57 protein-coding genes (2 of these 57 only partly in view) are annotated in these 54,950 nt (G+C 63.8%); 15 read left to right on the forward strand and 42 right to left on the reverse strand.

Annotation, left to right across the window (positions count from 1 at the left end):
- The 3 genes from IHE39_RS18870 to grpE form a co-directional block, all read right to left on the reverse strand.
- On the reverse strand, positions 1 to 1,014 hold the 5' portion of the coding sequence (locus IHE39_RS18870; RefSeq protein ID WP_210327624.1) for an NAD(P)/FAD-dependent oxidoreductase. It extends 330 nt beyond the left edge of the window; the window shows 1,014 of its 1,344 coding nt (coding positions 1-1,014); the start codon lies at positions 1,012 to 1,014; the stop codon falls past the left edge of the window.
- A 66-nt stretch (positions 1,015 to 1,080) separates the two neighbouring features.
- Positions 1,081 to 1,713 (reverse strand): trimeric intracellular cation channel family protein, encoded by a 633-nt coding sequence (locus IHE39_RS18875; protein WP_184769930.1) that lies wholly within the window; start codon positions 1,711 to 1,713, stop codon positions 1,081 to 1,083.
- Positions 1,714 to 1,830: 117 nt separating this feature from the next.
- Complete coding sequence (gene grpE, locus IHE39_RS18880) at positions 1,831 to 2,463, reverse strand: nucleotide exchange factor GrpE (RefSeq protein ID WP_192567570.1); 633 nt, start codon at positions 2,461 to 2,463, stop codon at positions 1,831 to 1,833.
- 223 nt (positions 2,464 to 2,686) lie between these two features.
- On the opposite strand from grpE, the gene IHE39_RS18885 reads away from it, so the two are divergent.
- Positions 2,687 to 2,917 (forward strand): hypothetical protein, encoded by a 231-nt coding sequence (locus tag IHE39_RS18885; RefSeq protein ID WP_246470874.1) that lies wholly within the window; start codon positions 2,687 to 2,689, stop codon positions 2,915 to 2,917.
- A 37-nt stretch (positions 2,918 to 2,954) separates the two neighbouring features.
- Here IHE39_RS18885 and IHE39_RS18890 read toward each other — a convergent pair whose 3' ends face one another.
- The 5 genes from IHE39_RS18890 to cysG are packed head-to-tail and all read right to left on the reverse strand — an operon-like array spanning position 2,955 to position 7,684.
- Positions 2,955 to 3,494 carry a DUF934 domain-containing protein gene (locus tag IHE39_RS18890; protein WP_192567571.1) on the reverse strand — a complete coding sequence of 180 codons (540 nt, stop codon included), beginning with the start codon at positions 3,492 to 3,494 and terminating at the stop codon, positions 2,955 to 2,957.
- A 12-nt stretch (positions 3,495 to 3,506) separates the two neighbouring features.
- Positions 3,507 to 4,265, reverse strand: a complete 759-nt coding sequence (locus tag IHE39_RS18895; RefSeq protein ID WP_192567572.1) for a phosphoadenylyl-sulfate reductase — start codon at positions 4,263 to 4,265, stop codon at positions 3,507 to 3,509.
- Positions 4,240 to 5,910 carry a nitrite/sulfite reductase gene (locus IHE39_RS18900; RefSeq protein WP_192567573.1) on the reverse strand — a complete coding sequence of 557 codons (1,671 nt, stop codon included), beginning with the start codon at positions 5,908 to 5,910 and terminating at the stop codon, positions 4,240 to 4,242. The genes IHE39_RS18895 and IHE39_RS18900 overlap by 26 nt, the downstream gene beginning before the upstream one ends.
- A gap of 20 nt (positions 5,911 to 5,930) precedes the next feature.
- Positions 5,931 to 6,236 (reverse strand): DUF2849 domain-containing protein, encoded by a 306-nt coding sequence (locus IHE39_RS18905; RefSeq protein ID WP_192567574.1) that lies wholly within the window; start codon positions 6,234 to 6,236, stop codon positions 5,931 to 5,933.
- Complete coding sequence (gene cysG, locus IHE39_RS18910) at positions 6,233 to 7,684, reverse strand: siroheme synthase CysG (protein WP_192567575.1); 1,452 nt, start codon at positions 7,682 to 7,684, stop codon at positions 6,233 to 6,235. The genes IHE39_RS18905 and cysG overlap by 4 nt, the downstream gene beginning before the upstream one ends.
- A 419-nt stretch (positions 7,685 to 8,103) precedes the next feature.
- Between cysG and IHE39_RS18915 the strand changes: the two genes are divergently transcribed.
- Together IHE39_RS18915 and IHE39_RS18920 are read left to right on the forward strand one after the other, a co-directional pair.
- Positions 8,104 to 8,553, forward strand: a complete 450-nt coding sequence (locus IHE39_RS18915; protein ID WP_184769923.1) for a baeRF12 domain-containing protein — start codon at positions 8,104 to 8,106, stop codon at positions 8,551 to 8,553.
- 194 nt (positions 8,554 to 8,747) lie between these two features.
- Positions 8,748 to 10,559, forward strand: coding sequence for a cation:proton antiporter domain-containing protein (locus IHE39_RS18920; RefSeq protein WP_192567576.1), 1,812 nt, complete (start codon positions 8,748 to 8,750; stop codon positions 10,557 to 10,559).
- A gap of 91 nt (positions 10,560 to 10,650) precedes the next feature.
- On the opposite strand, the gene IHE39_RS18925 is transcribed toward IHE39_RS18920, so the two are convergent.
- The 14 genes from IHE39_RS18925 to gstA all read right to left on the reverse strand — a co-directional run bounded on the left by IHE39_RS18925 (position 10,651) and on the right by gstA (position 21,263).
- Positions 10,651 to 11,505 (reverse strand): hypothetical protein, encoded by an 855-nt coding sequence (locus tag IHE39_RS18925; RefSeq protein WP_192567577.1) that lies wholly within the window; start codon positions 11,503 to 11,505, stop codon positions 10,651 to 10,653.
- A 227-nt stretch (positions 11,506 to 11,732) separates the two neighbouring features.
- Positions 11,733 to 12,542, reverse strand: a complete 810-nt coding sequence (locus tag IHE39_RS18930) for a DUF2865 domain-containing protein (RefSeq protein ID WP_192567578.1) — start codon at positions 12,540 to 12,542, stop codon at positions 11,733 to 11,735.
- Between the two features lie 196 nt (positions 12,543 to 12,738).
- Entirely contained in the window at positions 12,739 to 13,080 is a 342-nt protein-coding gene (locus IHE39_RS18935) for a DUF6616 family protein (RefSeq protein ID WP_192567579.1), read from the reverse strand.
- An 89-nt stretch (positions 13,081 to 13,169) separates the two neighbouring features.
- Positions 13,170 to 13,673 (reverse strand): MarR family winged helix-turn-helix transcriptional regulator, encoded by a 504-nt coding sequence (locus IHE39_RS18940; protein ID WP_192567580.1) that lies wholly within the window; start codon positions 13,671 to 13,673, stop codon positions 13,170 to 13,172.
- A 75-nt stretch (positions 13,674 to 13,748) separates the two neighbouring features.
- A complete protein-coding gene (locus IHE39_RS18945) occupies positions 13,749 to 15,965 on the reverse strand; it encodes a transglycosylase domain-containing protein (RefSeq protein ID WP_192567581.1) in 2,217 nt (738 codons plus the stop codon).
- 190 nt (positions 15,966 to 16,155) lie between these two features.
- Positions 16,156 to 16,389 (reverse strand): hypothetical protein, encoded by a 234-nt coding sequence (locus IHE39_RS18950; protein ID WP_184769916.1) that lies wholly within the window; start codon positions 16,387 to 16,389, stop codon positions 16,156 to 16,158.
- A gap of 122 nt (positions 16,390 to 16,511) precedes the next feature.
- A complete protein-coding gene (locus IHE39_RS18955; protein ID WP_184769915.1) occupies positions 16,512 to 16,712 on the reverse strand; it encodes a hypothetical protein in 201 nt (66 codons plus the stop codon).
- Positions 16,713 to 16,747: 35 nt separating this feature from the next.
- Entirely contained in the window at positions 16,748 to 16,996 is a 249-nt protein-coding gene (locus tag IHE39_RS18960; RefSeq protein ID WP_184769914.1) for a hypothetical protein, read from the reverse strand.
- 73 nt (positions 16,997 to 17,069) lie between these two features.
- Positions 17,070 to 17,369 carry a hypothetical protein gene (locus tag IHE39_RS18965; protein ID WP_184769913.1) on the reverse strand — a complete coding sequence of 100 codons (300 nt, stop codon included), beginning with the start codon at positions 17,367 to 17,369 and terminating at the stop codon, positions 17,070 to 17,072.
- A 236-nt stretch (positions 17,370 to 17,605) separates the two neighbouring features.
- On the reverse strand, positions 17,606 to 18,223 hold the full coding sequence (locus tag IHE39_RS18970; RefSeq protein ID WP_192567582.1) for a ribonuclease D: 618 nt from the start codon (positions 18,221 to 18,223) through the stop codon (positions 17,606 to 17,608).
- 76 nt (positions 18,224 to 18,299) lie between these two features.
- Positions 18,300 to 19,688, reverse strand: a complete 1,389-nt coding sequence (locus IHE39_RS18975) for a M20/M25/M40 family metallo-hydrolase (RefSeq protein WP_192567583.1) — start codon at positions 19,686 to 19,688, stop codon at positions 18,300 to 18,302.
- 301 nt (positions 19,689 to 19,989) lie between these two features.
- Complete coding sequence (locus IHE39_RS18980; protein WP_192567584.1) at positions 19,990 to 20,241, reverse strand: tautomerase family protein; 252 nt, start codon at positions 20,239 to 20,241, stop codon at positions 19,990 to 19,992.
- Between the two features lie 24 nt (positions 20,242 to 20,265).
- Entirely contained in the window at positions 20,266 to 20,661 is a 396-nt protein-coding gene (locus IHE39_RS18985) for a nuclear transport factor 2 family protein (protein ID WP_192567585.1), read from the reverse strand.
- Entirely contained in the window at positions 20,658 to 21,263 is a 606-nt protein-coding gene (gene gstA, locus IHE39_RS18990; protein WP_192567586.1) for a glutathione transferase GstA, read from the reverse strand. The genes IHE39_RS18985 and gstA overlap by 4 nt, the downstream gene beginning before the upstream one ends.
- Before the next feature lie 225 nt (positions 21,264 to 21,488).
- On the opposite strand from gstA, the gene IHE39_RS18995 reads away from it, so the two are divergent.
- The 5 genes from IHE39_RS18995 (at position 21,489) to IHE39_RS19010 (ending at position 26,268) form a co-directional block, all read left to right on the forward strand.
- Positions 21,489 to 21,809 carry a winged helix-turn-helix transcriptional regulator gene (locus IHE39_RS18995; protein ID WP_246485565.1) on the forward strand — a complete coding sequence of 107 codons (321 nt, stop codon included), beginning with the start codon at positions 21,489 to 21,491 and terminating at the stop codon, positions 21,807 to 21,809.
- Between the two features lie 120 nt (positions 21,810 to 21,929).
- Positions 21,930 to 22,406: a GNAT family N-acetyltransferase gene (locus tag IHE39_RS19000; protein ID WP_192567588.1), complete on the forward strand. Its 477-nt coding sequence runs from the start codon at positions 21,930 to 21,932 to the stop codon at positions 22,404 to 22,406.
- A 256-nt stretch (positions 22,407 to 22,662) separates the two neighbouring features.
- A complete protein-coding gene (gene polA / locus IHE39_RS19005; RefSeq protein WP_192567589.1) occupies positions 22,663 to 25,638 on the forward strand; it encodes a DNA polymerase I in 2,976 nt (991 codons plus the stop codon).
- Positions 25,639 to 25,651: 13 nt separating this feature from the next.
- Positions 25,652 to 25,849 carry a hypothetical protein gene (locus IHE39_RS31105; RefSeq protein ID WP_343070108.1) on the forward strand — a complete coding sequence of 66 codons (198 nt, stop codon included), beginning with the start codon at positions 25,652 to 25,654 and terminating at the stop codon, positions 25,847 to 25,849.
- Positions 25,783 to 26,268 (forward strand): LysE family translocator, encoded by a 486-nt coding sequence (locus IHE39_RS19010; RefSeq protein ID WP_343070109.1) that lies wholly within the window; start codon positions 25,783 to 25,785, stop codon positions 26,266 to 26,268. The genes IHE39_RS31105 and IHE39_RS19010 overlap by 67 nt, the downstream gene beginning before the upstream one ends.
- Positions 26,269 to 26,271: 3 nt before the next feature.
- On the opposite strand, the gene IHE39_RS19015 is transcribed toward IHE39_RS19010, so the two are convergent.
- The 8 genes from IHE39_RS19015 to IHE39_RS19050 form a co-directional block, all read right to left on the reverse strand.
- Positions 26,272 to 26,685, reverse strand: a complete 414-nt coding sequence (locus IHE39_RS19015) for a Fur family transcriptional regulator (protein WP_184769903.1) — start codon at positions 26,683 to 26,685, stop codon at positions 26,272 to 26,274.
- A gap of 168 nt (positions 26,686 to 26,853) precedes the next feature.
- Positions 26,854 to 27,906 (reverse strand): L-glyceraldehyde 3-phosphate reductase, encoded by a 1,053-nt coding sequence (gene mgrA / locus IHE39_RS19020; RefSeq protein WP_192567590.1) that lies wholly within the window; start codon positions 27,904 to 27,906, stop codon positions 26,854 to 26,856.
- 58 nt (positions 27,907 to 27,964) lie between these two features.
- Positions 27,965 to 29,107, reverse strand: coding sequence for a Gfo/Idh/MocA family protein (locus tag IHE39_RS19025; protein ID WP_192567591.1), 1,143 nt, complete (start codon positions 29,105 to 29,107; stop codon positions 27,965 to 27,967).
- Between the two features lie 12 nt (positions 29,108 to 29,119).
- The gene (locus IHE39_RS19030; RefSeq protein ID WP_192567592.1) at positions 29,120 to 29,866 is read right to left on the reverse strand and encodes a sugar phosphate isomerase/epimerase family protein; all 747 of its coding nucleotides are present in this window, start codon (positions 29,864 to 29,866) and stop codon (positions 29,120 to 29,122) included.
- Between the two features lie 24 nt (positions 29,867 to 29,890).
- On the reverse strand, positions 29,891 to 30,973 hold the full coding sequence (locus IHE39_RS19035; protein WP_184769899.1) for an ABC transporter ATP-binding protein: 1,083 nt from the start codon (positions 30,971 to 30,973) through the stop codon (positions 29,891 to 29,893).
- Between the two features lie 4 nt (positions 30,974 to 30,977).
- Positions 30,978 to 31,898 (reverse strand): carbohydrate ABC transporter permease, encoded by a 921-nt coding sequence (locus tag IHE39_RS19040; RefSeq protein ID WP_246485574.1) that lies wholly within the window; start codon positions 31,896 to 31,898, stop codon positions 30,978 to 30,980.
- 25 nt (positions 31,899 to 31,923) lie between these two features.
- Positions 31,924 to 32,826, reverse strand: a complete 903-nt coding sequence (locus tag IHE39_RS19045) for a carbohydrate ABC transporter permease (protein ID WP_184769898.1) — start codon at positions 32,824 to 32,826, stop codon at positions 31,924 to 31,926.
- Between the two features lie 126 nt (positions 32,827 to 32,952).
- Positions 32,953 to 34,191: an ABC transporter substrate-binding protein gene (locus IHE39_RS19050; protein WP_192567594.1), complete on the reverse strand. Its 1,239-nt coding sequence runs from the start codon at positions 34,189 to 34,191 to the stop codon at positions 32,953 to 32,955.
- 363 nt (positions 34,192 to 34,554) lie between these two features.
- On the opposite strand from IHE39_RS19050, the gene IHE39_RS19055 reads away from it, so the two are divergent.
- Positions 34,555 to 35,610 carry a LacI family transcriptional regulator gene (locus IHE39_RS19055; RefSeq protein ID WP_184769896.1) on the forward strand — a complete coding sequence of 352 codons (1,056 nt, stop codon included), beginning with the start codon at positions 34,555 to 34,557 and terminating at the stop codon, positions 35,608 to 35,610.
- On the opposite strand, the gene gnd is transcribed toward IHE39_RS19055, so the two are convergent.
- Together gnd and IHE39_RS19065 are read right to left on the reverse strand one after the other, a co-directional pair.
- On the reverse strand, positions 35,607 to 37,025 hold the full coding sequence (gene gnd, locus IHE39_RS19060; RefSeq protein WP_192567595.1) for an NADP-dependent phosphogluconate dehydrogenase: 1,419 nt from the start codon (positions 37,023 to 37,025) through the stop codon (positions 35,607 to 35,609). The genes IHE39_RS19055 and gnd overlap by 4 nt on opposite strands.
- 135 nt (positions 37,026 to 37,160) lie before the next feature.
- On the reverse strand, positions 37,161 to 37,601 hold the full coding sequence (locus IHE39_RS19065) for a Fur family transcriptional regulator (RefSeq protein ID WP_184769894.1): 441 nt from the start codon (positions 37,599 to 37,601) through the stop codon (positions 37,161 to 37,163).
- 185 nt (positions 37,602 to 37,786) lie between these two features.
- Here IHE39_RS19065 and IHE39_RS19070 point away from each other — a divergent pair, with 185 nt between their 5' ends.
- From IHE39_RS19070 to IHE39_RS19090, 5 genes are all read left to right on the forward strand, one after another.
- Positions 37,787 to 38,554 carry a glycosyltransferase family 25 protein gene (locus IHE39_RS19070; protein WP_184769893.1) on the forward strand — a complete coding sequence of 256 codons (768 nt, stop codon included), beginning with the start codon at positions 37,787 to 37,789 and terminating at the stop codon, positions 38,552 to 38,554.
- A gap of 279 nt (positions 38,555 to 38,833) precedes the next feature.
- Positions 38,834 to 39,694: a metal ABC transporter substrate-binding protein gene (locus tag IHE39_RS19075; protein ID WP_281399389.1), complete on the forward strand. Its 861-nt coding sequence runs from the start codon at positions 38,834 to 38,836 to the stop codon at positions 39,692 to 39,694.
- Positions 39,691 to 40,605: a manganese/iron ABC transporter ATP-binding protein gene (locus tag IHE39_RS19080; RefSeq protein WP_192567597.1), complete on the forward strand. Its 915-nt coding sequence runs from the start codon at positions 39,691 to 39,693 to the stop codon at positions 40,603 to 40,605. Before IHE39_RS19075 ends, IHE39_RS19080 begins: the two co-directional genes overlap by 4 nt.
- Positions 40,602 to 41,462 (forward strand): metal ABC transporter permease, encoded by an 861-nt coding sequence (locus IHE39_RS19085; protein WP_184769890.1) that lies wholly within the window; start codon positions 40,602 to 40,604, stop codon positions 41,460 to 41,462. Before IHE39_RS19080 ends, IHE39_RS19085 begins: the two co-directional genes overlap by 4 nt.
- 49 nt (positions 41,463 to 41,511) lie before the next feature.
- Complete coding sequence (locus tag IHE39_RS19090) at positions 41,512 to 42,357, forward strand: metal ABC transporter permease (RefSeq protein WP_192567598.1); 846 nt, start codon at positions 41,512 to 41,514, stop codon at positions 42,355 to 42,357.
- A 164-nt stretch (positions 42,358 to 42,521) separates the two neighbouring features.
- On the opposite strand, the gene IHE39_RS19095 is transcribed toward IHE39_RS19090, so the two are convergent.
- From IHE39_RS19095 to IHE39_RS19115, 5 genes are all read right to left on the reverse strand, one after another.
- Complete coding sequence (locus tag IHE39_RS19095; RefSeq protein WP_192567599.1) at positions 42,522 to 43,634, reverse strand: ABC transporter ATP-binding protein; 1,113 nt, start codon at positions 43,632 to 43,634, stop codon at positions 42,522 to 42,524.
- 31 nt (positions 43,635 to 43,665) lie between these two features.
- Entirely contained in the window at positions 43,666 to 45,330 is a 1,665-nt protein-coding gene (bglA, locus tag IHE39_RS19100) for a beta-galactosidase BglA (protein ID WP_184769887.1), read from the reverse strand.
- 4 nt (positions 45,331 to 45,334) lie between these two features.
- The gene (locus IHE39_RS19105; protein WP_192567600.1) at positions 45,335 to 46,489 is read right to left on the reverse strand and encodes a carbohydrate ABC transporter permease; all 1,155 of its coding nucleotides are present in this window, start codon (positions 46,487 to 46,489) and stop codon (positions 45,335 to 45,337) included.
- Positions 46,490 to 46,492: 3 nt separating this feature from the next.
- Positions 46,493 to 47,509: a carbohydrate ABC transporter permease gene (locus IHE39_RS19110; RefSeq protein ID WP_184769885.1), complete on the reverse strand. Its 1,017-nt coding sequence runs from the start codon at positions 47,507 to 47,509 to the stop codon at positions 46,493 to 46,495.
- 199 nt (positions 47,510 to 47,708) lie between these two features.
- Positions 47,709 to 49,064 carry an ABC transporter substrate-binding protein gene (locus tag IHE39_RS19115; RefSeq protein WP_184769884.1) on the reverse strand — a complete coding sequence of 452 codons (1,356 nt, stop codon included), beginning with the start codon at positions 49,062 to 49,064 and terminating at the stop codon, positions 47,709 to 47,711.
- Between the two features lie 355 nt (positions 49,065 to 49,419).
- On the opposite strand from IHE39_RS19115, the gene IHE39_RS19120 reads away from it, so the two are divergent.
- A complete protein-coding gene (locus IHE39_RS19120; protein WP_184769883.1) occupies positions 49,420 to 50,439 on the forward strand; it encodes a substrate-binding domain-containing protein in 1,020 nt (339 codons plus the stop codon).
- 12 nt (positions 50,440 to 50,451) lie between these two features.
- Here IHE39_RS19120 and IHE39_RS19125 read toward each other — a convergent pair whose 3' ends face one another.
- The 5 genes from IHE39_RS19125 to IHE39_RS19145 all read right to left on the reverse strand — a co-directional run.
- Positions 50,452 to 51,093, reverse strand: a complete 642-nt coding sequence (locus IHE39_RS19125; protein ID WP_184769882.1) for a GntR family transcriptional regulator — start codon at positions 51,091 to 51,093, stop codon at positions 50,452 to 50,454.
- Positions 51,094 to 51,186: 93 nt separating this feature from the next.
- The gene (locus IHE39_RS19130; RefSeq protein WP_192567601.1) at positions 51,187 to 52,737 is read right to left on the reverse strand and encodes a carboxylesterase/lipase family protein; all 1,551 of its coding nucleotides are present in this window, start codon (positions 52,735 to 52,737) and stop codon (positions 51,187 to 51,189) included.
- 40 nt (positions 52,738 to 52,777) lie between these two features.
- Entirely contained in the window at positions 52,778 to 53,791 is a 1,014-nt protein-coding gene (locus tag IHE39_RS19135; protein WP_192567602.1) for a 2Fe-2S iron-sulfur cluster-binding protein, read from the reverse strand.
- 41 nt (positions 53,792 to 53,832) lie between these two features.
- Positions 53,833 to 54,312, reverse strand: a complete 480-nt coding sequence (locus tag IHE39_RS19140; protein ID WP_192567603.1) for a heme-binding protein — start codon at positions 54,310 to 54,312, stop codon at positions 53,833 to 53,835.
- Positions 54,313 to 54,399: 87 nt separating this feature from the next.
- On the reverse strand, positions 54,400 to 54,950 hold the 3' portion of the coding sequence (locus IHE39_RS19145) for an iron-containing redox enzyme family protein (protein WP_184769878.1). It continues 178 nt past the right edge of the window; only the last 551 of its 729 coding nucleotides appear in the window; the start codon falls outside the window, past its right edge; it ends in the stop codon at positions 54,400 to 54,402.

Genomic DNA, 54,950 nt, shown 5'->3' on the forward strand with positions numbered 1-54,950 from the left:
CGGCGCGGCATCGCCGCGCAGCCGCGCCTTGATGGTGGCGGCGACGTGCTGGCCTTGCTGCTTGGCGGCGGGCGCGATGCCGGGCGCGGGTTTTCCGTTCGGGTCGTTCACCGTCACGGTGTCGCCGATGGCGAACATCTCAGCATGACCTGGAACCGTCAGGTCAGGCATGACCTGGAGACGTCCTGCCCTGTCCGCCGGGGCGCCGAGCCACTCGGCGGCGGGCGATGCGCGCACGCCGGCGGCCCAGATGATCGTCTTCGTCGCCAGCCTGATATCGCCATAAGTGACGCTGTCGGCGTTGCAGTCGGAGACGGCGCGACCGAGCTCGACTTCGATGCCAAGCTTGCGCAGCGAGCGCAGGGCATATTCGGAGAGGTCATCGGGGAACCCGCCAAGCACACGCGGTCCGGCTTCGATCAGCACCACCCGCGCTCTGCCCGTGTCGATGTTGCGGAAATCGCGCCGCAGCGTGTCCCGCGCCAGTTCGGCGATCGTTCCGGCCAGTTCCACCCCGGTGGGACCGGCGCCGACGATGACGAAGGTCAGCAGCGCCGCCTGCTTTTCCGAGTCGGTCTCCCGCTCGGCACATTCGAAAGCCACCAGGATGCGCCGCCGGATCGTTGTCGCATCTTCGAGAGTCTTCAGGCCGAGCGCATAGCCTTCCCACTCGTCGTGGCCGAAATAGGCGTGCCGCGCGCCGGTCGCCAGCACCAGGCTGTCATAAGGCACGGTCGCGCCGCCTTCGAGAAGGACCTGGCGCTGCTCGGCATCGACGCCGGTGACGTTGGCCAGGATGGTCGTCACCTCCGGCCTGTTCCAGACAAGCGAGCGGATCGGCCAGGCGATCTCGGAGGTGGCCAGCGAGGCCGTCGCGACCTGGTAGAGCAGCGGCTGGAACAGGTGATGGTTGCGCCGGTCGATGAAGGTGATGCTGACCGCAGCACCTGCCAGCCCCTTGACGACTTCCAGCCCGCCGAAGCCGGCGCCTACGACCACAACGCGATGCTGCATCGATTCCACCCTCTGCTTCGGCGCATAGTAGAACCAGCTTCGCGGACAGGTATAGAGCCTGACATCTCAGGGAATATCTTCGGGGCGGCGGCCGGGACGGCTGCGATAGGCAGGAAAAGTCCAGCCAAACTTCAGCGCGCCGCCACGCACCATGAAGGCCGCGACGAAGGCGACGACGGTCGACACCTCCGGCGGCAGTTCGGCGATGTCGGCGAGCGTGTAGATGCCCGCCCCGACCATGGCGGCGGAGACATAGATTTCAGGCTTGAGCAGGACCGAGGGCTCGCCGGCGAGAAGATCGCGCAGGATGCCACCGAAGGTCGCCGTCAAAAGCCCCATGACGATGGCGACCGTCGGCGAGCCGGTCGCGGCCAGTCCCTTGGCGGCACCAATGGCTGCATAGGCCGACATGCCGAGCGCATCGAGCCAGAGCAACAGCTTGTAGCGGGATTCAACCAGGTGGGCGGTGAGGAAGACGAGCACCGCAACCGCGGCACAGACCAGCACATAGGCCGGATTGATCACCCAGAACACCGGCAGGCCAAGGATGACGTCGCGAACGGTGCCACCGCCGATGCCGGTAAAGCTCGCCAGGAACAAAAATCCGATGACGTCGAGTTGCTTGCGCGAAGCGGCAAGCGCGCCGGTGGCGGCAAACACCGCAACCCCGGCATAGTCGAGATAGAGCAGTGGGTTCATGGGAGCGAATAGGGAATAGTGAGTAGCGAATAGGAGAAAAACAAAGCAGCCCCCCGGTTTGGGGGCCACTTTACTGATCAAATCCCTGTTCGCTAATCCCTATTCGCTATTCGCTTCTCAGGCGTCTTTTTCGGCCTGCTCGTTGACCGGGCCGGGCTCGGCCGGCGCCTCGGAGACATGCTTGGGGCCGCCCTTGGCGATGCCGACCATGGCCGGGCGCAGCACGCGGTCGCCGATGGTGTAGCCGGACTGGGCAACATGCACGATGGTGTTGGCGGCGACGTCGGGGTTGGGCACTTCAAACATCGCCTGGTGGAAGTTCGGATCGAACTTCTCGCCGAGCGGATCGAGCTTGCGCACACCGTGACGCTCGAGCGCCGACAGCATCGAACGCTCGGTCACTTCGACGCCCTCGATCAGGCTGGCGAGGCCAGCATCGCCGGCTGCCTTGGCCTCGTCGGAGACCGCCTCGATCGCCCGACGCAGATTGTCCGAGACCGAAAGCATGTCGCGGGCGAAATTGGCCACCGAATAGGCACGGGCATCCTGCACGTCGCGCGCGGTGCGGCGACGCAGGTTCTCCATCTCGGCTGCGGCGCGCAGGGCGCGGTCCTTCAGATCTTCGTTTTCCTTCAACAGCCGCACGAGGGCTTCGTAGTCGCCTTCGATGCTGCCTTCGATCTTTTCGGCCTGGGCCTCGGCAGCCGCCGCTTCGTCGGGCGTGCGTTCGTCTTTTGCCTGGTCGCTCATCGCCAATTCCCGTTGTTTGGACACGTTCTAAGTTGCGCCCGATATCGAGGTTTGGGTGCCAAAAATCAAGAGGTAACGGCTGCGAAGACCGGATGCCGCGCCCTGCAGCAGCTCTACAGGCACCAACAATTCAATATTAATTCAAGCTTTACCATAGAGGCGGACCATATCGGTGGCGGGAGAACGATCTGGGAACCAATTGCATCTGGCAGGAGTTCTCCCGATGACGAACAGGCCCTCGACCATGCCCAATGCACGCAACAACAAGACTGCAGCGAAGCTGGCGACGAACATCAGGCGTGAGCTCGCCACCGAAAGCAATCTGCGCGTGCTGGAAGCGTTGCCGGCATTCCAGGCCGACGATCACCTGCCCAACAAGTTCCGCCGGTTGCTCGACAGGCTCGATGCCGCCGAACAGGACAAGCCGCTCCGCAAGATGTTGAGCACCATCTAGCGCGCCACCCACCCGCGTCGAGGGCGGGGACAGCAACTCATTTGCCGGCTGCGCGGCGCCAGGCGTATTTCGCGCCCTTGTCGGAAACGTCGGCCGGCTTGGCCGTCGGCTGGTAATAGAGCGGCAAGCCACCAACCTCGCCCGCTTCAAGCCGCTTCAGCAGCACCGGATGCGTGATCTCGAACTCGTTGAAGCCGACACGCAGCATGTGCGGCAATTGGTCGACAAGCACCTGGCCGGTCGCCCTCACCGCACCTTCGAAGCCGTGACGGCTGCGCAGCAATTCGGCCTTGGAGAAGGAGCGGCCGTCGCTGAAAGCGGGAAAGGCAAGGGCTACCAGCGACAGCTGGTCGAGCGAGTCGGAGATCTCTTCCAGCTGGTCGCCGGGCTGGAGCAGCACGCCGAGGCGTTCCTTTGCCGCTTCGCGCTGGTCGGCCGAGAGTTCCAGAAAAGCCTGCAGCGTCAGGATGACCCGGCTGTTGCCGGCCAGCGCACTGGCGTTCTCGGCATGGGTCCAGCCATCGTCCCGAAAGCCTTCGGGGGTCCAGAGGCGCGGCGCCGGTGTCGCTTCGGTCATGAAAGTGAATTCCTAAAGTGATGCGTCGGTCAGCGACTGTTCGAGGCCGGAGAGATGGATACCGCACTCGGTCTTGGCCTGGCCGGCCCAGCGCCCGCTGCGCGCATCCTCGCCCGGCTTGACGATCTGCGTGCAGGGAAAGCAGCCGATCGACAGGTAACCATAGGCGACGAGCGGGTTCTCGCGCAACGCATGCTTGCGCATGTAGTCGGCGAGGTCGGAGGTGGTCCAGCGCGCCAGCGGATTGATGCGGAAACGCGGGCCGACCTGCTCGAACACCGGCAGGGCTGCGCGGGTAGCGGCCTGGAAGCGCTTGCGGCCGGTGAACCAGGCGCGGAACGGCTCGACGCCACGCGCCATGGGCTCGACCTTGCGCACGTCGCAGCAGGCATCGGTGCTGATCTGGTGCAGGTTGCCGGTCGGATCGATACGCGCCAGGGCCGCCTCGTCAGGCGTGATGATGCGGATGTCGGTCAGGCCGAAATCGGCGGCGAGCGCGTCACGATAGTCGAGCGTCTCGCCAAAATGCTTGCCGGTATCGAGGAAGATCACCGGCAGCTTGCTGTCGACTTCGGCGATCATGTGCAGAAGCACTGCCGAATCCGCCCCGAAGGAGGACACGGCGGCGATTTCGCCGGCAAAGCGCTCGGTGGCGGCGCGCGCGATGATCTCGACGGGCGTCAGGTGCCCGTAGAGCGCGTCGAGTGCCGCGGCCTCGGCGAGAACCTGCGCTTCGGTCTCGGCGTCAGGCTGCCTTGGCTTCGCTAGCATAGAGCGCCTCCTTGAACGGCGCGGGGCCGACGCGTCGATAGGCGTCGAGGAACTTTTCCGTACGGTCGAGCCGGATGCCGAGATAGGTATCGACGATGGTTTCGATGGCATCGGTGATCTCATCCGGGCCGAAGCCACGGCCGATGATCTCACCGACCGAGGTGTGCTCGTCGGCCGAGCCGCCGAGCGTCACCTGGTAGAGTTCCGCGCCCTTCTTTTCGACGCCGAGGATGCCGATATGGCCGACATGATGGTGGCCGCAGGCGTTGATGCAGCCGGAGATCTTGAGCTTCAGCTCGCCGATGTCGCGCTGGCGTTCCAGCGAGGCGAAACGCTTGGAGATTTCCTGCGCCACCGGGATCGAGCGGGCATTGGCCAGGGCGCAATAATCGAGGCCAGGGCACGCGATGATGTCGCTGATCAGGTTGGAGTTGGCGGTGGCAAGATCGATCGCCACCAGCGCGTCATAGACCGCCTTGAGGTCGGCGCGGGCGACGTGCGGCAGGATCAGGTTCTGCTCGTGGCTGACGCGGATTTCATCGAAGCCGTACGTCTCGGCGATGTCGGCAACCGCGTCCATCTGGCTGTCGGTGGCGTCGCCCGGCACTTCGCCGATGCCCTTGAGCGAGATCGTCACCGCCGCATAGTCGGGATTGCGGTGGGTGAAGACGTTCTGGTCGATCCAGTCGCCGAAGCTCTTGGAATCGAGCCGTGCCAGCTTGACCGCTTCGTCGCCTTCCGGGCGCGCCGTCAGTGCTGGCGGTGCGAAGTAGGACTGGATCGCCGCGACATCGGCCTCGGGCAGCTTGAGTTCGCCATCCTTCAGCGCCTGCCACTCATGCTCGACCTGGCGGATGATCTCGTCGACGCCGGTCTCATGGACGAGGATCTTGATGCGCGCCTTGTACTTGTTGTCGCGGCGGCCGTGCAGGTTGTACACGCGCAGGATCGCGGTGGTGTAGGACAGCAGGTGCTGCTCGGGCAGGAAGTCGCGGATCTTCTTGGCGACCATCGGCGTACGGCCCTGGCCGCCGCCAATATAGACGGCAAAGCCGAGCTCGCCCTTGTCGTTCTTCTTCAGATGCAGGCCGATGTCGTGCGTCTGGATCGCGGCACGGTCGCGCTCGGCACCGGTCACCGCGATCTTGAACTTGCGCGGCAGGTACGAAAACTCCGGATGCACCGACGACCACTGGCGCAGGATCTCGGCATAGGGACGCGGATCGGCAACTTCGTCGGCGGCGGCGCCAGCGAAATGATCGGCGGTGACATTGCGAATGCAGTTGCCCGAGGTCTGGATGGCATGCATCTCGACCGAAGCAAGGTCGGCAAGGATCGCCGGAATGTCGGACAAAGCCGGCCAGTTGAACTGGATGTTCTGGCGCGTGGTGAAGTGGCCATAGCCCTTGTCGTACTTGCGGGCGATGTGGCCGAGCATGCGCATCTGCTTCGAGCTCAGCGTGCCATAAGGCACCGCGATGCGCAGCATGTAGGCGTGCAGCTGGAGATAGACGCCGTTCATCAGGCGCAGCGGCCTAAACTGGTCCTCGGTGATCTCGCCGGCAAGGCGACGCTCGACCTGGTCGCTGAAATCGGCGACGCGGGCCTTCACGAAATCATGGTCGAACTCGTCGTAACGGTACATGGTCGTCTTCCGGTCTGTGTTCAGGCGGCGCCGGCGGCGGGCCGGGCCTGCTTGCCAAGGTCGTGTCGATTGCTGGGGCCAGCGGCGCGGATCACTTCGCGCAGCCTGAGCGGCTGGATCGCGCCGTCGACGAGACTGACGTCGATCAGATTGACGTCGACGACTTCATTGTTGTCGTAGGCCGCCTTGCCGATCGCCTCGAGGCGCGCTTCGTCGGCCTTGTCGCCGACAGTCTCGGCGGCATCGATGGTTTCGGCCCATGTGCCGTCGGCCGCGAACCATACGGCCTCGCCGTCGGTCAGCCGGTTGGCGGTAAGGATCTTCATGCCCTGCTTCCTTCGAGCGCCGCGCGGGCGGCCTGTTCGTGCCTGTGTGCCGATAGCGGCTCGGAAAGTTCAAAATTGGCGCCGGCGACTGCGTCGCCGATGATGGTCATGACCGGGCCGTCGAGATCGCTGCGCGCTTCGAGCGACGGCAGGTCGGCAAGCGTGCCGTGGAAACGACGGCGGTTCTTCAGGCTGGCATTTTCGACGACGGCGACCGCCGTATCGGGCGACAGTCCGGCGTCGATCAGGCGCCCAGCCACGTCGGCGGCAACCGAGCGGCCCATGTAGACAGCGACCGTCGCACCAGAGATGGCGAGCTTGGCCCAGTCGGGCAGCGAGCCGCCCTTGAGGTCGTGGCCGGTGGTGAAGACCATCGAAGAGGTGACGCCACGCAGCGTCAGCGGCAGTTCGAAATCGGCAGCGGCGGCGAAGGCAGACGTCACGCCCGGCACGACCTCGTAGGAGACGCCGGCATCGCGCATCGCCTGCATTTCTTCGCCAGCACGGCCGAACACCAGCGGATCGCCGGACTTCAGGCGCACCACGCGCTTGCCGGCTTGCGCCAGTTCGACGAGCAGGTCGTTGATCTCGCTTTGGGTCTTGGAATGGCAACCCTTGCGCTTGCCCACCGGCAGCCGCTCGGCATCGCGGCGCCCCATCGAGATCACCGCCTCGGGAACCAGCGCATCGTGAACGATGACGTCGGCTTCCATCAGCAGGCGATGGGCGCGCAAGGTCAGCAGATCCTCTGCACCAGGACCGGCGCCGACGAGCGCGACATGTCCCTTGATCGAGCCTTTCTGCAGCAGAAGTTCGGTCGCCGCGTCATGCGCTTCGCCAAGCTGGCCGTTGTCGAGCGCACGGGCGGGTGCGCCTTCGAAGAATTCGCGCCAGAAGCGGCGGCGGACGTTGCCCCTAGGCAGCACACGCTCGACGGCGTCGCGGAAGGTGGCTGCCAGCGTGGCAAGCGCGCCGAGCTGCGGCGACAGCATGCGGTCGACGCGGGCACGGATCATCTGCGCCAAAACAGGCCCTGCCCCTTCGGTGCCGATGGCAACGGCAACCGGGGCGCGATTGACCAGTGCCGGGGTGAAGAAATCGCACAGCTCGGGACGGTCGACGGCATTGACCGGAATGCCCAGCTCGCGAGCGTCGCGCGAGATGCGACGATCAAGCGCCTCGTCGCCGGTCGCGGCGAACACCATGACAGCGCGTTCGATCAGCGAAACGTCATAGGCAGCATGGATGCGGGTCGCGCCGTTGGCGGCGATCCAGTCGCGCAGATGCGGTTCGACATGGTCGGCGATGATACAGATTTCGGCGCTCGACTGAGCCAGCAGGCGAGCCTTGGCCAGCGCCTCGTCGCCACCGCCGACGATGACCACGGCTTCGCCTTCGACCTTGAGAAAGATCGGAAATGCGTTGAGCTTGGCGGCGGCTAGGGTCATGACGCGACAGGTTCCGGATACCAGTCATTTCTAGCCGCCATTGCTGCGCTGCAGAAGAAATGCACTCGCGCGCGCCGATAAGGGAGGCAATCGCTTTTGCCTTGCCCGAGGCGCCAAGAGAAAATTATTCCACCACGGGCCGGCGGACAGTTTTTCGGGCTACACCTGCGGCCATGACGCCGAAAAGCTGGCCTGTCGCCCGCAGCCCTTGAAATCGCCGGTGTTCACCATGCTTGCGATGCGCCGAATGCACTGAGAAACCGCGATGGGACGCATGGTCGCCCGGACGCGTTTTTCCTAATTTCTACTAAGTTAGTAGAATTAAGCCGGAATGCGCTCCGAGCCCTGTTTGCCGTTCATCCGGAACATCAGTGGACGCCCGACGTTCCCCAAAAGGGCGAGCAGCAAAGGAGCACGACATGACGCATATCAACCTGAAGCACGGAATCTGGGTGCTGGTAGCCGATGGCGAAAAGGCGCTGTTCCTGAAGAACAAGGGCGACACCAAATATCCCAACCTCGAAGTCGTACGCGAGATGGAACAGGACAATCCGCCGACGCACCAACAAGGCAGCGATCGCCCAGGCCGCTACAATGACGGCCCCTCCGTCCATCGCAGCGCCGTCGAAGACACCGACTGGCATCGCGTCGCCAAGGAGCGCTTCGCCGACGAGATCGCGGCGCGTCTCTACAAGCTCGCCCACGCCGGCGATTTCCGCGAGATCATCCTCGTTGCGCCGCCGCTGGTGCTCGGCGAGTTGCGCAAGAAGCTGCACAAGGAAGTCGACGAGCGCGTCTCGGCCGAAATGGCCAAGACGCTGACCAATCACAGCGTCAGCGACATCGAGTCGATCCTGATGGCTGCCTGAGTCCAGGCAACAGTTCCAGATACGCTTTTCGTCAAGTGCCGGCAGCCGCTGCCGGCACTTTTTTCCACTGGGGCCATGTTTCTTGGCCGCTTAGGGTTGCGCATGCGCGCCTGCGTCCACCATATTGGAAATGCAGCGGATTTCACCGCCGCACCCCAATACAATGCTCATTTTCGAAAGGTGCCGCCGGGACAATGCCGCATGACACGCCCCTCATCGCTACCATCGTCGCCGGTCTGGGGCTGGCATTCATCTTCGGCGCGCTCGCCAATCGCTTCAAGGTTCCCCCGCTCGTAGGCTATCTGGTCGCCGGCGTGCTGGTCGGGCCGAACACGCCCGGCTTCGTCGCCGACCAGGAGCTGGCGCTCGAACTCGCCGAGATCGGCGTCATCCTGCTGATGTTCGGCGTCGGCCTGCATTTCTCGCTCAAGGACCTTCTCTCCGTCCGCGCCATCGCAGTGCCGGGGGCGATCGTCCAGATCGCCTTTGCCACAGCCCTTGGCGCCGGCCTCGCCTGGATGCTTGGCTGGTCGATCGGCGCCGGTCTCGTCTTTGGCCTGGCGCTTTCGGTCGCCTCCACCGTCGTTCTTTTGCGCGCGCTGCAGGAGCGGCGCATGATCGAGACCGAACGTGGCCGCATCGCCGTCGGCTGGCTGATCGTCGAGGACCTGGCGATGGTGCTGGCGCTGGTGTTGCTGCCCGCCCTTGCCGGCGTGCTCGGCGGCGAGGCGCAGACGACCCAGGCGCCCGACATACTGGCCTTGCGCTTCGACTTCGGCATCTGGGGCGTCATCGGCATCACGCTGGCCAAGGTCGCCGCCTTCGTCGTGGTGATGATGGTGGTCGGCCGCCGGGTCATCCCCTGGATCCTCCACTACGTTGCCCACACCGGCTCGCGCGAATTGTTCCGGCTGTCAGTGCTGGCGATCGCGCTGGGCGTTGCCTTTGGCGCTGCCAAGCTGTTCGGCGTCTCGCTGGCGCTGGGCGCCTTCTTCGCCGGCATGATCATGAGCGAATCCGAACTCAGCCATCAGGCGGCAGAAGAAACACTGCCGCTGCGCGACGCGTTCTCGGTGCTGTTCTTCGTCTCGGTCGGCATGCTGTTCGACCCGACCAGCTTGCTCAGCAACACCTGGCCGATCCTCGCCACGCTGTTCATCATCATCATCGGCAAGTCGGTCGCCGCCTTCCTGATCGTCGTTGCCTTCGGCTATCCGGTGGCCACCGCGCTGATCATCTCGGCCAGCCTGGCGCAGATCGGCGAGTTCTCGTTCATCCTCGCCGAACTCGGCGTCGGGCTCGGCCTATTGCCCGAAAAGGGCCGCGACCTGATCCTTGCCGGCGCCATCCTGTCGATCGTGCTCAACCCGCTGGTCTTCGCCGGCGTCGCGCGGCTGAAGCCGTGGCTGGAAAAGCGCTCGGGCAAGGTGCCGGAACCAGTCGAAGCCGTGCCGATCGGCCCGGCCACGGAACCAGGCGAAGTCGCCACCATCACGCAGGTTGCATCCGCCAAGGTCGACGACGACATTCCGCCGCCAACCAAGCTCACCGACCACACCATCCTGATCGGCTATGGCCGCGTCGGCTCGCTGGTCGGCCAGTCGCTCAAGGACGCGCAGCTGCCGTTTCTGGTCATCGAGGATTCCGACAAGACCATCGCCAGGCTCATGGCCGAAGGTGTCGAGACGGTCGCCGGCAACGCGGTCAAGGGCGAGGTGTTCGGCGCGGCCAATGCCGCCGGCGCCAGGCGCCTTATACTCGCCATCCCCAATGCCTTCGAAGCCGGCCAGATCGTGCTCAAGGCCAAGGCCGCCAATCCGGCGATGCTGATCATCGCACGGGCTCATTCCGACGCCGAAGTCGAGCACCTGACCGGGCTCGGTGCCGACAAGGTGATCATGGGCGAGCGCGAGATCGCGCGCGGCATCGTCGAACAGGTCCTGGAAGGCTCGGCCAGGCCGCCTACCAGTGATCCGGAGCCCGACGCCCCGCCGGCGGCAGCCTGAACCGGTCGAACCAAGCTTTTCCAAAACAAAAAAGGCCGCACAATTGCGCGGCCTTTTTTAATTGGCGAGCGGCCGCCGACCGCGGCCCTGCTCAGAGGAAGGGGAACGGCATGACGAAGTTGGGCTGATAAGTGTCCATCGTCGCGCCGTTGCGATCTTCGTCGATCAGCGTGCTGCTGCCGAAGCTGGCGCGCAGGCCGACCATCAGCTTGTGCGAATCGAAGCTTGCCGAGCCAGGGCCTTCCGAGATCGAGATGTTCTCGTACTGATAGCGGCCGAACACCGACCAGGGCGTGCCGTCGAAACGGTAGGTCGCCTGCAGTGCAGCAGCGATCGTGTCGAAATCGGCCTCCAGGCCACCCTGGCTCAGGTTGGCGCGATGGAAGCCGAGCTCGCCGTCGAAACGCAGATTGTCCTGGGCGAAATAGCGAACCACGCCGCGGATGCCCATGAGATCGACGTCAAAGGGCAGAAAATCGGATTCGAGGGCACCGTAATAGGCCTGCGCATAAAGCGTCACATTGCCGAAATAGGCCTGGGCCTCGGGGCCTACCTTCCAGCTCCAGAGATCCTCATCCAAGCCACCTGAAAATCCATAGGTGCTGGCCTGGACGAAGCCACCGAAGGCATAAGAAGCCGGGTCGCGCCAGAACAGGTGCGCCGCGCCGCCAACGCCGTGCAGGCTCTCGCCGTCCTGGCCGACGGCATCGACGGTGAAGTCGCCCTGGGCATTCCAGCGCTCGGCAAACGGCACGTTGATGCGCGCCGCGCCGCCGGCTGCCCACAGCGTCTCGTCGGAGAATTCGCTGATCCACAGCCCGCCGCCATAGATCTGGCCGTAGCCGGAGACCTGGCGAACAGTTTCCTCGACCGGTTGTGTCGGATCGGCAGCGAAAGCCGGCGTTGCGAGCACAGCAAGCCCGGCAGCAGCGAGCAGTTTCTTCATGGATGGCCCCTCGTCAAAATCGCAATGCAACATTCCATACTGCTAATTTACGCAAGGGAAAGATAACCGAACCCAACCGGGAGCAACCCTGACTGGTTTTCCAGTGACCTGATACATTGCGGCAACAGGTGGGCTAGCGCCGGCCCTCACCTCGACGCGGCACCGCCGACACTCGGGCGCCGACGCAAGCTGGACACGCCTCGGGGCGCCTAGTCCCCGCTTGCCGCCTAGTTCGGTAGGAATGGCGTACCGACCACGCGTATTTTGCGCGTGGTCGCCGGCATTGCCTTGGGCGTCTCCGGCACAAACGCCGTGACCGTGTCGTCAAGCAGCAGCTCGGGCCTGGCCTGGGGCACCGGGATGATCGCCGCTTCCATGTTCTTCGGGGTCACCGTCCGCGCCCGCATCTCATTGGCGCGCCGATAATAGCGCGGCAGGTCGCAGCCCTGGAAATCGGCCCTGTCACGATAGGCGAAGGCCGCTGGCAGATCCTTGTAGGACTGGCGCGTCTTGACCGAGGCCATCTCCTCGGTTTCCCGCCCGATGTCGTCGAGCTCATAGACGTCCATCGCATTGTCGTTGCAGATGAAACGGCAGCGATCGAGCGTGTTGTCATAGTAGCCGGTATTGACGAACTGGGCATTGGGCGCCGGAAAATAATAGCCGTCCGCCAGCCGCACGCAGTACAGCATGGCTTGTCCGGTGAAAGACAAGGGTCGGTCCGACTTGCGGCGGTCCGGACGTGCCGCCATCTGGGTGCACCCCAATGCCGACAGGCGCGCCCTGATCGCCGCGTTGTTGCCCCGGCCGGACGCGTTTTGGATTTCGCGCTCGACGCTTGCGCGGCGACCGGCAAGATCGCGGCAGGGGTCGAAGAAGCCGCCACTGCTGCGGCCGCTGCATTGCCGTTGGCGCTCGAGCGCCTTGATCGCCGAGAGTTGCCTGGTCAGATATGCGGGCGCGGCATTGCCGTTACCGAGCTGGGCCCGGAGGGAACTACAAGCGTCGGCTTGCGCCTGGGAAAGGCTGACAAGCAAAGCGCAAACGCACCACGCAAACCTCGCCGCAACATTCCAGTTTACTAATGCAATGAAAGTCAATTGCCCAAGCTCCGCCAGACTTCAGCAAGACTTGCGCAATATCACGGCGACAGGCTACTACAAGACAGCACCTGCAAACTACGTTAACCGCGCGATGGCGGTGCGACTTGACATCACGCGTGCCAGACCCACTTCACCTGCTGGCAGCAAGCTGGGCAAGATGACCCGGCAGGTCGGTGCCGGGGCCGGCCGCATTGACTGTATCGAAATACTCGTGCCAGCCGGAGGCGGCGATGCCCTGCAGGAGCGCGTCCAGCGCAGCATTGTCGGGAAACCGCCAGATGGCGAAGAAACGATGCGGGGCGGGATGGATCTTGGTGGCATCGGTTTCACCCAGGGCAATCGCCTCGACGCCGAGCGCCGACAAGGCGGCCATGCCGGCACCTATCACTTCGAAGAATGCCTGCCGCCCGGCTGCGTCGAGTGCCAGCCATGCGGGTTTCGGGGTGTACAGCTCGGCCAGATAATGCGCCACGGTGATTTCCTTTCGGCAAAGCGCTGCCACGGCCACGGGATGCGGCCGCGTTGCATGCGCGGGGATTGATTTGGGGAGCAGCCGCCGTATCAGCTGGGCTTTGCTGCTGCGGGGTCGAGATTTCGCCAGACACGGCCGAGCAGATCGCCAAACCGTTGGCGGTCATCGGCGCTGAAGCCGGTAAACAGCGTGGCGATCCATTTGGTATGTTCGTCGAACAGGTCCCGCGCCGCCACCTGCCCCTTGGAGCTCAGACGCACCGAGATCTTGCGGCGGTCCTCGATGCCGGGATGGCGCGCCAGGAAGCCGTCGCGCTCGAGCCCGTCGAGCAACCCGGTGATCGTCGCGCGGGTGACGCCGGCGCGCTCGGCCAATTCGTGCGGTGACAGCCCGTCCGGACGGTCATGCAGAAGGAACAGAAGCACGAACTTGCCCTCGGACAGCTGATGCGGGGCGAGACGAGCGGCACAATCCCGGTCAATCGCCGACGACAGCGCCAGGATTTCCAAGCACAGCCGCAAGCCGGCCTCGGGCCTGCCCCGGCGGTTGGCTTCGTCCAGAAGAGCGAGATGTTTTTGTTCGAGCATGGTCATATGCCGCCATATAGTATGGCGCCATATTAACTGTCAATCGCGTTTGGTCGCGATCCGCGCAAGCCAGCGAAAAGGCTAGTTTCCCAAGAGAACGTCGAGGATCGACGTCTCGCGGCGCTGGGTCGGGCCGCCGACGTCACCGGGAGGAACCGGGCGGCGAATGGAGGCGGTCGAGGACTGCTCCGGCTCGACTTGGGTGGCGTTGCCGACCTGCGCCGCAGGCTGCGGCTTGCGCACCGGCTGGGGTGCGGCGGGGAAGGTATTTTCGTCGAGCGGCTGGCTTTCCACAGCAACTTCGGGTGCAGCACTTCCCGGCGTCCAGGAGCCGGGCAAGGCTGCCATCGGCACGCCCTCGTGGGCCGCCACCATGAATTCGTGCCAGGCCAGCGCCGGTAGCGCACCGCCGGTGACCTTCTTCATCGGCTTGCCGTCGTCGTTGCCGAACCACACGCCGGTGGTCAGGTTGGCGGTAAAGCCGACGAACCAGGCATCGCGCGAGTTCTGGCTGGTGCCGGTCTTGCCGGCGGCGGGCCAGGCGAAGGCGGCTTTCTTGGCCGTGCCCTCCTCGACCGCGCCGGCCATCATCGCGTTCATCATGCCGACGACCTCCGCACTGATGACGCGCGGGCCACCGCCCGCCGTGTTCTCATACAGCACCTTGCCGTCGGTGGTGGTGACGCGTCGGATGATGTGCACTTCAGGCCGGTAGCCGCCATTGGCGAAAGGCACATAGGCGGCGGTCAGTTCAAGCGGCGTCACTTCCGACGTGCCGAGCGAGATCGACACGTTGGGCTGCAGCTCGGATTCGATGCCCATGCGATGGGCGGCTTCGACTACCGCGTTCGGGCCGACCTCCATGGCGAGCTGTGCCGCCACTGAGTTCAGCGATTTCGCCAATGCCGTCTTCAACGTCACCCGGCCATAATATTTGCCGTTGTAGTTTTCCGGCGTCCACTTGCCGATCTTGATCGGCGCGTCGTTGCGCATGCTGTCGGGCGTGCGGCCCTGCTCGAGCGCTGCCATGTAGACGAACGGCTTGAACGCCGAGCCCGGCTGGCGCCGCGCTTCAGACGCGCGGTCGAACTGGCTGGTCGAATAATCGTAGCCACCGACCATGGCGCGCACCGCACCTGAATTGTCTATCGACACCAGCGCGCCTTGGCTGACATTGAGCTTTTTGCCGTTCTCGTCGATCAGGCGGCGGATCGATTTCTCGGCCAGGTCCTGCAATGTCATGTCGACCGTCGTGTCGACGACGATGTCGGTCTGCACCTCCCCGATAAGCTCGGGAAGCTCCTGCATGACACGGTCGGCGACGTAGTTTTCCGAACCGGTCCAGAACGAGGCGACACGGGTCGCGGGCGCTATCATGGCGTTGGCCAGTTCCTTCTCGCCGATCATGCCCTGGTCGCGCATCGCCCCCAGCACCAGTTGGGCACGGTCGCCTGCAGCCTTGGGATCGCGCGCCGGCGACAGCCGCGACGGCGCCTTGAGCAGGCCGGCGAGCAAGGCCGCCTCGGCCAGCGTCACGTCGCGCGAGGACTTCCCGAAATAGCGCCGCGACGCCGCTTCGACACCGTAGGAACCGGAGCCGAAGAACACCCGGTTGAGATACATCTCGAGGATCTGGTCCTTGGTGTGCTTCTGCTCCAGCCACATCGCCAGCAGCACTTCCTGGACCTTGCGCTCCAGCGTGCGATCGGGCTTCAGGAACAGGTTCTTGGCCAGCTGCTGGGTCAGTGTCGAACCGCCCTGGGTGAAGCGCCCGTTCAGAAACCGCGTCGACACGGCACGCGCCAGGCCGATCGGGTCGAAGCCGAAATGCGAATAGAAGCGCTTGTCCTCGATCGCGATCACGGCTTGAGGAATGTAAGGCGACATCTGATGCAGGCCGACCGCCTCGCCGCCGGTCATGCCGCGATTGGCGACGAGCTGGCCGTCGACGCCGACGATCTTGATGTTGGGCGAGCGGTCGGGAATGGCCCAGGTCGTGGCGCTCGGCATCTTGGCGCCGTAGTAGACGACGATGCCGGCGGCGGCGATGCCGCCCCAGATGGCGAGCACGAAGCACCAGTAGACCAGCCGGCCGAATATGCCGAACAGGCCACGCTTGGGCTTGCGCGAGCGGCCGCGTGGCACAGCGCGCGCCTTGGAGGATTTACGCTTGGCCGGGGCTTTGCGGCGACTGGGCACGACGCGATCCTCCTCGCGCACCGAAAAGTCATCGTCGTCCGCAGCATTGCGCGGTCCGTCGAAGCTGGGTTCGATGCGTCTGTCGTTCCGGTTCGCCATACCTGTTTGTCCGGCCCCCATGCCAATGGCGTTCCGGTTGGACAGTAAATGCGGCGATTTAAGGGGGCGTTAAACATCCAGTCCCGCGGGCCTGTGGGCAAAAGTACCACGACCAGCCAGAGCAGGCCTGCGACCGACAAAGCAAAAACCGCCGTCCTTGCGGGCGGCGGCTTGCGGGGGCGGCATCAGCTCATTGCGGGATCGGATCGTTCGGACGCGGATCGTTCGGCTTGTCGGGGCGATCCGGCCTGTCGCTGCCCTTGTAGCAGGGGCTCGACGGATCGTTCTTGTCGCAGCAGTTGCTGCTCTGCAGGTAGCGCGGATCCTTCGGCTTCCATTCGCAGCGGCGGATTTCTGTCGACTGGCAGGCTGTCACGGCCGAAGCAGCGACGACGGCCAGCATGATGTTACGAAATGCACTCATGGTTCTCTCCTTTGAAACGAAATTTCCCACCTCACGAGACTGGGTCGTTGCGGGGCGGGGAAAGGTTCAAAGGATCGGCAGAATTATTTCGGACTTCCGGTTCCGGCTGCGGATGGCGAAGCTCAGGGCCCGACCGTCTTGCTCAGCGCGGCTGAAATACGCTCGCGCAGGATTTCGGCCATGTCTGTGTCCATGTGCAGGCGAACGCGGCCGCCGCGGGCATCGACAAGCGTTACCGCAACACCATCGAGCGTGTCATCCCTGGCGGCCTCGACAGCCGCCACCATGAACTCATGTTCGTGTCGATCGGTTTTTTCGGCCATGGCTGTTCTCCCTGGCTGGCAGCCAGAGCATACGCCTATTCTTCCTCGTCGTCGCCGCCGGCCTTGGACCACGAGTGCGGGCTGATGCGCTTCTGGGTGTCGCTGTCGACATAGGCCCACCAGCCCTCGTCGCTGTCGTCCCACTGTCCGCCGGCGGCCTTCAGGCGTGCCAGCGAGCGATACTGCGCGACCGATTCATTTTCCTGGCCGTCGCGGTCGGTCCAGTAGACCGTGACCTTCGAGCCATCGGTGGGTGCGGTGGCGATCGGCAGTTTGGCGCTCATGTGGGTCCCTTTTGTTGCTGCTTGCCAACGATAGACGACCGCGCGGCCCGGTAAAGCCACGCGGCATCGAAAGTCAGCGGCGGCTGAGCAGTGCCGCGAGCAGGCCAAACACCGCAACGCCAACAAGTGCGGTCGTCATCGGATTGTCCTGGGCGGTTTTCTGCGCCACGCGCGCCTGCTTGCGCATCGCCGGCAGGGCGTCGGTAAAGCGGTCGTAGAAACCTTCGTAAAGCTCGGAGGCGCTTTCGCGCGTGTCGGCAAGGGCTGCGGAACTGCGCTTTGACATCGCCTTGGTCAGCGAAGCGACCTGTTTGGTAAGCTGGGAAACCTGGTCTTCGAGGTCGGCCTGGATTTCTTCACGGGTGGAAGCCATTCGGATGCGTCCTTTCATTGTACATGACCCCGAAAATCGCTTCCGATTTTCGGAAAGGATCATGCACGATTCACACTCCTACAGCGTCCTTTGCGCGTCCGAAGTGACGTGCGACGCTGTAGATTACGCACCCCAAACGGCGCAGGCAGGCGTTCGTTCCCTCGAAAGGACCGAACGCCGCAGCTAGGCCCGGCAACCTGCAGCGGCCGCAGAGCCGGACCATCGACAGGTCGGCCTCAGCTGTGGGCGAAGATGTCCTCTTCGTCCCAGCCCATCAGGTCGAGCTTGGCGCGGACGGGAAGGAAGCGGAAGCAGGCCTCCGCCTCCTTGGCGCGGCCGTCGCGTTCAAGCCTGCCGGCCAGCACGTCGCGCAGGCGGTGCAGATAGAGCACGTCGGAGGCGGCATATTCGAGCTGTTCGGACGACAGCGTCTCGGCGGCCCAGTCGGACGACTGCTGCTGCTTCGACAGGCTGACGCCCAGAAGCTCGTTGCAGATGTCCTTGAGGCCATGGCGATCGGTGTAGGTGCGGGTCAGGCGCGAGGCGATCTTGGTGCAGAATACCGGCTCGGCCATCACGCCGAAGGCGTTGTAGAGCACGGCGATGTCGAAGCGGCCGAAATGGAACAGCTTCGTCACCTTGCGGCTCTTAAGCAGGCTGACGAGGTTCGGTGCCTTCTTCTGGCCCGGCGCGATCTGGATGACGTCGGCGGTGCCGTCGCCCGGCGAGATCTGGACGACGCAGAGGCGATCGCGATGCGGGTTCAGGCCCAGCGTCTCGGTGTCGATGGCAACGGCATCGACGTCATAGTGCTGGAGGTCGGGAAGGTCGTGCTTGTGGAAGCGGATGGTCATGCTTGTCTCCGATCGCGGCTTGGTTTCTCAGTTGCCGCGATCGGACAAAAAATCAATAGAAACCTCGGTTTCTACTTCACTTGCGGGTGAGCGCGTCGAGGATTCGCGCCCAGGATCGCTGACCCTTGTGGAACGAGGCCAGGTCGTACTTCTCGTTCGGCGAGTGGATGCGGTCGTCAGGCAGGGCGAAACCGACCAAAAGTGACTCCATGCCGAGGAAGGTCTGGAAATCGCCGACGATCGGGATCGATCCACCCATGGCGAGCATCACGGCCGGCTTCGGCCACTCGTCCGACAACGCATCCTTGGCCTTGGCCAGGAACGGCGAGTCGTAGGACAGCTGGATCGCAGGCCCAGCCCCATGCTCGTGGAATTCGACGCTGCAGTCGGCCGGAATGCGTGCACGCACGAACTCGCGGAAGGCCGCGCGGATCTTTTCCGGGTTCTGCTTGTGCACGAGGCGGAACGACACCTTGGCCGAGGCTTCCGCCGCAATGACCGTCTTGAAGCCCTTGCCGGTGTAGCCGCCTGATATGCCGTTGAACTCGGCGGTCGGGCGGGCCCAGACCAGTTCGAGGATCGAGCGTCCCTTTTCACCAGCCGGGATCGACAGGCCGATCTCGCCGAGGAAGTTTTCCGCCGTTTCGCCGAGTGTTTCCCACGATTTCAGCACCTGCGACGGGGTCTCTTCGACACCGTCATAGAAGCCGGGGATGGTGACGCTGCCATTGTCGTCATGGATGGCGGCAAGGACCTTGGCGAGGATGCGCACCGGATTGGCGGCCGCACCGCCATATTCACCCGAATGCAGGTCGCGGTTGGCCCCCTTTACGATCACCTCTTCGCCGACCAGGCCGCGCAGGCCGACGCAGATGGCAGGCGTCTCGCGGTCCCACATGCCGGTGTCGCAGACCATGGCGAAATCAGCCTTGAGCTCTTCGGCATTGGCATCAAGGAACGGCTTCAGCGACGGCGAGCCCGACTCCTCCTCGCCTTCGAACAAAAGCGTGATCCTGCACGGAAGACCGCCATGCACCTCTTTCCAGGCGCGGCAGGCCTCGACGAACAGCATCAGTTGGCCCTTGTCGTCGGACGAGCCACGGCCGGTGATGACCTTGATGCCGCCTGCGATCTCCTTGATCTTGGGATCGAAGGGATCGTCTTCCCAGAGGTTAAGCGGGTCGACCGGCTGGACGTCGTAGTGGCCGTAAAACAGCACATGCGGCGAGCCGGCGGGGCCGTCGTGATGGGCAACGACCATCGGGTGGCCTGGGGTGTCGCGCACACTGGCGTCGAAGCCGATGGTCTTGAGATCGGCGACCAGCCATTCGGCGGCCTTGCGGCAGTCGCCTGCAAAGGCCGGGTCGGTGGAGATCGACTTGAGGCGGAGCAGCTCGAACAAGCGCTCCAGGGACTGGTCGAGATTGTTGTCGAGGCGATCGAGAACGGGTGCGACTGCGGACATTTGGGGTGCCTTTCGATTCTTCTGGCGCGCAACCTAGTGGGCCAACAGGAAAACGAAAAGGCGGCAGGATTGGGCCAGCGCCGATGCTGCGGAAGCTTGCTGATCGTGAACAAAAAAAGTGCCGCCGTGGTGGAGGGGGACCACGGCGGCACATTCTTAAACGGTGCGGCAGCCCGGAGAGGGGGATGAGGCTGCCGCAGGGTCCGGATAGGCGGGGGACGGGCCTGAGACCGGACTTCGGCAAAAACTGCCGATGCCCATTATTTGTTCCTTTGAACGTGGCGATTCAAGGGCACGAAGATTACACTTTTGTAACATGCGCGTGATCGGCCGATCGCCCGCTTCGGCCCTTGCCGAGCGCGCGACGGTACTGTTCGACGGGCATTCCGCCAACGCTCCAATCCTCCAAATCGACTTCATTTATAACCACTGACGTCGTCGCCGGATCCTTGTCCAGGACGTCGACGAGAAGATCGGTTGTCGCCTTGATCAGGGCGGCTTTCTGCTCCGGCGTCACACCTTCGCGGGTGATCTTGATATTGACGTAGGGCATTCTTGTGCGCTCGCTCCCGGTCTTTCAGTTCGACTGCACGTCGAAGTGAAAGACCTTTGCCATGATCTGCCAGCGGCCTTCGAGCTTCACCAGAGTCAGGAAGTCGGTGAAATGCTTTGGACCGATGGCGCAGTTGAGCTTGGCAAAGGCCGTCACCGCACCGGCGAACTCGATCGAAACGATGCGGTCGACCCTGGGCTCCGAACGGCTGGCCGGCGACGGCCGCTTGTCGACGATCGGGAAGTATTCCTGCATCGTCAGTCGCAACAGTTCGCCTTCGGTTGCGCAGGCGTAGATCGCCTGCGGATGGAAGATCCTGGACAGCCGCTTGGTGTCGCTGAAGTGGAGCCCGTCGAAATAGTCCGCGAGCGCATGGGCGACCTCGGCATAGGCGGCAGAGTGGTCGGCAGCGGCGGTCATGCCAGCCCCTCGGCGGCCATGGCAGCTTTGACCGACGGGCGCTCACGCACGCGCTCGACGAAGGCTGCCAGGCGCGGCCATTGCGCAAAGCCGATCCCTGTCGGGCCGGTCCAGCTCGCAACGACAAACAGATAGGCATCGGCAACCGAGAAATGATCGCCGAGCAGATAGGCGCGGCCATCGGCGAACTGCTTTTCCATATGGTCGAGGCGCTGCCCCACAGTCGCTACGGCTGCGTCCTTCGCCTCGCCGGTGGCGCCACGAAACAGCGGCGCGAATGCCTTGTGCAGCTCCGAGGCAATGAAGTTCAGCTGTTCCTGCAGCCGTGCGCGGGCAAGCGTGCCCGGTTCCGGCGCAAGGCGACGGGCTCCATTGCTGTCAGCGAGATACTGGACGATTGCAGCGCCTTCAGTCAGCACCTCGCCGTCGCCGAGCCGAAGCGCAGGCACGTAGCCCTTGGGATTGATGGCGCGGAAATCCGCGCCGGTTTCGGTTGTCTTGGTCTCGACATCGACGCGCTCGACGTCGAACTGTCCGCCCAGTTCGTGCAGCACGATGTGCGGCGAAAGCGAGCAGAATCCGGGTGTGTAGTAGAGTTTCAACTCAGGTCTCCTTGCGTCTGAAGTCGGCAGGTGAAGGGCTATCAGATCGCCGTTACATTTGGATACTAGGTAACTTGATGTGATCTCCACTTTCGAGTATCCAGGCGGTAACGGCGGTTTCACCGCAGTAACCACACGATTGCCGAACGTGATGACGCCATGGCGCTGAAAGTCCGCAGAAACCGTGCTCCCGAGCCTCCAGAATGCTGCCCGCTCAGCGAGTGCATGTCGTTGCTCGGCGGCGCCTGGACGCCCAACATCATCTGGTATCTCAGCGCCGGCCCGCGCCGCTTCGGTGAGCTTCGCCACGACATTCCCGCGATTTCGGCAAAGGTGCTGACCGGCCGACTGCGCGATCTCGAGACCAAGGGTGTGCTGTGGCGCCGGGTGATGCCGACGTCCCCGCCCTCGGTGGAATACGGGCTGACCGAACTCGGCACCGAGTTCCAGCCGGCAATCGCGGCCATCGTCGAGATCGGCCACAAGCTCAAACAGCGCCAGGCAGCCCACGGCCAGTCCAGCAGCATGGCGACAGCCGCCCCCTGACATCGGCCCGCCGTAGGCCGGCGGCCAATGTCAGTTGTGAAAACGCGGACCTTTGCAGAACGAATGCGGCCCGCCTAGGCTCAAGCAAATCAGCCAAATCAACAGTGGAATGACCCATCCATGCCCGTGCATGTCCGAGCCGCCTTGCCGCAAGACGCCAGCGCCATGGCGCGAATCCTGAATGAAATCATTGAGATCGGAGGAACGACAGCGCACCGCGAACGTTTCGATGAGCAGCGCATCATCAGCTACTTCATCTCGCCGAAACTCGGAATCAGCTGCTTCGTGGCACTGGAAGGCGAGCAACTGCTGGGGTTCCAGTCACTCGACTGGTCCGACCCGGACTGGCCGGGCGATCGGCTGCCCGCCGACTGGGGCGTCATCGCAACCTTTGTCGATCCACATGCGCACAAGCGCGGTGCTGGACGGGCATTGTTCGCCAACACGGTGGAAGCTGCGAAGAAGGCCGGCGTCAGCTTCATCGACGCGACAATCCGCAAGGAAAACACCGGCGGCCAGGCATTTTATCAGGGGGTAGGCTTCACCGACTATCGCGAGGGGCCGGAGACCATTTCAAAGCGTTTTGCGCCACTCTGAACGGCAGAAGACCACCTTGCGGCGCTTGAAACGTCGCCGCTTGCAGCAGATCAGCGACTGTCGTTGCCGCGACACCCGGACGCCCGCAGCATCTGGCACCTCAGCTACCGCCCACGCCGCTCCGCAACTGGCAGAGTGCGTGATTGCGCGACCATCAGGCGCACGTGCTCGCTGCCCGTCAACGACTTGTCAGTAGACGGCGGCAAAGCCTGCTTGACCATGGACAGCCGCGCTGCGCCAAGTTACCCGTATCGCCATGAAAAAAGGCGATCATCTCTTTCTTGTCGACGGCTCCGGCTACATCTTCCGCGCCTATCACGCCCTGCCGCCGCTGACCCGCAAGTCGGACGGCCTTCCGGTCGGCGCGGTTTCGGGTTTCTGCAACATGCTGTGGAAGCTGATGCTCGATGCGCGCAACACCGAAGCCGGTGTGGTGCCGACCCATTTCGCCGTTATCTTCGACTATTCCTCGAAGACCTTCCGCAACGAGCTCTACCCGGAATACAAGGCCAACCGCTCGGCGCCACCTGAGGATTTGATCCCACAATTCGGCCTGATCCGCCAGGCGACCAAGGCCTTTGAACTGCCCTGCATCGAGATGGAGGGCTTCGAGGCAGACGATTTGATCGCCACCTACGCCAGGCTCGCCTGCGAGGCCGGCGGCGACACCACCATCGTCTCCTCCGACAAGGACCTGATGCAGCTCGTCGGGCCCAGTGTGACGATGTACGACCCGATGAAGGATCGCCAGATCAACATCCCCGAGGTCATCGAGAAGTGGGGCGTGCCGCCCGAGAAGATGATCGACCTGCAGGCGCTGACCGGCGACTCGGTCGACAACGTGCCTGGCGTCCCCGGCATCGGGCCGAAGACGGCAGCCCAGCTGCTCGAACAGTTCGGCGACCTCGACACGCTTCTCGCCCGCGCCTCCGAGATCAAGCAGGACAAGCGCCGCCAGTCGATCATCGACAACACCGAAAAGGCGCGCATTTCGCGCGAACTGGTGCGGCTCAAGATCGACGTGCCGGTGACAGATGCGCTCGAAGACTTCGTGCTGCAGCCGCCGAACGGTCCGAAGCTGATTGGCTTCCTCAAGACCATGGAATTCACCTCGCTGACCCGGCGCGTGGCTGAGGCCACCGGCACCGAGGCGGGTGAGATCGAAGCCGTACCGGTGACGGTGCAATGGGGTGCGGATGCGCATGGGCCGGATGTCGGCTCGGGGGCGGCGCCAGCCGCGGCGACCACCGCGGCTCCCGCAGCCCGTGCCAATGGCGGCAACGCTGCGGCCCCCTCGGCCGCTCCTGCCGAAAGCGGCAGCATGCCCGACACGCCTTCGGCGCTTGCCAACAGGATCGCGGCGGCCGCTGCGGCGGAAAAGTTCGACCACGCCGCCTATGTCACCATCCGTGACCTCGCGACGCTGAAGGCCTGGGTGGCCGAAGCCACCGAGGCCGGCGTCATGGCTTTCGACACCGAGACCAATTCGCTCGACCCGATGCAGGCCGAACTCGTCGGCATTTCGTTCGCCACCGCACCCGGGCGTGCCGCCTATGTGCCGCTCGCCCACAAGAGCGGGCGCGGCGACCTGCTGGGCGGCGGGCTGGTGGAGAACCAGATTCCGGTGCGCGACGCCCTCGCCACCCTCAAGCCGCTGCTCGAAGACGGCTCGGTGCTGAAGATCGCGCAGAACCTGAAATACGACCTGGTGGTGATGAACCGCCACGGCGTCGACGTGCATCCGTTCGACGACACGATGCTGTTGTCCTACGTGCTCGACGGCGGCACCAATGGTGGCCACGGCATGGACCCGCTGTCGGAGAAATGGCTCGGCCACACACCGATCGCCTTCAAGGACATCGCCGGCTCCGGCAAGAGCTTCGTCGGCTTCGACCAGGTCGACATCGACAAGGCGACCGCCTACGCCGCCGAAGATGCCGATGTGACGCTGCGCCTGTGGCGCGTGCTCAAGCCGCGCCTGGCGGCGAAGGGGCTGACCTCGGTCTACGAACGGCTGGAGCGCCCGCTGGTACCGGTACTGGCCCAGATGGAGCAGCGCGGCATTTCGGTCGACCGGCAGATCCTGTCGCGGCTGTCGGGCGAGCTTGCCCAGGGTGCGGCACGCCTTGAAGACGAGATCAACAATCTCGCCGGCGAGCGCTTCAACATCGGCTCGCCCAAGCAGCTCGGCGACATCCTGTTTGGCCGCATGGGCCTGCCCGGCGGTACCAAGACCAAGACCGGCCAGTGGTCGACCTCGGCGCAGGTGCTCGAAGACCTCGCCGCCGAGGGCCATGAACTGCCACGCAAGATCGTCGACTGGCGCCAGCTGACCAAGCTGAAGTCGACCTACACCGACGCCCTGCCCGGCTTCATCAATCCCGAGACCAAGCGCGTCCACACCTCCTACGCGCTCGCCGCCACCACCACCGGTCGGCTGTCGTCGTCGGATCCGAACCTGCAGAACATCCCGATCCGCACCGCCGAAGGACGCAAGATCCGCACCGCCTTCATCGCCGACAAGGGTAACAAGCTGATCTCGGCCGACTACAGCCAGATCGAGCTGCGCGTGCTCGCCCATGTCGCCGATATCGGCCAGCTCAAGCAGGCCTTCGCCGATGGCGTCGACATCCATGCCATGACCGCATCGGAGATGTTTTCGGTGCCGGTCGAGGGCATGCCGTCGGAGGTGCGCCGTCGCGCCAAGGCGATCAATTTCGGCATCATCTACGGCATCTCGGCCTTCGGCCTCGCCAACCAGCTGTCGATCCCGCGCGAAGAAGCTTCCGACTACATCAAGAAGTATTTCGAGCGCTTCCCCGGCATCCGCGCCTACATGGACGAGACCAAGGCGTTCTGCCGCGACAATGGCTATGTCGAGACCATCTTCGGCCGCCGCATCCACTACCCGGAAATCCGCTCGTCCAACCCGTCAGTGCGCGCCTTCAACGAACGCGCTTCGATCAATGCGCGCCTGCAAGGCACCGCCGCCGACATCATCCGTCGGGCGATGATCCGCATGGATGGCGCGCTGGTCGCAGCCAAGCTGTCGGCGCGCATGCTGCTGCAGGTGCACGACGAGCTGATCTTCGAAACCGTCGAAAGCGAAGTCGCAGCGACGATCCCGGTCGTGCGCCATGTCATGGAAAACGCCGCCATGCCGGCCGCATCGATGTCGGTGCCGCTGCATGTCGACGCCAACGCCGCCAACAGCTGGGACGAAGCGCACTGACATGGAGCTGGCAATGTCGTCGAACTTGCCGACGTTGCTCTCCTTCGCACTGACCTCGCTGATCATCGAGCTGACGCCAGGGCCGAACATGACCTATCTGGCGCTGGTCTCGGCCGGCGAAGGTCGCCGCGCCGGCTTCGCCACGTGGCCGGCATTGCGCTCGGGCTCGCTACGCTCGGCATCGTTGCTGCACTCGGCGTCACTGAATTGATCCAGGCGTCGAACCTGCTCTACGAAGGGCTGCGCTGGACCGGCGTGCTGTTTCTGCTGTTCCTTGCCTATCAGGGCTGGAGGGGCGAGACCGAGGTGGTGGCCACCGACAAGGACGGCGACCGGCGCTATTTCGCGCGCGGACTGCTGACCAATCTGCTCAATCCAAAGGCCGCCGTTTTCTACGTCGCCGTGCTGCCGACGTTCATCATCGCGGAACAACCGGTGCTGTCACAGACCATCACGCTGACCGCCATCTATGTCTCGATAGCAACCATCATCCACGCACTGATCGTGACGCTGGCCGGAACACTAGAACTGTTCCTCAACGATAGCAGGCGTGAGCGCATTGCGCGCAGGGCATTGTCGGCGCTGCTGGCTGCAGTGGCGATATGGTTTGCCTTTTCGACGGCGCGCTAGCCGCTAGGCGGCGATCGCCGCGCATTTGGCGCATGTGCCGCGGAACTCGATGACCGCTTTCTTGGCGACAAAGCCGGTCGAACCGACCCAGTCGTCAAGCTGCTTGCCGATCGTCTCGTCCGAAATCTCGGTCACCTGGCCGCAGGTGTCGCAGATGGCGAAAGCCGTCATGCGGTGGTTGTGGTGGCTGTGGTCGTGCGGCTCGGAGCAGGCAACGAAGGCGTTCAGGCTTTCGAGGCGGTGAACGAACCCGTCCTTCATCAGCGTTTCAAGGGCGCGGTAAACCTGCAGCGGCGCGCGGAAACCTTCGTCGCGCAGCTGGTCGAGCAGCGTGTAGGCGCTGAGCGGCCCGGTCGCCACTTCGAGTTTCTCCAGTACCTTCTGCTGGTTCTTCGTCAGCGAAACCCGCGCCGCCATGCTTTCATCCTTCCTTGCCCGGCCAGCCGGCCGGACGGAACAATCCATCGCCTAAGATGGCGACGGGACAAGGGTTTTGCTAGCGCGTCCGGCCGGCAAAGACAATCTGCCCCAAAGGCAAACGGCGTGAACGCCCACCGCCTGCACATCAGGAGCTTTGGCGCCGGCTCACTTCTTCTGCCGGGCCGGGCCTTCGCGTTCGGATGAACGTGCCCAGAGATTGATGTCGGCCTCGCGGGCGTAGGTGTCGATCTCGGCCAGCTCGGCTTCGCTGAAGGCGAGGTTTCTGATCGCGCCGACACAATCCTCGACCTGCTCGGGGCGGCTGGCGCCGATCAGCGCCGACGTCACGCGGCCTCCGCGCAGCACCCAGGCCAGCGCCATCTGCGCCAGCGTCTGGCCGCGCCGCTCGGCAATGGCGTTGAGCGCACGGATGTTGGCGAGGTTCTTGTCATTGAGGAAGGCCGGACGCAGTGACTTGCCCTGCGCTGCACGGCTGCCCTCCGGCACGCCGCCGAGGTACTTGCCGGTCAGCATGCCCTGCGCCAGCGGCGAGAACACGATCGAACCAATGCCGAGACCGTCGAGCGCGTCGAGCAGGCCGTCATCCTCGACCCAGCGATTGATCAGCGAATAGCTTGGCTGGTGGATCAGGCAGGGCGTGCCGAGCTGGCGCAGGATGTCGGTCGCCTCGCGAGTGCGCTGGGCATTGTAGGACGAGATGCCGGCATAAAGCGCCTTGCCGGAGCGCACGGCATGGTCGAGCGCGCCCATGGTTTCTTCCAGCGGCGTATCAGGGTCGAAGCGGTGCGAGTAGAAGATATCGACATAGTCGAGGCCCATGCGCTTCAGGCTCTGATCGAGGCTCGCCAGCACATATTTGCGGCTGCCCCACTCGCCATACGGCCCCGGCCACATGTCGTAGCCGGCCTTGGTCGAGATGATCATCTCGTCGCGCAGGCCAGCGAAATCGGTGCGCAGGATGTCGCCAAAGGCCGTCTCGGCCGAGCCGGGCGGCGGGCCGTAATTGTTGGCGAGGTCGAAATGGGTGATGCCTAAGTCGAAGGCTTTCTGGCAAATGGCGCGCTTGGTCTTGTGCGGCGTGTCCTCGCCGAAATTATGCCACAGGCCAAGCGAGATCGCCGGCAGCTTGAGGCCCGACCTGCCGCAGCGATTGTAGACCATGTTTTCGTAACGGTTCGCAGCCGGCTGCCAGGTCATGATGCTGTCCTCGAATGGAAAGGGGAATCGGCTGATAACGCCGTTCCCCTCTCTTAGCCTATTTCGACGGTGCCAGCAGCCCCCTTGCGGCGGCGGGGCCGAGCGGTTCGGGCCGCTCGCAGGTTGTCTGCATGTCGACGAACTTCTTGGTCTCGCCCGATTTCAGCATGCCGGTCATGATGTCGATGACGTGGTTGGCAAGTTCGAGCGAGCAGCGGTGCGGCCGGCCCTGCATGATCGCCAGTGCCATGTCGGCGAGGCCTGCGGTGCGGTAGTTGGCCATCATGCCGTGCGGGTGCCTTTCATTGGCCACCGAGAACGGATGGTCCCACTTCGGCAGCGTCTTCACCGGCTTTTCGCCCCTGGTGTAACGCAGGTCGCCGCCGAAAAAATTGGGGTCGGGCATGTGGATGGTGCCTTGCTCGCCATAAAGCTCCATCGGCGCATGACCGCTGTCCCAGACATCCCAGCTGGCGTTGAAGGTGAATGCCGCGCCGCTGTCGAACTCCATCAGCGCCAGGATCGTCGTCGGCGTCGTCACCGGAATCCTTTCGCCGGCGCGCGGCTTGGACGAGATGGTGCGTTCCTTGGCCGGGATCGAGGCCAGTGCTGCCACCCGCGCAACCGGTCCGATCAGCTGCACCAGATTGGCGATGTAATAGGGCCCGAGATCAAGGATCGGCCCACCGCCTGGCTGGAAGAAGAAGTCGGGATTGGGGTGCCAGTGCTCCATGCCGTGGCTCATCACGTGGCAGGTGCCTGAGGTGATCTTGCCGACCTTGCCCGAGTCGATCAGGTGCCGCGCCAGTTGGTGCGAGCCGCCGAGGAAGGTATCGGGGGCCGAGCCAATGCGCACGCCCTTCTTGTCGGCGCGCTTCTTGAGGTCGAGCCCGTCCTTGATGGCGAGCACGAAGGGCTTTTCCGAATAGACATGCTTGCCTGCGTCGATGGCCTGCTTCGACACCTCGTAGTGCACTGCCGGAATGGTCAGGTTGACGACGATGTCGATGTCGTTGGCCTTGAGCAGGTCATCGACCGTCTCGGCGCGCAGCTTGAACTCCTTTGCCCTCGCCTTGGCCGCATCCATATTTATGTCGGCGCAGGCGCGTATCTCGATGCCTTTGAACTCCGGCGCGTGCTTGAAATAGGTCTTAGAGATGTTGCCGCAGCCAATCACCCCGACCCCGAGTTTCCTTGCCATGTGCACGTCCCCCTAGAAGCTTTTTGCGGTTGTGATCGAGCGGCGTGCGAAGCGCTCGAAGTCGGTCGGGTTGTCGTGTTCCATGACAAAGTACTTCGCCGGCGTCCTGTGGCGCAAAGCCGTCACCAGCCCGGCCCAGTCGACAGTGCCGTGGCCGACATCGGACCAGCCGTCTTCGTCGGTCGCCTGACCGTGCGGCGCGATGTCCTTGACGTGGACTGCCATGATGCGCGGGCCGAATTCCTCGATCCAGTGCAGCGGATCGGAGCCGCCGCGGATCACCCAGGCGACATCGACTTCCCAGCCAATGTCAGGCGCGGCATTGAGGATCAGGCGCTGCGGCACCAGGCCACCCTCAACCGGCACGAACTCGAAATCGTGGTTGTGCCAGGCGAAATCGAAACCTGCGTCCCTTGCCTTGGCACCGATGGCAGCGAGGCGCTTGCCGAACGCCCTCCAGCCGTCGGCGTCGGTCGGCCGATCGGCCGGCTCGAGCCAGGGGCAGGCGATCAGCTTCATGCCGAGCGTGCGGGCAATGTCCGCCGCCTTGGCGAAGTCCTGCTCCAGCATGTCGATGCCGAAATGGCCGCTCGGCATCGCAAGCCCGTTCTTGTCGAGCTCGACGCGAAATGCCTTGGGGTCGTCGTAGACGCCGCCAAACCCTTCGACCTTGGTGTAGCCGAGCCCGGCGAGCACGTTCAGCACCTTGTCCCAGGGCTGGAAGTTGCGGGCACTGTAGAGTTGAAATGACCAGTCCATGTGCTTTGTCCGGTTTGGTTGATGTCAGATACGTTTGCCGCTTTGGCCGTCGAACAATGAGGCCCGTGCGGGGTCGAAGCCGATGCAAAGCCGGTCACCGCGGCTGATGTGTCGCTCGGCCTCGACGCGGAAGGCAAAGCTCTGGCCGCCGAGTTTCGTCCACACCAGCGTGTCCGACCCCATCGGCTCGACAAGCTCGACGCCTATTTCGGCCGAGAACGGCATAGTGCTGGCCGCGTCGCCGAGCGCCACATGCTCGGGGCGGATGCCCAGCACCGCCTTGCCGGGGGCCGCGACGTGGTCGAAGCCATAACGGTCGAGCGGGATTTTCGTGCCGGCAATGCCAAAGGCCGGAACGGCACCGCCCTCGACCTCGCCGTCGAGGAAGTTCATGCCGGGGGAACCGAGGAAGCCGGCGACGAAACGGTTGACCGGCTTGTTGTAGATCACCTGCGGCGCATCGAGTTGCTGGATCACCCCACCCTTCATGACGGCGATGCGGTCGGCAAGCGTCATCGCCTCGATCTGGTCGTGGGTGACGTAGATCATGGTGTTGGCGAGTTTCTGGTGCAGCCGCTTGATTTCGACGCGCAGTTCCGAGCGCAGCTTGGCGTCGAGGTTGGACAGTGGCTCATCGAACAGGAACACATCGACATCACGCACCAGCGCCCGGCCGATCGCCACGCGCTGGCGCTGCCCGCCCGACAGCGCCGCCGGCTTGCGCTTGAGCAGCGGCTCGATCTGCAGAATTTCGGAAGCACGCGCCACGCGGGTTGATATCTCGTCGCGGGCCATGCCGGCCGTCTTCAGGCCGAAGGACAGGTTTCCCTCGACGGTCATCTGCGGATAGAGCGCATAGGACTGGAACACCATGCCGATGCCGCGGTCCTTGGGCTCCTCCCAGGTGACGTTCTTGCCCTTGATGAAGATCTGTCCGTCGGAGACATCGAGCAGGCCGGCGATGCAGTTGAGCAGCGTTGACTTGCCACAGCCCGAAGGGCCGAGCAGCACCAGGAACTCGCCTTCCGGCACGTCGAGATTGAGCTGCTTGAGCACGTCATAGGCGCCGAAGCTGAGCGAGACATCCTTGACCACGACACTCGTCATCGCCTCATCCCTTCACCGCGCCGGCGGCGATGCCGCGGACGAAAAGCTTGCCGGAAACGAAATAGATCACAAGCGGAACCAGTCCCGTCAGCAGCGTTGCCGCCATGTTGACGTTGTATTCCTTCACACCTTGCACCGCGTTGACGATGTTGTTGAGCTGGACCGTCATCGGGTAGGTGTCGGGCTTGGTGTAGACGACGCCGAAGAGGAAATCGTTCCAGATGCCGGTAACCTGCAGGATGACCGCGACAACGAAGATCGGCAGCGACATCGGCAGCATGATCCTGAGATAGATCGTCCAGAAGCCGGCGCCGTCGACGCGCGCCGCCTTGAACAGCTCTTCGGGCAGCGAAGCGAAATAGTTGCGGAACAGCAGCGTCAGGATCGGCATGCCGAAGATGGTGTGCACCAGTACCAGCCCCCACAGGCTGCCATAGAGCCCGATCTCGCGCAGCACGATGACTACAGGGTAGAGCATCACCTGGTAGGGAATGAAGGCGCCGACGACGAGCACGGTGAAGAAGATCTCCGCACCCTTGAAGCGCCAGTTGGCGAGCGCATAGCCGTTGACCGAGGCAATGGCGATCGACAGGAACACTGACGGCACGGTGATGCGCACCGAGTTCCAGAAACCGCGCGAAAGCCCGTCGCAATTGAGGCCCGTGCAGGCGGTCGACCATGCCTTGACCCAGGGCTCGAAGGTGATCTCGACAGGCGGCGAGAAGATGTTGCCGAGCCGGATCTCGGGCATGCCCTTCAGCGACGTCACCACCATGACGTAGAGCGGCAGCAGGTAGTAGATCGCGACGACGAAGAGCGTGCCATAGATGAAGATGTTGCGGCGGGAGAATGTGCGCCGCGGGCGGGGACCGCTGGGTCCGACAAGGCCGCTGGCCCTGCTTGTCGCCGGCGCGACCGCCGCCATGTCGGGCACTGCGCGGAAAACCTGCTCAACCATGGCGCCGCTTGCCCCCGAATTCGAGATAAGCCCAGGGCACGACGACGATGACAACCGACAGCAGCATCATCGTCGAGGCGGCGAAGCCCTGCCCCAGATTCTGCGCCAGGAACATGTAGTTGTAGACGTATTTGGCCGGCACTTCGGAAGCGATGCCGGGGCCGCCGCTGGTCTGGGCGACAACGAGGTCGTAGACCTTGACGATGCCGCTGGCGATGATGACCAACGTGGTCACAAGCACCGGCCGCATCATCGGGATGACGATGAAGACATAGGTCTTCCAGGTCGGGATGCCGTCGACGCGCGCCGCCTTCCAGATGTCGCCGTCAATGCCGCGCAGGCCGGCCAGCATCAGGCACATGATCAGCCCGGTGCCCTGCCACAGCCCGGCGATCAGGATGCCGTAGATGACGATGTCGGCATTGTAGAGCGGGTCGAAGGTGAAGCTCTCCCAGCCGAGATTGCGCACCACCTGCTGGATGCCGAAGTTTGGATTGAGGATCCACTGCCACGCCAGGCCGGTGACGATGAAGGACAGCGCGAATGGGTAGAGAAAGATGGTGCGGAAGGTGTTCTCGAAACGGATCTTCTGGTCCATCAGGGCCGCCAGCAGGAAGCCGATGACCAGCGAAAAGACCAGCGTGCAGACGCCGTAGATAGCGAGGTTCTCGACCGCCACCAGCCAGCGCGGCGTCGCCCACAGGCGCTCATACTGGTCGAAGCCGACGAAGCTGGCACGGGGCAGCAGCTTGGAGTTGGTGAAGGAATAAAACACCGTCCACGCCGTGCCGCCGACAAAAATGACCAGCGCGGTCAGGATCATCGGGATCGAGGCGATCTTGGCATTCAGGTTGCGAAACAACCTGAATGGTCGGCCCGCATGCATCGGTGTCATTGGTCGGCACCCATCCGGATCGTCAGCCAATCTGCCGGTCCCGACATGTCGGGGCCGGCAGAACGCCGCTGACAGGACTGCAGCATCTCAGGCAGGGACCGGGTCGGGAAGCCCGGACGTCCTTGCCTAATCCGCAGCGGCGATGATTTCGGCAAAGCGTTTCTGCGCGTCTTCTGCCGAAAGCTCCTTGTTGGCGAAGAACTCGACGAACAGATCATTGATCTGGGTCACGCCATCGGCCGACATCAACTGGTCGGGCGCCGGGATGATGTTGCCCTTGGCGAGGATTTCGAGCCCCTTCTTCATGCAGTCGTTGGCGGCGTTCAGGTCGACGTCGCCACGCACCGGCAGCGAACCCTTCTTGAGGTTGAAGGCAACCTGGGTCGCCGGCGACAGCATCACCGAGGCAAGCGCTTCCTGTGCCTTGGCCTTTTCAGGATCGGTCTGCTTGGGGAAATAGAAGGCATCGCCCCCGGTCGAGATGATCTCGTTGACGCCGAGGCCGGGCAGGCAGGTGTAGTCCTTGCCGGCAACCTGGCCGGCGACCTGGAACTCGCCCTGGGCCCAGTCGCCCATGATCTGTCCGCCGGCCTTGCCGCTGATCACCATGCTGGTGGCCTGGTTCCATTCCTGGACGTTGGACTTGGCCGACATGTTGCGCGCCTGGTCGGCGGCAGCAAAGACCTTGGCCAGTTCGGGGCCGGCGGCCAGTGTAGCGTCCTTGTCGCCGAACACCTTCTGGAAGGTCTCAGGCCCGGCAAGCGCAACGAGGATGACCTGGAAGGCTAGCGTCGTCTGCCAGGGCTGCTGGCCGATGGCGAGCGGCACGATGCCGGCCTTTTCCAGCGCCGGGGCCGCCGCGACGAACTCGTCCCAGTTCTTCGGCACCGCTACTCCGGCGTCGGCAAAGGCCTTGTTGGACAACCACAGCCACTGCTGCGAATGGATGTTGACCGGCACGCAATAGATCTTGCCGTCCAGCGTGCAGCCGTCGAGCAGGCTCTTGGGGTGGATGAGCTTTGTCCAGCCCTCCTTCTCGGCCAGCTCGGTGAAATCGCGCATCAATCCGGCCTGGACGAGCTCTTCCGCCTGGCGGCCGTGATTGAACTGGGTCGCGCCCATCGGATCGCCGCCGGTGATGCGGCCAATCATGATCGGGCGGGCGATGTCGCCGGAACCGGCGATGGCACCGTCGACCCATTTGTTGCCGGTGGCGTCGAAGGCCTTGGCGAGTTCGGCGACTGCTGCCGCTTCGCCGCCCGATGTCCACCAGTGCGTCACTTCGAGATCGGTCGCGGAGGCCGAACTGGCAGCCGCAAACACGACACCCGCTGCAAATGCAGCTGTCGTCAGCCTATAACGCATCGTGCTCCTCCCTGAATCTGAAACGTTACAGGTCTAGACGTTATGCGATGTTTTTCGATGCCGCAATGGGTCCCGGCGATTTTCTTCGTGGCCCGAACTAATGCACCGCCCCCTGGATGCCGCGGCAAGTTTCGGCACGCCCCGCCGCATTGCAGCATTTCCAAGCAAAATTTGCAGATGAATCAACGACCGCCACCCGTGCTGCAACGCACCGCGCCAGGCCATGGCGCAGCGCCAACCGAACCCAAAGTTTGGCGCGTAATAGCACAATCTGAAACGTTACAGTTATTGTGGTAAAAGCTTGCAAGATCCATCATGCAAATGCGATATGCGCCGAGCAGATAATATGGCGGGGCAACGGCCATGAACGACAAGACACCGCCGGACGAAAGTGCCGAGCAGGCCGCAAGCGCAGAGGCCAATCCGCCGACGCTGAAGACCATCGCCTTCATGACCGGCCTCGGCGTCACCACGGTGTCGCGGGCGCTCAAGGACGCGCCCGAAATCGGCGCAGCGACCAGGCAGCGGGTGCAGCTCGTTGCCCGCCAGATCGGCTACCGGCCCAACCGCGCCGGCGTGCGCCTGCGCACCGGCAAGACCAATGTCATCAGCCTGGTGCTCAACACGGAAGAGCAGATCGGCGGCTTCGTTTCCGACCTTATCTATGGCATCTCAGAGGCCCTGGCGCAGACGCCCTACCATCTCGTCGTTACGCCCTATTCGCGCAACAACGATCCGCTCGAGCCGGTGCGTTATGTCGTCGAGACGGCGTCGGCCGACGGCGTCATCATCTCGCGCACCGAGCCCGACGACAAACGCGTGCGCTACATGACCGAGCGTGGCATGCCGTTCGCCACCCATGGCCGCACCCATATGGGCATCGACCACCCGTTCCACGATTTCGACAACCACGCCTATTCGGTCGAGGCGGTGAAGACGCTCGCCGCCCTCGGGCGAAAACGTCTGGCGCTGCTGGCACCGCCGTCGAACCTCAGCTACTTCAGGCACATGCGCGACGGCTTCGCCGATGCCTTGATGGAGCACGGCTTGAGTGAAGTGCCGTTTCCCACGGCCACCGTCGACCACTCGATCGAAGACATCCGCGCCGTCACCGCCGAGCTGATGCGCCGGCCGAACCGCCCCGACGGTTTCGTCAGCGGCGCTGGCGCCGGCACGTTTGCGCTGGTGGCCGGTGTCGAGGACGCCGGTTTCAGGGTCGGCGAGGATGTCGACATCGTCTCCAAGCAGTCGTCAAAACTGCTGCATCTGCTTCGGCCGCAACTCTATGTCGTCAACGAGGATGTGCGCCTGGCCGGCGCGGAGCTGGCCCGCGCCGTGCTCGGCCGCATCGCCGGCCGCGACGTCGCCTCGCTGCAGAGCCTCAGCAAGCCGAGCGCCGTAGAAGCCTACGAGGCTTAGCTGCTGCTACCCCACGGGCCATGGTGCGCGCCCGGCGCATCGATGCGTTCGAAGCCGTGGGCGCCGAAGAAGTCGCGCTGCGCCTGGGTGAGGTCGGTCGATCCGCGGCCCTGGCGATAGGCGTCGAAATAGGCGAGCGCCGAGGACAGCGCCGGCACTGGCAGTCCGGCCTCGGCGGCACGGGCAACGATCCGGCGCAACGAGGGATGGGCCTTGCCCATCATCTCGACGAAGGCCGGCACCATCAAAAGATTGGTCGACGGATCGGCCTTGCCGAAGGCTTCGGCGATAGTGTCAAGGAACTGCGAGCGGATGATGCAGCCGGCGCGCCAGATCTTGGCGATCGTCGGCATCGGCAGGTTCCAGCCAAACTCCCTGGAAGCGCCCGCCATCACCGCAAAGCCCTGGGCATAGGCGGCGATCTTGCCGGCAAACAATGCGAGCTCGAGGTCGCCTAGCACCTCGTCCTTGTCGCCGGCGAACTTGAGCGTGTTGGCGCCATAGGCCTTCTCGGCCGCCAGCCGCTCGTCCTTCATCGACGACAGCACGCGCGCCGCGACCGCCGCCTCGATCGCCGTCGCCGGGATGCCGAGCTGCTGCGCCTCGATGACCGACCATTTGCCGGTGCCCTTCTGCCCGGCCCGGTCGAGGATGATGTCGACCACCGGGCGCCCGGTCTTGGGGTCATCAGCTTCGAGCACGCTCGCCGTGATCTCGATCAGATAGGATTCGAGGCGGCCCTTGTTCCAGCCGGCGAAAACAGGTGCGATCTCCTTCGGCTTCATGCCAAGCCCATCGCGCAGGATGCCGTAGATCTCGGCGATCATCTGCATGTCGGCATATTCGATGCCGTTGTGGATCGTCTTGACGAAATGACCGGCACCGTCGGTGCCGAGCCATGCGGCGCAGGGCTCGCCCTTATACTTGGCCGAAATCGCGGTCAGCACACCTTCGACGCGGCTGTAGGATTCAGGCGTGCCGCCGACCATGATCGAAGGGCCGTGACGCGCGCCCTCCTCACCACCCGAAACGCCCATGCCGATGAAGGTCAGGCCGGACCCGTCGAGCTCCTTGAAGCGGCGCATGGTGTCGCGGAAATTCGCATTGCCGGCATCGATGATGATGTCGTTGGCCGACATGACGCCGCACAGTGCTGCGATCTGTTCGTCGACTGGGGTGCCCGCCAGCACCATGATGATGACGGGGCGCGGCGGCCGGATGGCGGCGGTCAGCTCTTCGATCGAGGCGCAAGGCACCACCATGTCGCGCAGCGCGCCAGCCGATTCGACGAACGCCTGGGTGCGGGCCGGCGTGCGGTTGAAGACGGCGATGCGGTGGCCCTTTTCGGCGATGTTGAGCGCCAGGTTCGAGCCCATCGTGCCCAATCCGATCAGTCCGATTTCGGCTTTTTCCATGGTCGCCATTCCTGTCTGCTGATTGCGGTCTTCGAAAGTCGCGGCATGATTGACCGCGCCCGTGGCAAGGTCAACTCGCCACCCGGCGTGCCTCGTTGCCAGGCGATCAACTCGTCGTGGCCTGACCTTGCGTCATCAATCCTTGCGGCGGCGGCCGTAAAGCTCGAGCCGGTGATGGACGATGTCATAGCCGAGCTGGCGGGCGATTTCCTGCTGCAGCTGCTCGATGCGGTCGGAGCGGAATTCGATGACGTCGCCGGTGTCCATGTCGATCAGGTGATCGTGATGATCACCGCCGGCCTGCTCGAATCGCGACGGCCCGCCTTCGAAGGCGTGGCGGTGGATCGCCCCCATTTCCTCGAGCAATTTCATTGTCCGGTAGACCGTCGACAGCGAGATGCTCTTGTCGATCGTCTCGGCGCGGCGGAAGATCTCGAGCGCGTCGGGATGGTCTTCCGTCTCGCCCAGTATGTTCAGGATGATCTTACGCGGACGGGTGATGCGGATGCCCGCCTTGCGCAGCGCCTTTTCGTAATCGGGCTTCTTTGAAACAGGCTTTGTCGCGGTCTTCGTCATGGCGCGACTATGTGCCAGATGACACCCAGTTGCAAAAGATTATCTATGCGTTCATCCCCAGATGAACTGCGAGGCGCACCGTGGGCGCCAGTGAGAAAACAAGCCGGCTTCAGACCACGGCCCCTTGGCTTCGCAGCAAAATGAGGTAGTTGGGTAGCAATACTTTAGCGGCTTTGAACCAAACAATGTCCACGCCCCTGCTTCTCATCAATCTTGACCGGTCGAAGGATCGCCTGGCGGCTGTCGAAGCCAGTGCGGCAGAACTGGGGCTGGACATCACCCGCATCGCCGCCGTCAACGGCAGTACCCTGAGTGCGGAGCAGCGCAGCGTGCTTGATGAAGCGCGTTTCCATGAAATCTGCGGCAAGACGGTGCTCGACGCAGAGATCGGCTGTTACCTCAGTCATCTCCAGGCGATCAGACACATTGCCGAGGGCGAGGACGAAATCGGCGTGGTGCTGGAGGACGACGTCCAATTCACGGCGGATTTTTCCGCTGTCATCGACGAACTCGCCTGTATCAAGGGTTGGGATGTCGTAAAGCTGGTCAATCATCGGACGACCGCCTTCCTGCGTCGCCTGCCGCTCGGCAATGGCTATGCGCTGGGCCGCTGTGTCCACGGCTCGCTCGGCAGCGCCGCCGCATATGCCGTCAGGCGCGATGCCGCGCGGCGGCTTGTGACCTCGTTGCGTCCAATGGTCATGCAGTTCGACGTCGAACTCGAGCGTGGATGGGCGCACGGCACAGCGCTGTTTACCCTCGACAAGCCCCTGGTCGAGCTGACCCGCGCGCCAAGCGTCATCGAAGGCTCCGGTCAGAGACGCATCAAGTTTCCGCTGAGGCGCCGCTGGCACACCGGCATCTTCCGGACGCTCAACTATTTCCGCTGCGCAGCCTATGCGCTGACGCCCAGTGCTCTCACCAGAACCATCGACGTCCCGCCGCGCGGCTGACAAGCTGCACCGTCCGAAGCCACCCGCGCCTTCCCTTTCCGCTTTTGGGGAGAAGAGGCGGCCGTGCGCGTTATGCGGCGCAAGCGAAGCCACCCAAGCGTCGGCATGACGGTCGCATCATCATGCTACTTGCAAACGATTTGCAATTGCATTGACAATGTGCCGACGTGCCATTAGGTAAGGCATCGTATCTGCCGCCCGTTCGGCGCGGCTTTCTCGGACGGGATTTCCATGACAGCGTTTCGCACTACCCTTGCCGCCATCGCCATGTTGGGGGCCATGCTCGGACTTTCGGCCTGCTCCCAGGAGAGCGAGGCCGGCGGCAAGATGAAGGTGGTCACCACCTTTACCGTGATCGCCGACATCGCCCGCAACGTAGCCGGCGACGCGGCCGAGGTGGAATCGATCACCAAGCCCAATGCCGAGATTCACAACTACCAGCCGACGCCGGGCGATATCTTGCGCGCCCAGAAGGCCGACCTGGTGCTGTGGAACGGGCTGAACCTCGAATTGTGGTTCGAAAAGTTCTTCGAAAATCTCGACGGCGTGACGCAGGCCGTTGTCTCGGACGGCGTCGTGCCGATGGGCATCGCCGAGGGGCCCTACACCGGCAAGCCCAATCCGCATGCATGGATGTCGCCCGAGGCAGCGCTGATCTATGTCGAAAACATCCGCAAGGCCTTCGCCGCCAAGGATCCAAAGAATGCCGAGATCTACGCCAAGAACGCCGCCGCTTATGCGGAAAAGATCAGGGCAACCGTGGCGCCGATCCACACGGCGATCGAGACTATCCCCGAGCAGCGGCGCTGGCTCGCCACCAGCGAAGGCGCGTTCTCCTATCTGGCGCGCGACTTCGGCCTGAAGGAAGTCTATCTTTGGCCGATCAACGCCGACCAGCAAGGTACCCCCCAGCAGGTGCGCAAGGTGATCGACCTCGTCAAGGCCAACAGCATTCCCGCCGTGTTCAGCGAAAGCACCGTGTCGTCGAAGCCTGCCGAGCAGGTCGCGCGGGAGACCGGCGCGAAGTATGGCGGCGTGCTGTATGTCGACTCGTTGAGCGACGCCACCGGCCCGGTGCCGACCTATCTCGATCTGCTCAGCGTCACCACCCAGACCATCGTCAAGGGGCTCGCCCAATGAACGTGCCGCTGAAAGGCCGCCGCGCCACCACGGCACAGGGCGGCGACGGCCTGCGTGTCGACAACATCTCGGTGACCTACCGCAACGGCCATACCGCCCTGCGCAACGCCTCCTTTGCCATTCCGCGCGGCACCATCACAGCACTTGTCGGCGTCAACGGCAGCGGCAAGTCGACCCTGTTCAAGTCGATCATGGGGTTCGTGCCGCTCGCGTCAGGCAGCGTCTCGATCTTCGGCGAGCCGGCGCGCGAGGCGCTGAAGAAGAACCTCGTCGCCTATGTGCCGCAGAGCGAGGATGTCGACTGGAACTTTCCGGTGCTGGTCGAAGACGTGGTCATGATGGGTCGCTACGGCCACATGAATTTCTTCCGCATGACCCGTGCAGTCGACCGCGAGGCGGTGGACGCAGCCCTTGAGCGCGTCGGCATGGCCGACTTCCGTAAGCGCCAGATCGGCGAGCTGTCGGGCGGGCAGAAGAAGCGCGTCTTCCTGGCCCGCGCGCTGGCCCAGGAAGGCCAGATCATCCTGCTCGACGAACCCTTCACCGGCGTCGACGTGCGCACCGAAGAAGCGATTATCACGCTGCTGCAGGGCCTGCGCGACGAAGGCCGGGTGATGCTGGTGTCGACGCACAATCTCGGTTCGGTGCCGCGTTTCTGCGACCGCGCCGTGCTGGTCAACCGGACCGTGCTGGCCGCTGGACTTACGGCCGAAACCTTCACCAAGGCCAATCTCGAAAAGGCCTTCGGCGGCGTGCTGCGCCAGTTCATACTTGGCGGCGCCGAGTTGCACGACGATGCCGACACGCGCCAAGTGACTGTCTTGACCGACGACGAACGCCCCTTCGTCATCTATGGCGACGGCAACGGTAATGACGAGGCCGCGGCCAAGAAGGGCGGGCGCCGGAAATGATCGCCATGCTCCTGGAGCCGTTCGGCTACGGCTACATGCTTAACGCCATGTGGGTCTCGGCCCTTGTCGGCGGCGTCTGCGCCTTCCTCTCGGCCTATCTGATGCTCAAGGGCTGGTCACTGATCGGTGACGCTCTTTCGCATTCGATCGTGCCTGGCGTCGCTGGCGCCTACATGCTCGGCCTGCCCTTCGCGCTCGGCGCGTTCCTGTCAGGCGGGCTGGCCGCTGGCGCGATGCTGTTTTTGAACCAGCGCACCAAGCTCAAGGAAGACGCCATCATCGGGCTGATCTTCACCTCGTTCTTCGGGCTTGGCCTGTTCATGATCTCGCTGTCGCCGGCCTCGGTGAACATCCAGACCATCGTGCTCGGCAACATCCTGGCGATCACACCTTCCGACACGCTGCAGCTGGTGCTGATCGGTGGCATTTCGCTGGCCATCCTGCTTGCCAAGTGGAAGGACCTGATGGTCGCCTTTTTCGACGAGAACCATGCACGTTCGATCGGCCTCAAGCCCGATCTGCTCAAGGTGCTGTTCTTCATGCTGCTGTCGGCCTCGACGGTCGCGGCCTTGCAGACGGTTGGCGCGTTCCTGGTCATCGCCATGGTGGTGACACCAGGGGCCACCGCCTATCTGCTCACCGACCGCTTCCCCCGGCTGATCATGATCAGCGTCGCCATCGGCTCGATCACCAGCTTCGTCGGCGCCTATGCCAGCTACTTCCTTGACGGCGCCACTGGCGGCATCATCGTTGTGGCGCAGACGCTGATCTTCCTGATCGCGTTTGTCCTCGCACCCAAGCACGGGTTGCTGGCGGCACGGCGGCGGGCGCGCCTGGAACTGGAGGCGGGGGTATGATGATGGGTCTCATTTCTTCCCACCCCGCTCTGGCCTGCTTGGTGCAGCCATGATCGAAAACCTCACCCTCCCCTTCGCCTTCCCGTTCATGCAGCAGGCGTTCGTCATCGCCCTGCTGGTGGCGGTGCCGATGGCGCTGCTGTCATCTTTCCTGGTGCTCAAAGGCTGGTCGCTGATGGGCGATGCCATCAGCCATGCTGTTCTGCCCGGCGTGGTGCTTGCCTACATCGCCGGCCTGCCGCTGGCGGTCGGCGCCTTTGCCGCCGGCATGACCTGCGCACTGGCGACCGGCTATCTCAAGCAGAACAGCCGGATCAAGGAAGACACCGTCATGGGCATCGTCTTTTCCGGCATGTTCGGCCTTGGCATCGTGCTCTACACCAAGATCCAGACCGACGTGCATCTCGATCACATATTGTTCGGCGACATGCTGGGCGTGAGCTGGAGCGATGTCGGCCAGACGGCTGTCATCGCGCTGATCGCCACCGGCGCCATCGGCATCTTCCGCCGCGACCTGTTGCTGCATGCCTTCGACCCGCAGCACGCGCAGGCCATCGGCCTGCCGGTGAAGCTGTTGCACTACGGGCTGCTGTCGATCCTGTCGCTGACCATCGTCGGCGCGCTCAAGGCCGTTGGCATTATCATCGCCATTGCCATGCTGATTGCACCGGGCGCGATCGCCTACCTGCTCACCGACCGCTTCGAGCGTATGCTAATGGTGTCGGTGCTGGTGGCCGCGCTGTGCTCGTTCCTTGGCGTCTATCTCAGCTTCTTCATCGACAGCGCGCCGGCACCGACAATCGTGCTGCTGATGAGCCTAGCCTTCGTCGCCGCCTTTTTCGTCTCGAAGCGCCGGACGGCACTTCGCGAGCGGCAGGTGATGACGGCGGATTGAGCTGGATTACCCTCCCCTCGTGGGGAGGGACGGGGAGGGACGGCGAGCGAATCTAGCAAAGCGGAATTTGTAAGACGGGCTGGGGGTAGGAGGTCGCAAACGCTCGCCCCACCCCGCTCCGCTTCGCGGATCTACCCTCCCCACAAGGGGAGGGTAAAGTCGGTTCACGAAACCACAGCCTCAGTGCGGCGGCGGGCAAAGGAATGGCCCTCGCTATCGAAGATATGCAGCTCATCGGAGCTGGCGGCGAGCCGGATTTTGGCACCGCGCTTGACCTCGACATTGCCGGGCAGCTTGGCCACTAGCGGCTGATCAGCACGGCCGATGTCGACATAGACGAGCTGGACCTCGCCCAGCTGCTCGACATAATCGACGAGGCCTTCGAACAGATAGTCATCGCCGGTCGCGACATAGAGATCCTCGGGCCGGACGCCGAAGCTGACAGCCTTGCCCTGGGCCTCGGCGGGCGTTGCCACCGGCACCGAGGTCTTGTGGCCACCGAGATGGCTGACCAGGCTGGTCTCGCCCGTCCTGTCGATGGTGCCGCCAACGATGTTCATCGCCGGCGAGCCGATGAACTGGGCGACGAACAGATTGCCGGGGTGCTTGTAGAGTTCCATCGGCGTGCCGACCTGCTCGATGCGGCCGTCCTTGAGAACGACGATGCGGTCGGCCAGCGTCATCGCCTCGACCTGGTCGTGGGTGACGTAGATCATCGTGGTGTTGGGCATCGATTCCTTGAGCTTAGCGATCTCGATGCGGGTCGCGACGCGCAACGCCGCGTCGAGGTTCGACAGCGGTTCGTCGAACAGGAAGACCTTGGGGTTGCGCACGATGGCGCGGCCGATGGCGACGCGCTGGCGCTGGCCGCCCGACATCGCCTTGGGCAGGCGGTCGAGATATTTGGTCAGCTGTAGGATTTCAGCCGCGGCGCGGACACGCTTGTCGATCTCGGCCTTGCTTTCCTTGGCGATCTTCATGCCGAAAGCCATGTTGTCGTAGACAGTCATGTGCGGATAGAGCGCGTAGGACTGGAACACCATGGCGATGCCGCGCTTGGATGGCGGGATGTCGTTGACCTTCTCGCCGGCGATCTCGAGCGTACCGCCGGTGATCTCCTCGAGCCCGGCGATCGAGCGCAAAAGCGTCGACTTTCCGCAGCCCGAGGGGCCGACGAAGACGATGAACTCGCCCGATTTGATGTCGAGGTCGATGCCGTGGAGAATGTGCAGATTGCCGTATGACTTCTTGACGTCCCTGAGCGTTAGATCGGCCATGGTTTCCTCCCAGAATCTTCTTTTTTAGCGGTCAGACGAAGCGCCCGAACCAGGCGCCGTAACCACCAAGCCGGACTGCGCCGGCATTGGCATTTCCATCGAGCCCGTGTCCCGGCAGGGGCTGCAGGCCTCGACCTCCGAGGTCGACGTTAGCTGCTGTGCTGCCAAGATTGAAGACGCAGACGATTTCCTCGTTGCCTTCGCGGCGGGTGAAGGCAACGGTGTCGCCATCTGCCTTGAGGAACGAGATGTCGCCCTTGGCCAACGCCGGATGGGCGCGGCGGAAGGCAAGGAAGCGGCGGTAATGTTCGAGCAGCGAGGCGGTGTCGCCTTGCTGGGTGTCGACGGCCTTGGTGAGATGCTCCGCCGGCACCGGCAGCCATGGCTTGACTGATGAGAAACCGCCATTTTGGGCATCCTTGTTCCACACCATCGGCGTGCGGCAGCCGTCGCGGCCCTTGAATTCGGGCCAGAAGCGGATGCCGTAGGGGTCCTGCAGATCCTCGAAGGCGAGGCCGGCCTCGGTCAGGCCGAGTTCTTCGCCCTGGTAGATGCAGACCGAGCCGCGCAGCGACATCATCAGCGCCGAGATCACCTTGAGATAGGCGGTGCCATCGGCCTCGCCGATGCCCCAGCGCGAGGCATGACGGACGACGTCGTGGTTGGAAAAGGCCCAGCACGACCAGCCGTCGCTGGCCGCCTTGCCGAAGTCTTCCAGCACGGTGCGCACCTTCGTTGCGGTGATCTTTTCCGGCGCCAGGAAGTCGAAGGCGTAGCACATCTGCACCTTGTCGCCGCCGGCGGTATAGGAGGCAACGACCTCGAGGCCGCGTTGGGAATCGCCGACTTCGCCGACTGCCGCTGCCGCCGGATACTCGTCGAGCACGGCGCGGAAACGGGCGAGGAATTCGAGGTTCTCGGGCCGGCTCTTGTCGTAGATGTGGTCCTGGAAATTGTAGGGGTTCACCGCCGGTGCGGTCTGGTCGTTGCGCTGTTCCGGCGGCAGTGCGGGATTGTCTTCGAGGCCGGCCGAATGGAAGTAGAAGTTGATGGTGTCGAGGCGGAAGCCGTCGACGCCGCGGTCGAGCCAGAAGCGGGTGACGTCGAGCAGCGCGTCCTGGACGTCGCGGTTGTGGAAGTTGAGGTCGGGCTGCTCGGACAGGAAATTGTGCAGGTAATACTGCATCCGGCGCGTGTCCCACTGCCAGGCCGATCCGCCGAAGATCGACAGCCAGTTGTTGGGCGGGCTGCCATCCGGCTTGGCGTCGGCCCAGACGTACCAGTCAGCCTTGGCGTTGTCGCGGCTCGAACGGCTTTCCTTGAACCAGGGGTGCAGGTCGGAGGTGTGCGAGATGACGCCGTCGATCATCACCTTGAGGCCGAGGCGGTGTGCCTCCGATATCATCGCGTCGAAGTCGGCTAGCGTGCCGAACATCGGGTCGATGTCGAGATAGTCTGATATGTCGTAGCCGAAGTCCTTCATCGGCGACTTGAAGAACGGCGAGATCCAGACAGCGTCTGCGCCAAGGTCGGCGATGTGCGGCAGCCGCTCGATGATGCCCTGGAGATCGCCGATGCCGTCGCCATTGGAGTCCTGGTAGCTGCGGGGGTAGATCTGGTAGATCACCGCCCCCCGCCACCAGTCGCGGTCCATTGCGATTTCAGGGTTTTCGATCTTGCGCATTGCGGCTTGCATGGAGCTAGCCTCCCTTGACTGAACCCGCGAGCAGGCCGCGGACGAAATAACGTTGAAGCGAGAAGAACACGATCAACGGCACGATGATGGTGACGAAGGCCGAGGTGGTGAGGATTTCCCAGTCGCCGCCGCGCGAGCCGAGCAGTGCATTGAGCTTGCCGGTGAGCACCAACTGGTCGGAACCTGAGCCCAGGAAAACCATCGCCACCAGAAGGTCGTTCCAGACCCAGAGGAACTGGAAGATGGCGAAGGAGGCCAGCACCGGGAACGACAACGGGAGCACGATCTTGACGAAGATCTCGAAGTCGCTGGCACCGTCGATGCGCGCCGACTCCATGATCTCGCGCGGCAGGCCGGCGATGTAGCTGCGCAAGAGGTAGATGGCGAAGGGTAGCCCGAAGCCGGTATGCGCCAGCCATATGCCGAGATAGGTCTTGGCCGGCACGCCGAAGAACAGGCCAACGCCGTTGTAGAGCTTGAGCAGCGGGATCAGCGACATCTGCAGCGGCACGACGAGCAGGCCGATGATGACGGCGATCAGCAAAGCGCGGCCGGGAAAGCGCATCCAGGCGAGCGCATAGGCGGCATAGGCAGCGATCAGGATCGGGATGATGGTCGCTGGAATGGTGACCGTCAGCGAGTTGATGAATGAGCGGCCGATGCCTTCCGAAAACAGCACTGTGCGGTAGTTGTCGGTGGTGAAGCGCGGCGGCGCCGACGATGCGTAATAGACGCGCTGGCCGCGGTCGCCCTCGAAGGCTTTGGGCGACTGCATGACGAAGGAACCGTCGGCGTTGAGCTGAAGTGAAACGCCTTCGCCGAGATCGGCAACCGCGCCGGCTTCGTATTGCGTCGGTTGCTGCGCCTTGGTGCCGAAGGCGCTGATGTTGCGGGCCGGACCATCACCGAAGATGTTGCCCTCGATGACGAACTTGCCATCTTTTTCGATCTGAGCCGAAGCACCCGGCAGGCGGCCGGCTTCGGTCTGCGACGAGGTCGAAAGTGCTGTCCACCAGCCCGAGACGATGAGTTGATCCTTGTCGCGCAGCGAGCTGACCAGGATACCGAGCGTCGGGATGGTCCAGATGGCGACGAAGACGAGAACCGCGATGTGGACGCCGAAACGGCCGAGGAAGGACTTTCCGCTTGAGCTTGCCATTTGTCAGTGCCCTCCCCCACCTTCGCGATTGGCCTGGCGGATGTTCCAGATCATGATCGGAACGACGGCCAGCATGATGATGACGGCGATTGCCGCGCCGCGGCCGAAGTCGCCGCCGCCGCGGAACATCCAGTCGAACATCAGATTGGCCAGCACCTGGCTGTTCCACTGGCCGTTGGTCATGGTCAGCACGATGTCGAAGACCTTGAGCACCAGGATGGTGATGGTGGTCCAGACGACCGCGATGGTGCCCCAGATCTGCGGAACCATGATCTTCCAGAAAATCTGGAACGGGTTGGCGCCGTCGATGACCGCCGCCTCGATGGTTTCTTCGGGGATGCCGCGCAGGGCCGACGACAGGATGACCATGGCAAAGCCGGTCTGGATCCAGATCAGGATGACCATCAGGAAGAAGTTGTTCCAGAATGGCGTCGAGATCCACACCTGCGGGGTGCCCCCGAGATACTGCACGGCAGCGTTGAGGATGCCGATCTGGGTCTGGCCTTCGGCGCGGTACTCGTAGACGAACTTCCAGATCACGCTGGCGCCGACGAACGAGATGGCGAGCGGCAGGAAGACCAGGCTCTTGGCGATATTGCCCCACCAGATCTTGTCGGTGAGCACGGCGATGATCAGGCCGAAGAAGGTGCAGGCGGCCGGCACGACGGCGAGCCACAGCAGGTTGTTGAAGATCGAACTGCGGAATTCGCGGTCGCCTAAGGCCCAGCTGTAATTGGCAAGGCCGACGAAATTCTCGCCGCCGCGATCCATGAAGGAAAGCCTCAGCGTCTCGATCACAGGATAGACGAGATAGACGGTGACGATCAGCATCGCCGGGCCGACGAACAGCCATGGCCGGATCAGGCCCTGGCGGCGCAGATTGTCGACGGCGGCAGCGCCGGAAACGCCGCGCGACGGAAACACCGTGTCGAGGATCTTGTTGGCGCCCCAGTAATAGACGACGCAACCGCCGACGCCGATAATGATGGTGAAAATGGCCGAAAGTATCTGTGCCGTCATGGGATCAGTCCCTTTCAACGGGCTGGTTCGAGCAGACTGCCAGTGTTGGTGGACGCCGGCCTCAACCGTTCTCCGCGACCCCGGGCAGCCCACTCCCGGCGGGAGGGGGGAACCGGGAGCGGCGCCGCCGGACCTTCTCCCCGTCGGGGAGAAGGTGGCCGCGGAGCGGCCGGTCAGAGGGCTTCGCTTGCGCTAAGCCTTACTTGATCGCGTCCCAGCTCTTTTGGATGTCGCCGGCGACATCGGCTGCGGGCTTGCCGCTGACGAGGTCGATCATGCCGGTCCAGAAGGCGCCGGCGCCGATCTTGCCGGGCATCAGGTCGGAGCCATCGAAGCGGAAGGTCGAGGCGTTGACCAGGATGTCACCCTGCTTCTTCAGCGCGTCGTTGGCATAAGCCTCCTTGTTCGCCGTCTTGAGCGGGGTCAGGAAGCCCGACTGCGCCATCCAGATCTCGTGGGCCAGCGGCATCTTCAGGAAGTCGATGAAGGCGCGCGCGGACTTCGAATCCTTGGCGATGGTGAACAGCGTGCCGCCGCCGAGCACAGGATTGCCGAGCTCGGGCTTGGCGGCAAGAGGCGGCAGGTAGAAGAAGTCCGCACCCTCGCCAAGCTTGGTGCCTTCAGGGAAGAAGGACGAGATGAACGATGCCTGGCGGTGCAGGTAGCATTTGGGCGGAACCGCAAACAGGCCTTTGGGACTGTCGCGGAAGTCGGTCGCGGACACCGCTGCCTTGCCGCCGTCGACATACTTGTCGTTGGTTGCGATCTTGGCGAAGATGTCGAGCGCGTTGACGACGGCCGGATCGTTGAACGGGATCTCGTTCTTGGTCCACTTGTCATAGACGTCGGGCGCCTGGGTGCGCAGCATGATGTCTTCGACCCAGTCGGTGGCTGGCCAGCCGGTGGCACCGCCCGAACCCAGGCCTATGCACCATGGCACGCCGCCATCGGCAACGATCTTGTCGGTCAGGGCCTGCATCTCTTCCCAGGTCTTGGGAACCTCATAACCGGCTTCCTCGAAGTTCTCCGGCACGTACCAGACCAGCGACTTCAAATCGGCCTTGAAGGGGAACCCGTAGAAACCGGCCTTGCCTTCCTTGTCGTTGTAGGTGCCGAGATCGACCCAGGACTGGCCGGCGCCGTAGTTGTCCTTGACAAAATTGGCGGTGCCCTCATCGAGCGGGGTCAGCAGGCCCTTGGAGGCCAGATCCTGGATCAGGCCGGGCTGCGGCAGGATGGCGATGTTGGGCGGGCTGCCGGCCTGGGTGTCGATGACGATCTGCTGCTCGTAGTTCTCCGACGACGAGTAGTTGATCGTGACACCGGTGGCCTCGCTGAAATAGTCGAGCACCGAGCGGGCCAACGCTTCGTCTTCGCCGCGCCACGGCCCGAAGATCGAGAGCGTCTCGCCCTTCAGGTCGACCTTCTTGAGTTCGTCGAAATTTGCCCAGGTGAAACGGGCGTCCTCGCCCGGCTTGAACTTCAGCTCCGCCGACGCGGGCGCGCTCAGGGCGACGGCAGCAAAAGCCACGCCCAGCAACAGGGTCTTCCTCATGGTCTTCCTCCCAGTGGATCGAAAACTCCGGACGGAACCTCCATTCCGCCCGCCTGCACCGCCCTGAACTGTGCCCCAGTCTTGCGCAAGCTGCAATACATCACGCAACGGCATTTCAAAGCGCTTTGGATGCCCTCATCACGCCACCGGAATTGCCAAGAGTCAAGAGGCACGGTCAGCTAATCGATTTAATTTTGGCAGAAGCGTGCGCTGCAGCATGCTTTTTGGGCGTTGCGATAGTAGATTTCGCTTCAAAGCAAGCATTCCGACGCGTATTCTTGCCAGTGTGACGCGCCTGCTTCGCTCGACGATCGAGGGGAGCTCAATTGAAAGCGCTTTGGGAATTGGAGTCGAGGTGAACCTCAAGCAGCTGTCGCTGATGCTCGAACTTTCGCAGACGACGGTGAGCCGTGCGCTGAACGGCTATCCGGAGGTCAGCGAAGAGACGCGCCGCCGGGTCACCGATGCCGCCAAGCGCCACGGCTACCGGCCGAACCCGAGCGCGCGCCGGCTGGCGACCGGCAAGGCCGGGATGATCGGCTATGTCATGCCGACGGGGGCATCGGTCGACATCGATCCGCATTTCGTCGAGTTCCTGTCGGGCCTCGGCGACTATGCCCGCGGCCACGAGCTCGACCTGGTGCTGAGCCCGGCGGATGCCCTGGACGAGGAAACGACCTACCGGCGTATCGTCGCCAACAAACAGGTCGACGCGCTTTACATCTCGGCTCCCTACAGCGCCGACAAGCGCGTGGCGCTTGCCCATCAGCTCGGCATCCCCTTCATCGTGCATGGCCGCAGCGAAGGGCTCGAATTCGACTATCCGTTCATCGACATCGACAATGAGGGCGCGTTCCACGACGCGACGCGGCTGCTCGTCCAGCTCGGCCACAAGCGGGTGGCGCTGATCAATGGCGACGACACCCAGACCTTCGCCATTTTCCGCGAGCGCGGCGTAAGAAGGGCGCTGTCGGAAAGCGGGCTGGTGCTGGAGCCGAAGAACATCCGCTCGGAAGTCATGACCGAGGAGAACGGCTATCGCGCCGCGCGCCGGCTGCTGGAAGCGGCGGACGCGCCGACGGCGATCGTCTGCTCGAGCCTGCTGATGGCGCTCGGCATCGTGCGTGCGGCGCGCGACCTCAACCTTGTGATGCCACGCGACCTGTCGCTGGTCAGCCATGACGACGTCTTCCACTGGCTGAAGCCGGAGCATTTCTCGGTGCCGTTGACGACGACGCGTTCGTCGATCCGCGCTGCCGGCGCCCGCGTCGCGGAGCGGCTGGCGGCCCGGATCTCGGGGCTGGAGGATGGCGCGCGCGGCGAAATCTGGCCGGTCGACCTGGTGGTACGCGGGTCGATTTCAGGGGTGAGGTAACAAAGGCGCAGGCTATTCCTGCGGCATCTCGGCGGCGTTGTAGACGTGGCGGGCGGCAAGCAGGGCTGCGAGTTCGCTGTCGCCGGCGATCACCGCACGCAGGATGCCGGCATGCTCTTCCCAGTTCTGGCGGCCGCGGCGCTTGCTGATCGGCGCAAACAGCATCACGGTGCGGTCGCGCAGCGAGCGCACCATGTCCTGCAGCACGGAATTGGCGGCAACGGTCGCCAGCGCTTCATGGAATTCGGTGTTCTGGCGCGACAAAAGCACCGGGTCGTCAGTGTCGGCAAGCTTGGCGCCATCGTCGAGGATGCGCTGCAGGGCGGCGATCTGCTCGGGGTCGTGGCGCTTGGCCGCCAGCTTGGCGTTGAGCGCTTCGAGCGTGGCGCGGACCTCGACCAGCTCGCGCTTCTGGTCTTCGCTGAACACCGTGACCGAAGCGCCGCGGCGCGGCTCGATGGTGACGATGCCCTCGGCGGCAAGCTCACGCAGCGCCTCGCGCACCGGCATGCGCGACACGCCCATCTCCTCGGAGAGGCGGCCTTCGACCAGCCTTTCGCCGACACCGATTTCGCCGCTGACGATGCGCTCGCGCAAGGCGGCGGTGATCAGCTTGGTGAGCGGAGCGTGGATTTCCCCGAGTACGACGGTCATGGTCTTACACTTCCTGTGGAAAGGGTCGAATCAACCTGCGGAAGCAACGCCTTGTGCCGGATGATATAGCGTCCGGGCTTTGGAGTACAATATTCAATCCACACCATCAATTATGCCTATCGCCGGCCACCAAGCGAGCCGGGCTGCGCCATGGAGCGGGCCAAACAGCATACCGTCACGGCCAAGGGCCATCGCCTGCGAGGAGCCGGCTGGCAACTCCGGGTTGAAGTCTGGCCAATCGTGCGTTGCCGGCGCGCCATCGCGCACAAATGCCGCCCAGGCCGCCATCATGGCCTGGGAAAGGGCATCGGTGGCGTCATCCGCGCCGACCTTGGCGGCGAAATGGGGATGGCGATGGGTGCCGAAGACGAAGGGCACACAAGCGGCATGCGGCGTGCCGCCGGTCACGGCGAGCGGCCAGGCGAAATCGTAGAAGAAGACAGGCGAGCCGCGACGTGCATGGCGGGCCGCATAGCGCCAGACCGGGGCGCGGAAGACGAGGTCTGAGTAGATGGCAAGCCAGATCGCATCGGAGCCGGCTTCGGGCATGGCGGCGCGATAGCCGGCGAGGATCGCCGCGGGCGATGGCGCGGGGTCGAACGGATAATGCAGCGCGATCAGCCGCACCAGCGCCGCTTCGAATGGCTCGCCCGGCCCGGGTGGCGAAAGTGCGGAAAGCTTGACGCCATCGGGCAGAGCGAGGTCGTACCAGAATTTCGCTTCGTCGCGGGTGAAGCCGATCAGCAGCGGCACGTCGGCGAGCACGCCTTCATGCGGCCAGGCATGGACGAGCGCGCCGTCGAGCGTCGGCGCCGTACGCGGCCGGGGAAACCGCCTGGCGAAATCGGCGTCGCGCAGCAGCGCGGCTTCGCGGCGGACGAGGTCGGTGCCGGCGAGATCGCGCAAGCCGGCGACTGTAGTGCCAAGGGACGTGGCGACCGCCTCGGTATATTCGCCAGCGTCGTGGAGGCCGACGAACATCGGCGGTTGGAACAGCGGCGGGCTCTGGGCGATGACGGTGCGAAACAGGCCACGGTTACAGGGATTTTGGGCGATCAGCACGACGTTGGCGGCACCTGAAGATTGGCCCGCGATCGTCACTTTGTGCGGATCGCCGCCGAAGGCTGCGATGGTCTCCTGGACCCAGCGCAGGCCGGCGATCTTGTCCTGCAAACCCCAGTTGGCGCAGAACCCAGTGTCCGGGTCGACGAGATCAGGATGTGCCAGACCGCCCAGTGGTCCGAGCCGGTAGTTCACCGTCACGACGACGATGCCGTGCTCGCAGGCGAGGCCAAATCCGTCGCAGGCGGCAGCGCCGCCATGACCGTTACGTGTCGCCCCGCCGTGGAACCAGACCAGGACGGGCGCATTGCGCGCATCGACTGGCGCCCAGACATTCAGCGTCAGGCAGTCCTCGTCCATGTTGATGATCGGATCGTTGAGCCAGGTCTGGCTGCCGGCGAGGTGCTGCGGTGCCGCCGGACCTATCCGGTCAGCCTGGAGTATGCCGGTCCAGTTCGGCGTAGGCCTCGGCGAACGCAGCCTGAAAGCACCGATCGGCGCTGCCGCATAGGGGACGCCGAGAAAATGGTCGACGCCGTCATGCCGTCGCCCGGCGAGGCGGCCGGCGGGCGTTTCAACCATAATTTCCGTGTTGCCCATCGCCCGCGACTGCTGCCTTGCGCTATTCGGCCGGCACGAGCGTGTGCTGGAAATTGAAGGCGTCGGCGTAGATGAAGCCGGGATTGGCGCCGTTTTCGACGAACAGTTTTTTGGCGCTCGAAATCATGTTGGGCGAACCGCACATGTAGATCGCATGCTCGGAGAAGTCGCGAATGTCTTCGCTGGCGACCTCCTGGACGTAGCCTTGCCGACCGCTCCAGTTCGGGCTGGGCCGCGAGAGCACCGGCACATACTGGAAGTCGCACAACCGCTCGCCCCAGGACTGGATCTCGTCATGCAGATAGAGATCCTCCTCGCTGCGCATGCCCCAGTAGAGCGACACCGGCGGACAATCGGGATCATCCATCAGCGATTCCAGGATGCTTTTGATGGGTGCCAAGCCGGTGCCCGTCGCCACCATCACGATGGGCCGGAAGTCTTCCTTGCGGCAGCAGAACAGGCCGTGCGGCAGTTCTACGTCGAGCCTGTCGCCGGCGTTGAGCCGCAGCAACTGGCCGCCGGTGAAGTGGCCATCGCGGACGCGGCGGATGTGCAAGTCGACGGTCTTGCCGTTGGGCACCGATGCCATGGAGAAGCTGCGCTTGTTGCCGTCGCCAAGCAGCAGGTTGAGATATTGCCCGGGACGGTAGACCAGCTCTTCGGCGCCAGGGATCGCAAGGGTCAGGTGGACGACATCGCGGCCGAGGTGGCGGACGGATTCCACGGTCGCGGTATACCGTTTCGGATCGGAGCACGGCTCCATCGGGCGTTCGGTCGAGATCAGCAGGTCGCTTTCGGGCCGCGCCTGGCAGGCCAGCGCGAAGCCCTCCTCCTCATCCTCCGGTGTCAGCGCCAGCGGATATTCGTCATAACGCACGCAGCCTTCCATCAGCCGCACGCGGCAGGTGCCGCAGCCACCCTCGGTGCAATCGTGCAGCAGTTGGATGCCCTGGCGGATCGCCGCCATCAGCACGGATTCTTCAGCGGCAACGGTAAACTGGTCCTCGGTTTCGAGGACGCGCACAACATGGTCCATCCATGTCTCCACTAAGGTTGGATGCGGCGCCGCCGCTTCGGTCACTTCTTGATGTCAGCCTGGACCAGGACCTTGTGTCCCATGGGCTCCAGCATGGCCTGCAAGGCGGCGAGCGCTGCCACGCCGCAGGCGATGTCCTGCTCGCCATTGCCGCCGCTCAAGCCGACCCCGCCGATGACGTCGCCGTCGACGACGACGGGAAAGCCGCCGACGAAGGCGGCGAAGCGGCCCTCGAAGCTGAGCTGGATGCCGAAGGCTTCGTTGCCGGGCAGAGCCGGGCCATTTGGCGGGGTGGTGAACAGATGCGTCGAGCGCTTGTGCCCGGCGGCGGTGAAGGCCTTGTTCCAGGCGATCTGAGGACCAGTGACACGGGCGCCGTTCATGCGCTCCAGCGCGATCGGATAGCCGCCGTCATCGGCGATGCAGACGGTTTCAGGAACATTGAGTTCCAGCGCCTTGGCAACCGCCGCGGCGACCATCACGCGAGCTTCTTCAAGTTCGAGTTTAAGGACCTGTTTCACGTCGTTATCGTCCGGCAATGGTTGGCAATTTGAAGGGACGCACGAGGCAGGCAAGCCACCCCGCGCGCTCCCCACTATGGCGAAGGATCAGGCGGCGAGGAGTTCCTCAAGCGGCAGTTCGGCCGCGACATAGTCGTTGTAGAGCGCGGTGGTGTAGAGCAGCCGCATCTGGGCGCCGACCTCACAGATCTTGAGGCAGCGCTGCTGCATCTCGACGGTGCGGGCATGTTCCAGGACGATCTGGTAGCCGCGTTCGCCATGGATCTCGTCGGAGACGATGTGCAGGTCGAAGAACTCGACCTCCTCGTCGGTGAAGCCATATTTGTCGCGCAGCGTCGGCGTCTGCTTGCGGTAGATCGACGGCACCTGGGATTCGAGCCCGACGACGAGGCCGGCAACGGCAACGATCGGGTCTTCGCGCATGGCCACCGCATAGCACCAGCTCTGCAGCGCGCGTGTCGTCGGCGACATGTTGTCGGGGTCGCGCATCCTGTCGCCCGTCGTGCCGCAGGCTTCGCCGAAACGGACGAGCAGGTCGGTGTGGCGGTCGCCGCCGATCTCTTCCTCATACATGTTGGCCAGCAGGAAATCCTTGGCCTCGGTATAGCCCTCCGGCATGCGGGCATAGATGTAGCCGA

It is taken from the genome of Aminobacter carboxidus (assembly GCF_014863355.1).
Classification (GTDB): domain Bacteria; phylum Pseudomonadota; class Alphaproteobacteria; order Rhizobiales; family Rhizobiaceae; genus Aminobacter; species Aminobacter carboxidus.

Excerpts from the sequence above, each read along its gene's own strand:
- IHE39_RS18875 (WP_184769930.1), bottom strand. The coding sequence starts at position 1,713 with ATGAACCCACTGCTCTATCTCGACTATGCCGGGGTTGCGGTGTTTGCC.
- grpE (WP_192567570.1), bottom strand. The coding sequence starts at position 2,463 with ATGAGCGACCAGGCAAAAGACGAACGCACGCCCGACGAAGCGGCGGCT.
- IHE39_RS18885 (WP_246470874.1), top strand. The coding sequence starts at position 2,687 with ATGACGAACAGGCCCTCGACCATGCCCAATGCACGCAACAACAAGACT.
- IHE39_RS18890 (WP_192567571.1), bottom strand. The coding sequence starts at position 3,494 with ATGACCGAAGCGACACCGGCGCCGCGCCTCTGGACCCCCGAAGGCTTT.
- IHE39_RS18895 (WP_192567572.1), bottom strand. The coding sequence starts at position 4,265 with ATGCTAGCGAAGCCAAGGCAGCCTGACGCCGAGACCGAAGCGCAGGTT.
- IHE39_RS18900 (WP_192567573.1), bottom strand. The coding sequence starts at position 5,910 with ATGTACCGTTACGACGAGTTCGACCATGATTTCGTGAAGGCCCGCGTC.
- IHE39_RS18905 (WP_192567574.1), bottom strand. The coding sequence starts at position 6,236 with ATGAAGATCCTTACCGCCAACCGGCTGACCGACGGCGAGGCCGTATGG.
- cysG (WP_192567575.1), bottom strand. The coding sequence starts at position 7,684 with ATGACCCTAGCCGCCGCCAAGCTCAACGCATTTCCGATCTTTCTCAAG.
- IHE39_RS18915 (WP_184769923.1), top strand. The coding sequence starts at position 8,104 with ATGACGCATATCAACCTGAAGCACGGAATCTGGGTGCTGGTAGCCGAT.
- IHE39_RS18920 (WP_192567576.1), top strand. The coding sequence starts at position 8,748 with ATGCCGCATGACACGCCCCTCATCGCTACCATCGTCGCCGGTCTGGGG.
- IHE39_RS18925 (WP_192567577.1), bottom strand. The coding sequence starts at position 11,505 with ATGAAGAAACTGCTCGCTGCTGCCGGGCTTGCTGTGCTCGCAACGCCG.
- IHE39_RS18940 (WP_192567580.1), bottom strand. The coding sequence starts at position 13,673 with ATGACCATGCTCGAACAAAAACATCTCGCTCTTCTGGACGAAGCCAAC.
- IHE39_RS18945 (WP_192567581.1), bottom strand. The coding sequence starts at position 15,965 with ATGGCGAACCGGAACGACAGACGCATCGAACCCAGCTTCGACGGACCG.
- IHE39_RS18950 (WP_184769916.1), bottom strand. The coding sequence starts at position 16,389 with ATGAGTGCATTTCGTAACATCATGCTGGCCGTCGTCGCTGCTTCGGCC.
- IHE39_RS18955 (WP_184769915.1), bottom strand. The coding sequence starts at position 16,712 with ATGGCCGAAAAAACCGATCGACACGAACATGAGTTCATGGTGGCGGCT.
- IHE39_RS18960 (WP_184769914.1), bottom strand. The coding sequence starts at position 16,996 with ATGAGCGCCAAACTGCCGATCGCCACCGCACCCACCGATGGCTCGAAG.
- IHE39_RS18965 (WP_184769913.1), bottom strand. The coding sequence starts at position 17,369 with ATGGCTTCCACCCGTGAAGAAATCCAGGCCGACCTCGAAGACCAGGTT.
- IHE39_RS18970 (WP_192567582.1), bottom strand. The coding sequence starts at position 18,223 with ATGACCATCCGCTTCCACAAGCACGACCTTCCCGACCTCCAGCACTAT.
- IHE39_RS18975 (WP_192567583.1), bottom strand. The coding sequence starts at position 19,688 with ATGTCCGCAGTCGCACCCGTTCTCGATCGCCTCGACAACAATCTCGAC.
- IHE39_RS18980 (WP_192567584.1), bottom strand. The coding sequence starts at position 20,241 with ATGCCCTACGTCAATATCAAGATCACCCGCGAAGGTGTGACGCCGGAG.
- IHE39_RS18985 (WP_192567585.1), bottom strand. The coding sequence starts at position 20,661 with ATGACCGCCGCTGCCGACCACTCTGCCGCCTATGCCGAGGTCGCCCAT.
- IHE39_RS18995 (WP_246485565.1), top strand. The coding sequence starts at position 21,489 with ATGTCGTTGCTCGGCGGCGCCTGGACGCCCAACATCATCTGGTATCTC.
- IHE39_RS19000 (WP_192567588.1), top strand. The coding sequence starts at position 21,930 with ATGCCCGTGCATGTCCGAGCCGCCTTGCCGCAAGACGCCAGCGCCATG.
- polA (WP_192567589.1), top strand. The coding sequence starts at position 22,663 with ATGAAAAAAGGCGATCATCTCTTTCTTGTCGACGGCTCCGGCTACATC.
- IHE39_RS31105 (WP_343070108.1), top strand. The coding sequence starts at position 25,652 with ATGTCGTCGAACTTGCCGACGTTGCTCTCCTTCGCACTGACCTCGCTG.
- IHE39_RS19015 (WP_184769903.1), bottom strand. The coding sequence starts at position 26,685 with ATGGCGGCGCGGGTTTCGCTGACGAAGAACCAGCAGAAGGTACTGGAG.
- mgrA (WP_192567590.1), bottom strand. The coding sequence starts at position 27,906 with ATGACCTGGCAGCCGGCTGCGAACCGTTACGAAAACATGGTCTACAAT.
- IHE39_RS19025 (WP_192567591.1), bottom strand. The coding sequence starts at position 29,107 with ATGGCAAGGAAACTCGGGGTCGGGGTGATTGGCTGCGGCAACATCTCT.
- IHE39_RS19030 (WP_192567592.1), bottom strand. The coding sequence starts at position 29,866 with ATGGACTGGTCATTTCAACTCTACAGTGCCCGCAACTTCCAGCCCTGG.
- IHE39_RS19035 (WP_184769899.1), bottom strand. The coding sequence starts at position 30,973 with ATGACGAGTGTCGTGGTCAAGGATGTCTCGCTCAGCTTCGGCGCCTAT.
- IHE39_RS19040 (WP_246485574.1), bottom strand. The coding sequence starts at position 31,898 with ATGGCGGCGGTCGCGCCGGCGACAAGCAGGGCCAGCGGCCTTGTCGGA.
- IHE39_RS19045 (WP_184769898.1), bottom strand. The coding sequence starts at position 32,826 with ATGACACCGATGCATGCGGGCCGACCATTCAGGTTGTTTCGCAACCTG.
- IHE39_RS19050 (WP_192567594.1), bottom strand. The coding sequence starts at position 34,191 with ATGCGTTATAGGCTGACGACAGCTGCATTTGCAGCGGGTGTCGTGTTT.
- IHE39_RS19055 (WP_184769896.1), top strand. The coding sequence starts at position 34,555 with ATGAACGACAAGACACCGCCGGACGAAAGTGCCGAGCAGGCCGCAAGC.
- gnd (WP_192567595.1), bottom strand. The coding sequence starts at position 37,025 with ATGGAAAAAGCCGAAATCGGACTGATCGGATTGGGCACGATGGGCTCG.
- IHE39_RS19065 (WP_184769894.1), bottom strand. The coding sequence starts at position 37,601 with ATGACGAAGACCGCGACAAAGCCTGTTTCAAAGAAGCCCGATTACGAA.
- IHE39_RS19070 (WP_184769893.1), top strand. The coding sequence starts at position 37,787 with ATGTCCACGCCCCTGCTTCTCATCAATCTTGACCGGTCGAAGGATCGC.
- IHE39_RS19075 (WP_281399389.1), top strand. The coding sequence starts at position 38,834 with ATGCTCGGACTTTCGGCCTGCTCCCAGGAGAGCGAGGCCGGCGGCAAG.
- IHE39_RS19080 (WP_192567597.1), top strand. The coding sequence starts at position 39,691 with ATGAACGTGCCGCTGAAAGGCCGCCGCGCCACCACGGCACAGGGCGGC.
- IHE39_RS19085 (WP_184769890.1), top strand. The coding sequence starts at position 40,602 with ATGATCGCCATGCTCCTGGAGCCGTTCGGCTACGGCTACATGCTTAAC.
- IHE39_RS19090 (WP_192567598.1), top strand. The coding sequence starts at position 41,512 with ATGATCGAAAACCTCACCCTCCCCTTCGCCTTCCCGTTCATGCAGCAG.
- IHE39_RS19095 (WP_192567599.1), bottom strand. The coding sequence starts at position 43,634 with ATGGCCGATCTAACGCTCAGGGACGTCAAGAAGTCATACGGCAATCTG.
- bglA (WP_184769887.1), bottom strand. The coding sequence starts at position 45,330 with ATGCAAGCCGCAATGCGCAAGATCGAAAACCCTGAAATCGCAATGGAC.
- IHE39_RS19105 (WP_192567600.1), bottom strand. The coding sequence starts at position 46,489 with ATGGCAAGCTCAAGCGGAAAGTCCTTCCTCGGCCGTTTCGGCGTCCAC.
- IHE39_RS19110 (WP_184769885.1), bottom strand. The coding sequence starts at position 47,509 with ATGACGGCACAGATACTTTCGGCCATTTTCACCATCATTATCGGCGTC.
- IHE39_RS19115 (WP_184769884.1), bottom strand. The coding sequence starts at position 49,064 with ATGAGGAAGACCCTGTTGCTGGGCGTGGCTTTTGCTGCCGTCGCCCTG.
- IHE39_RS19125 (WP_184769882.1), bottom strand. The coding sequence starts at position 51,093 with ATGACCGTCGTACTCGGGGAAATCCACGCTCCGCTCACCAAGCTGATC.
- IHE39_RS19130 (WP_192567601.1), bottom strand. The coding sequence starts at position 52,737 with ATGGTTGAAACGCCCGCCGGCCGCCTCGCCGGGCGACGGCATGACGGC.
- IHE39_RS19135 (WP_192567602.1), bottom strand. The coding sequence starts at position 53,791 with ATGGACCATGTTGTGCGCGTCCTCGAAACCGAGGACCAGTTTACCGTT.